General features: G+C 35.7%; 52 protein-coding genes, 2 tRNA genes and 1 pseudogene (1 of these 55 running past the window's edge). 26 read left to right on the forward strand and 29 right to left on the reverse strand.

The window, feature by feature from the left end; translation table 11 throughout:
- Window positions 1–269, forward strand: a pseudogene (locus ACFIMW_RS04335) (DNA adenine methylase); the annotation flags it as partial.
- Between the two features lie 102 nt (window positions 270–371).
- Here the strand turns inward: ACFIMW_RS04335 and ACFIMW_RS04340 are convergent.
- The 4 genes from ACFIMW_RS04340 to ACFIMW_RS04355 form a co-directional block, all read right to left on the reverse strand.
- Window positions 372–444: transfer RNA gene (locus tag ACFIMW_RS04340), tRNA-Thr, on the reverse strand.
- A 204-nt stretch (window positions 445–648) separates the two neighbouring features.
- Window positions 649–2007 (reverse strand): acetyl-CoA carboxylase biotin carboxylase subunit, encoded by a 1359-nt coding sequence (gene accC / locus ACFIMW_RS04345; protein ID WP_375608339.1) that lies wholly within the window; start codon window positions 2005–2007, stop codon window positions 649–651.
- Between the two features lie 14 nt (window positions 2008–2021).
- Complete coding sequence (accB, locus tag ACFIMW_RS04350) at window positions 2022–2522, reverse strand: acetyl-CoA carboxylase biotin carboxyl carrier protein (protein WP_375608340.1); 501 nt, start codon at window positions 2520–2522, stop codon at window positions 2022–2024.
- Between the two features lie 255 nt (window positions 2523–2777).
- On the reverse strand, window positions 2778–3644 hold the full coding sequence (locus ACFIMW_RS04355) for a DsbA family protein (RefSeq protein ID WP_375608341.1): 867 nt from the start codon (window positions 3642–3644) through the stop codon (window positions 2778–2780).
- A gap of 341 nt (window positions 3645–3985) precedes the next feature.
- On the opposite strand from ACFIMW_RS04355, the gene glpD reads away from it, so the two are divergent.
- The 3 genes from glpD to cobT all read left to right on the forward strand — a co-directional run bounded on the left by glpD (window position 3986) and on the right by cobT (window position 8591).
- Entirely contained in the window at window positions 3986–5515 is a 1530-nt protein-coding gene (gene glpD, locus ACFIMW_RS04360) for a glycerol-3-phosphate dehydrogenase (protein WP_375606913.1), read from the forward strand.
- A gap of 695 nt (window positions 5516–6210) precedes the next feature.
- Window positions 6211–7191 (forward strand): tRNA dihydrouridine(20/20a) synthase DusA, encoded by a 981-nt coding sequence (gene dusA / locus ACFIMW_RS04365; protein WP_375608342.1) that lies wholly within the window; start codon window positions 6211–6213, stop codon window positions 7189–7191.
- Between the two features lie 392 nt (window positions 7192–7583).
- Entirely contained in the window at window positions 7584–8591 is a 1008-nt protein-coding gene (gene cobT / locus ACFIMW_RS04370; RefSeq protein ID WP_375608343.1) for a nicotinate-nucleotide--dimethylbenzimidazole phosphoribosyltransferase, read from the forward strand.
- 27 nt (window positions 8592–8618) lie between these two features.
- Here the strand turns inward: cobT and ACFIMW_RS04375 are convergent, their stop codons facing one another.
- The 7 genes from ACFIMW_RS04375 to topA form a co-directional block, all read right to left on the reverse strand.
- On the reverse strand, window positions 8619–9110 hold the full coding sequence (locus tag ACFIMW_RS04375) for an Lrp/AsnC family transcriptional regulator (protein ID WP_375608344.1): 492 nt from the start codon (window positions 9108–9110) through the stop codon (window positions 8619–8621).
- 21 nt (window positions 9111–9131) lie between these two features.
- Window positions 9132–9761, reverse strand: coding sequence for a uracil-DNA glycosylase family protein (locus tag ACFIMW_RS04380; protein ID WP_375606909.1), 630 nt, complete (start codon window positions 9759–9761; stop codon window positions 9132–9134).
- Window positions 9762–9789: 28 nt separating this feature from the next.
- Window positions 9790–10353 carry a thermonuclease family protein gene (locus ACFIMW_RS04385; protein WP_375606908.1) on the reverse strand — a complete coding sequence of 188 codons (564 nt, stop codon included), beginning with the start codon at window positions 10351–10353 and terminating at the stop codon, window positions 9790–9792.
- Window positions 10354–10685: 332 nt separating this feature from the next.
- Window positions 10686–10853, reverse strand: coding sequence for a 50S ribosomal protein L33 (rpmG, locus tag ACFIMW_RS04390; RefSeq protein ID WP_004864083.1), 168 nt, complete (start codon window positions 10851–10853; stop codon window positions 10686–10688).
- Window positions 10854–10955: 102 nt separating this feature from the next.
- Window positions 10956–12128, reverse strand: a complete 1173-nt coding sequence (locus ACFIMW_RS04395) for an MFS transporter (protein ID WP_375606907.1) — start codon at window positions 12126–12128, stop codon at window positions 10956–10958.
- Between the two features lie 358 nt (window positions 12129–12486).
- Complete coding sequence (gene rnr, locus ACFIMW_RS04400; RefSeq protein ID WP_375608345.1) at window positions 12487–14763, reverse strand: ribonuclease R; 2277 nt, start codon at window positions 14761–14763, stop codon at window positions 12487–12489.
- A gap of 3 nt (window positions 14764–14766) precedes the next feature.
- A complete protein-coding gene (topA, locus tag ACFIMW_RS04405; protein ID WP_375608346.1) occupies window positions 14767–17340 on the reverse strand; it encodes a type I DNA topoisomerase in 2574 nt (857 codons plus the stop codon).
- 264 nt (window positions 17341–17604) lie between these two features.
- Between topA and ACFIMW_RS04410 the strand changes: the two genes are divergently transcribed.
- On the forward strand, window positions 17605–17811 hold the full coding sequence (locus ACFIMW_RS04410; RefSeq protein ID WP_005773510.1) for a hypothetical protein: 207 nt from the start codon (window positions 17605–17607) through the stop codon (window positions 17809–17811).
- On the opposite strand, the gene dprA is transcribed toward ACFIMW_RS04410, so the two are convergent.
- From dprA to ACFIMW_RS04430, 4 genes are read right to left on the reverse strand one after another with little or no spacing between them, the layout of a single operon-like run.
- Window positions 17741–18973: a DNA-processing protein DprA gene (dprA, locus tag ACFIMW_RS04415; RefSeq protein WP_375608347.1), complete on the reverse strand. Its 1233-nt coding sequence runs from the start codon at window positions 18971–18973 to the stop codon at window positions 17741–17743. The two genes, ACFIMW_RS04410 and dprA, sit on opposite strands and share 71 nt — an antisense overlap.
- Window positions 18930–19562, reverse strand: a complete 633-nt coding sequence (plsY, locus tag ACFIMW_RS04420; RefSeq protein WP_375606903.1) for a glycerol-3-phosphate 1-O-acyltransferase PlsY — start codon at window positions 19560–19562, stop codon at window positions 18930–18932. Before plsY ends, dprA begins: the two co-directional genes overlap by 44 nt.
- An 11-nt stretch (window positions 19563–19573) precedes the next feature.
- On the reverse strand, window positions 19574–20875 hold the full coding sequence (locus ACFIMW_RS04425) for a dihydroorotase (RefSeq protein ID WP_375606902.1): 1302 nt from the start codon (window positions 20873–20875) through the stop codon (window positions 19574–19576).
- Window positions 20872–21837 carry an aspartate carbamoyltransferase catalytic subunit gene (locus tag ACFIMW_RS04430; protein ID WP_375608348.1) on the reverse strand — a complete coding sequence of 322 codons (966 nt, stop codon included), beginning with the start codon at window positions 21835–21837 and terminating at the stop codon, window positions 20872–20874. Before ACFIMW_RS04430 ends, ACFIMW_RS04425 begins: the two co-directional genes overlap by 4 nt.
- Before the next feature lie 125 nt (window positions 21838–21962).
- On the opposite strand from ACFIMW_RS04430, the gene ACFIMW_RS04435 reads away from it, so the two are divergent.
- Complete coding sequence (locus ACFIMW_RS04435) at window positions 21963–23582, forward strand: acyl-CoA dehydrogenase family protein (RefSeq protein ID WP_375606900.1); 1620 nt, start codon at window positions 21963–21965, stop codon at window positions 23580–23582.
- Here the strand turns inward: ACFIMW_RS04435 and ruvX are convergent.
- Window positions 23567–24046, reverse strand: a complete 480-nt coding sequence (ruvX, locus tag ACFIMW_RS04440; RefSeq protein WP_375606899.1) for a Holliday junction resolvase RuvX — start codon at window positions 24044–24046, stop codon at window positions 23567–23569. The two genes, ACFIMW_RS04435 and ruvX, sit on opposite strands and share 16 nt — an antisense overlap.
- Before the next feature lie 147 nt (window positions 24047–24193).
- Here ruvX and gatC point away from each other — a divergent pair, with 147 nt between their 5' ends.
- Window positions 24194–24481: an Asp-tRNA(Asn)/Glu-tRNA(Gln) amidotransferase subunit GatC gene (gene gatC, locus ACFIMW_RS04445; protein WP_375606898.1), complete on the forward strand. Its 288-nt coding sequence runs from the start codon at window positions 24194–24196 to the stop codon at window positions 24479–24481.
- Between the two features lie 31 nt (window positions 24482–24512).
- A complete protein-coding gene (gene gatA / locus ACFIMW_RS04450) occupies window positions 24513–26000 on the forward strand; it encodes an Asp-tRNA(Asn)/Glu-tRNA(Gln) amidotransferase subunit GatA (RefSeq protein WP_375608349.1) in 1488 nt (495 codons plus the stop codon).
- Window positions 26001–26088: 88 nt separating this feature from the next.
- Here the strand turns inward: gatA and ACFIMW_RS04455 are convergent, their stop codons facing one another.
- The 5 genes from ACFIMW_RS04455 to ACFIMW_RS04475 all read right to left on the reverse strand — a co-directional run bounded on the left by ACFIMW_RS04455 (window position 26089) and on the right by ACFIMW_RS04475 (window position 30946).
- Window positions 26089–26799 (reverse strand): ABC transporter ATP-binding protein, encoded by a 711-nt coding sequence (locus tag ACFIMW_RS04455; protein WP_375606896.1) that lies wholly within the window; start codon window positions 26797–26799, stop codon window positions 26089–26091.
- Window positions 26786–27568: an ABC transporter ATP-binding protein gene (locus ACFIMW_RS04460; protein ID WP_375606895.1), complete on the reverse strand. Its 783-nt coding sequence runs from the start codon at window positions 27566–27568 to the stop codon at window positions 26786–26788. The genes ACFIMW_RS04455 and ACFIMW_RS04460 overlap by 14 nt, the downstream gene beginning before the upstream one ends.
- Complete coding sequence (locus tag ACFIMW_RS04465) at window positions 27565–28623, reverse strand: branched-chain amino acid ABC transporter permease (protein WP_375606894.1); 1059 nt, start codon at window positions 28621–28623, stop codon at window positions 27565–27567. Before ACFIMW_RS04465 ends, ACFIMW_RS04460 begins: the two co-directional genes overlap by 4 nt.
- Window positions 28623–29699 carry a branched-chain amino acid ABC transporter permease gene (locus tag ACFIMW_RS04470; protein WP_375606893.1) on the reverse strand — a complete coding sequence of 359 codons (1077 nt, stop codon included), beginning with the start codon at window positions 29697–29699 and terminating at the stop codon, window positions 28623–28625. The genes ACFIMW_RS04465 and ACFIMW_RS04470 overlap by 1 nt, the downstream gene beginning before the upstream one ends.
- Before the next feature lie 113 nt (window positions 29700–29812).
- Complete coding sequence (locus ACFIMW_RS04475) at window positions 29813–30946, reverse strand: ABC transporter substrate-binding protein (protein WP_375606892.1); 1134 nt, start codon at window positions 30944–30946, stop codon at window positions 29813–29815.
- Between the two features lie 325 nt (window positions 30947–31271).
- On the opposite strand from ACFIMW_RS04475, the gene ACFIMW_RS04480 reads away from it, so the two are divergent.
- The 4 genes from ACFIMW_RS04480 to ACFIMW_RS04495 all read left to right on the forward strand — a co-directional run bounded on the left by ACFIMW_RS04480 (window position 31272) and on the right by ACFIMW_RS04495 (window position 34212).
- Window positions 31272–31847: a cold-shock protein gene (locus ACFIMW_RS04480; protein ID WP_375606891.1), complete on the forward strand. Its 576-nt coding sequence runs from the start codon at window positions 31272–31274 to the stop codon at window positions 31845–31847.
- A 261-nt stretch (window positions 31848–32108) separates the two neighbouring features.
- Window positions 32109–32621, forward strand: coding sequence for a DUF192 domain-containing protein (locus ACFIMW_RS04485; RefSeq protein WP_375608350.1), 513 nt, complete (start codon window positions 32109–32111; stop codon window positions 32619–32621).
- Entirely contained in the window at window positions 32618–33391 is a 774-nt protein-coding gene (locus ACFIMW_RS04490; RefSeq protein ID WP_375608351.1) for an alpha/beta fold hydrolase, read from the forward strand. The genes ACFIMW_RS04485 and ACFIMW_RS04490 overlap by 4 nt, the downstream gene beginning before the upstream one ends.
- 608 nt (window positions 33392–33999) lie before the next feature.
- Window positions 34000–34212, forward strand: a complete 213-nt coding sequence (locus ACFIMW_RS04495; protein WP_375606888.1) for a DUF3126 family protein — start codon at window positions 34000–34002, stop codon at window positions 34210–34212.
- A gap of 45 nt (window positions 34213–34257) precedes the next feature.
- On the opposite strand, the gene radC is transcribed toward ACFIMW_RS04495, so the two are convergent.
- From radC to sfsA, 3 genes are read right to left on the reverse strand one after another with little or no spacing between them, the layout of a single operon-like run.
- Complete coding sequence (gene radC, locus ACFIMW_RS04500; RefSeq protein ID WP_375608352.1) at window positions 34258–35052, reverse strand: DNA repair protein RadC; 795 nt, start codon at window positions 35050–35052, stop codon at window positions 34258–34260.
- A gap of 17 nt (window positions 35053–35069) precedes the next feature.
- Window positions 35070–35900, reverse strand: a complete 831-nt coding sequence (gene map / locus ACFIMW_RS04505) for a type I methionyl aminopeptidase (protein ID WP_375606886.1) — start codon at window positions 35898–35900, stop codon at window positions 35070–35072.
- A complete protein-coding gene (gene sfsA / locus ACFIMW_RS04510) occupies window positions 35893–36609 on the reverse strand; it encodes a DNA/RNA nuclease SfsA (RefSeq protein WP_375608353.1) in 717 nt (238 codons plus the stop codon). Before sfsA ends, map begins: the two co-directional genes overlap by 8 nt.
- A 267-nt stretch (window positions 36610–36876) precedes the next feature.
- Here sfsA and ACFIMW_RS04515 point away from each other — a divergent pair, with 267 nt between their 5' ends.
- From ACFIMW_RS04515 to ttcA, 4 genes are all read left to right on the forward strand, one after another.
- Entirely contained in the window at window positions 36877–37713 is an 837-nt protein-coding gene (locus ACFIMW_RS04515; protein WP_375606884.1) for an RNA methyltransferase, read from the forward strand.
- Complete coding sequence (gene murI, locus ACFIMW_RS04520; protein WP_375606883.1) at window positions 37706–38533, forward strand: glutamate racemase; 828 nt, start codon at window positions 37706–37708, stop codon at window positions 38531–38533. The genes ACFIMW_RS04515 and murI overlap by 8 nt, the downstream gene beginning before the upstream one ends.
- Before the next feature lie 170 nt (window positions 38534–38703).
- Window positions 38704–39321 (forward strand): 30S ribosomal protein S4, encoded by a 618-nt coding sequence (gene rpsD / locus ACFIMW_RS04525; RefSeq protein ID WP_375606882.1) that lies wholly within the window; start codon window positions 38704–38706, stop codon window positions 39319–39321.
- A 265-nt stretch (window positions 39322–39586) separates the two neighbouring features.
- On the forward strand, window positions 39587–40462 hold the full coding sequence (gene ttcA / locus ACFIMW_RS04530) for a tRNA 2-thiocytidine(32) synthetase TtcA (RefSeq protein WP_375608354.1): 876 nt from the start codon (window positions 39587–39589) through the stop codon (window positions 40460–40462).
- 539 nt (window positions 40463–41001) lie between these two features.
- Here ttcA and rimO read toward each other — a convergent pair.
- Window positions 41002–42315 (reverse strand): 30S ribosomal protein S12 methylthiotransferase RimO, encoded by a 1314-nt coding sequence (gene rimO / locus ACFIMW_RS04535; RefSeq protein WP_375606880.1) that lies wholly within the window; start codon window positions 42313–42315, stop codon window positions 41002–41004.
- A 497-nt stretch (window positions 42316–42812) separates the two neighbouring features.
- Window positions 42813–43517 carry a transcriptional repressor LexA gene (lexA, locus tag ACFIMW_RS04540; RefSeq protein WP_375606879.1) on the reverse strand — a complete coding sequence of 235 codons (705 nt, stop codon included), beginning with the start codon at window positions 43515–43517 and terminating at the stop codon, window positions 42813–42815.
- Window positions 43518–44655: 1138 nt separating this feature from the next.
- Here lexA and ACFIMW_RS04545 point away from each other — a divergent pair.
- The 9 genes from ACFIMW_RS04545 to ACFIMW_RS04585 all read left to right on the forward strand — a co-directional run bounded on the left by ACFIMW_RS04545 (window position 44656) and on the right by ACFIMW_RS04585 (window position 53863).
- A tRNA-Lys gene (locus ACFIMW_RS04545) sits at window positions 44656–44731 on the forward strand.
- Window positions 44732–45313: 582 nt separating this feature from the next.
- Complete coding sequence (locus tag ACFIMW_RS04550) at window positions 45314–46213, forward strand: septal ring lytic transglycosylase RlpA family protein (RefSeq protein ID WP_375608355.1); 900 nt, start codon at window positions 45314–45316, stop codon at window positions 46211–46213.
- Window positions 46214–47298: 1085 nt separating this feature from the next.
- The gene (locus tag ACFIMW_RS04555; protein ID WP_375606877.1) at window positions 47299–48462 is read left to right on the forward strand and encodes a D-alanyl-D-alanine carboxypeptidase family protein; all 1164 of its coding nucleotides are present in this window, start codon (window positions 47299–47301) and stop codon (window positions 48460–48462) included.
- A 28-nt stretch (window positions 48463–48490) separates the two neighbouring features.
- Complete coding sequence (tmk, locus tag ACFIMW_RS04560; protein ID WP_375608356.1) at window positions 48491–49135, forward strand: dTMP kinase; 645 nt, start codon at window positions 48491–48493, stop codon at window positions 49133–49135.
- On the forward strand, window positions 49132–50175 hold the full coding sequence (locus ACFIMW_RS04565; protein ID WP_375608357.1) for a DNA polymerase III subunit delta': 1044 nt from the start codon (window positions 49132–49134) through the stop codon (window positions 50173–50175). Before tmk ends, ACFIMW_RS04565 begins: the two co-directional genes overlap by 4 nt.
- A gap of 76 nt (window positions 50176–50251) precedes the next feature.
- A complete protein-coding gene (gene metG, locus ACFIMW_RS04570) occupies window positions 50252–51811 on the forward strand; it encodes a methionine--tRNA ligase (RefSeq protein ID WP_375608358.1) in 1560 nt (519 codons plus the stop codon).
- A complete protein-coding gene (locus ACFIMW_RS04575) occupies window positions 51801–52574 on the forward strand; it encodes a TatD family hydrolase (protein ID WP_375606873.1) in 774 nt (257 codons plus the stop codon). The genes metG and ACFIMW_RS04575 overlap by 11 nt, the downstream gene beginning before the upstream one ends.
- 10 nt (window positions 52575–52584) lie before the next feature.
- Window positions 52585–53394, forward strand: coding sequence for an MBL fold metallo-hydrolase (locus ACFIMW_RS04580; protein ID WP_375606872.1), 810 nt, complete (start codon window positions 52585–52587; stop codon window positions 53392–53394).
- Window positions 53395–53503: 109 nt separating this feature from the next.
- Window positions 53504–53863, forward strand: a complete 360-nt coding sequence (locus ACFIMW_RS04585; RefSeq protein ID WP_375606871.1) for a hypothetical protein — start codon at window positions 53504–53506, stop codon at window positions 53861–53863.
- Window positions 53864–54210: 347 nt separating this feature from the next.
- On the opposite strand, the gene ACFIMW_RS04590 is transcribed toward ACFIMW_RS04585, so the two are convergent.
- The 3 genes from ACFIMW_RS04590 to pcsA are packed head-to-tail and all read right to left on the reverse strand — an operon-like array spanning window position 54211 to window position 56503.
- The gene (locus ACFIMW_RS04590; RefSeq protein WP_375608359.1) at window positions 54211–54621 is read right to left on the reverse strand and encodes a DUF6163 family protein; all 411 of its coding nucleotides are present in this window, start codon (window positions 54619–54621) and stop codon (window positions 54211–54213) included.
- Window positions 54618–55664, reverse strand: a complete 1047-nt coding sequence (locus ACFIMW_RS04595; protein WP_375608360.1) for an enoyl-CoA hydratase/isomerase family protein — start codon at window positions 55662–55664, stop codon at window positions 54618–54620. Before ACFIMW_RS04595 ends, ACFIMW_RS04590 begins: the two co-directional genes overlap by 4 nt.
- A gap of 26 nt (window positions 55665–55690) precedes the next feature.
- A complete protein-coding gene (gene pcsA, locus ACFIMW_RS04600; protein ID WP_375608361.1) occupies window positions 55691–56503 on the reverse strand; it encodes a phosphatidylcholine synthase in 813 nt (270 codons plus the stop codon).
- Between the two features lie 185 nt (window positions 56504–56688).
- Here pcsA and ACFIMW_RS04605 point away from each other — a divergent pair, with 185 nt between their 5' ends.
- A protein-coding gene (locus ACFIMW_RS04605) for a UbiH/UbiF family hydroxylase (RefSeq protein ID WP_375608362.1) crosses the window boundary here: on the forward strand, window positions 56689–57671 show its 5' portion. It continues 244 nt past the right edge of the window; only the first 983 of its 1227 coding nucleotides appear in the window; the start codon lies at window positions 56689–56691; its stop codon lies off the right edge, out of view.

Consider the following 57671-nt stretch of genomic DNA (forward strand, 5'->3'; position numbering starts at 1 on the left):
ACGACAATCTTAAATTTATCGTGAGAGCGGGTTATCGAGCTATTTGATGCACCCGACAGTTTATTTTACCTAGACCCGCCTTATCTTGTAAAGAAGAAGTGTTACAGCTCTGGGAATTTTGTTAAAGAAAATTTGTCTTGAGTCTGAATGATTGTGATGCGGTTCGAGAGATCTTTAAGGATTTTGACTTTTTAGAAGTTGAGACCCTTTGGACATCAGGATTTACTAAAAAACCACCCCGAAAAGAACTCTTGATTCGTAATAATTAAGAGACATGTTAAAAATCCTATTCCCTTAACTTTATTAAGGTATCCCTCACTTAAAAAAACATATGTAAAATCAATAAATTATTATTCAAATAAAAAAAACGGTGCCCCCAGAGAGACTCGAACTCCCGACCCCCTGATTACAAATCAGGTGCTCTACCAACTGAGCTATAAGGGCGTAACTATGTAGCAGTTAGCACAAACTCACAAAAAGGAAAACAGAAAATTATCAATTTTTGTGTATATTAAAAGAAAATTATATAACAAATAAAAAATAATCAGCTCATTTCTTTTTTAACACTTTTTACAGCAACGTTGGAATTATCCTTATGTTAATATTTTATAGAACCTATGATGAAAATTCACTATTTCGCTATTGAACTTACGAATCTGAAGACATGGACTGATGAGCAAGGTATTTTTCTAGCCAGTGGATATTATAATTACCATCAGCAACATCTTGATTATTAATAAGATCGCGAAAAAGAGGTAGTGTAGTTTTTATCCCATCGACGACAAATTCATCTAAAGCACGCCGTAAGCGCATCATACATTCTAAACGGGTACGTCCATGAACAATCAGCTTTCCAATCATGCTATCATAGTAAGGAGGAATACGATAACCTGAATAAGCGCCTGAATCAACACGAATCCCTAAACCTCCAGGTGTATGAAAATGTGTAATGGTTCCAGGTGATGGCGTAAAATTAATGGGATCTTCTGCATTAATACGGCATTCAATGGCATGACCAGAAAAACAGACTTCATCTTGTGTCACTGAAAGTTTACAGCCTGATGCAATATGGATTTGTTCGTGGACTAAATCTATACCTGTAATTGCTTCAGTTACAGGATGCTCGACTTGTAAACGTGTATTCATTTCAATAAAATAAAATTCGCCATTTTCATAAAGAAATTCAATAGTACCCGCTCCACGATATCCAAGTTGGGCACAAGCATTTGCAACAATACTTCCAATTTTTTTCCGTTCAGTTTCATTAAGTGCAGGTGACGTAGCTTCTTCCCATACTTTTTGATGTCGTCGTTGAAGTGAACAATCGCGTTCTCCTAAATGAATAGCATTTCCCGCACCATCACCTATGACTTGAATTTCAATATGACGGGGTTTTTCTAAATATTTTTCTATGTAAACAGCGTCATCACCAAAAGCAGCTTTCGCTTCTGAACGCGTTGTCTTGAGAGCTATAGAAAATTCTTGTTCAGAATGAACGACTTTCATACCACGTCCGCCACCACCGGCAGAAGCTTTTATAATAACCGGATAACCAATTTCACGAGCAGTGCGTAAAGCATCTGATTCTTCAGTGACTGCTCCATCTGAACCTGGAACTACAGGAATACCAAGTTTTTTGGCGGTTTTCTTTGCTTCGATTTTATCGCCCATGATTCGGATATGAGTAGCTGTTGGACCGATGAATGTAATATCATGGGCTTCTAGAACATCTGCAAATTTTGCATTTTCAGAAAGAAAGCCATAACCTGGATGAACAGCATCCGCTCCTGTAATTTCACAAGCAGCAATAATTTGCTGAATACTCAAATAAGAATCGCGAGCAGGAGGAGGGCCAATACAAACACTTTCGTCAGCAAGACGAACATGCATTGCATCTGCATCAGCGGTAGAGTGAACAGCCACGGTTTTTATGCCAAGTTCTTTACATGCACGTAAAACGCGAAGAGCAATTTCTCCTCGATTAGCAATGAGGATTTTTCGAATCATGGTTGCCCCTCGCTTTATTCAACAACAATAAGTGGTTCACCAAATTCAACAGGTTGACCATCTTTGACAAGAACAGTGGTTACCGTACCGGAGCGCGGTGATGAAATTTGATTCATTGTTTTCATGGCTTCAATAATAAGTAATGTCTCCCCTTCAGAAACATTTTGTCCTACTTCTACAAAAGGTTGTGCGCCTGGTGAAGGTGCAAGATAGGCTGTTCCAACCATTGGAGAGGTTATTGTGTTTTTTGATTTATCTTCTTGGATAGAGTGTATAGGAGATTCAGCTGTTGGAACTGGAGAAGATGTTACAGAAAAAGTAGGAGTAGAAACAGGAGCATAGATCGCTTGCTCGGAAGAAGTTGAGGTATTTTGGCGTGAGACACAAATACGAAGCTCCCCTTGTTCAACTTCAATGTTCGTTAAATTTGTATCATTCAAAATTTCAGCAAGATCACGAATAATGTTCGTATCAATTGCGGTATATTTTGCCAAATCCATTTTTTTTGTTGCCATTTTATTTCTAACTCCTTGATCAATGAAGATCGTCATTATTTCGTTTTATGACAGAATATCTCTAGATTAGGGATGATATCTTTTGAAGCTTTAAAGATATTTATTTCCTTTAAATTCATTATATTTTGCAATTTTAAACTCGTATCTGCTTTACGCAAAATTGCATTTATAAGCCTGTTGTCAAAAAAGAGAAAGCATAAAATTACCTCATTTACAGTATTCTTCCTAAAACTAATCAGGTATAGAATAGGGTATTTACTGTGTATTATCTATCGCTTGTTTTAGAATATCTTGTCTGGCTGCGCCGATGAATATTTTATTACCAATGATATAAGAAGGTGTTCCCGTAATATGAAGTGTAGAGGCAATGTGAATATTTTCTTTAAAAGCTTTTTGCAGATTAGGGTCTTTTATTGCATTACGGAGTTTTTTTTCATCTGCTCCTAATGAAACAGCTATTTTTATAGCTTTAGCTTCATTTGCGCGCCCTTGATGCATTAAAAGCTTTTTATGAAACTGAGGATATTTTTCTGGAAATTGTTTTCGAAATGCGTAAGCAACGGTATGAGCCGCCATAGAATCAGATCCCAAAATCGGTAAATCCTTGATAATAACCCGTAGATCTGGATATTCTTTTATCAAGTCTTCTATATCTGAATAGGCACTTTTACAAAATCTGCAATTGTAATCAAAAAAATCAACAAGTATTTTTTTACCATTTGGATTCCCCAAAACAGCGTCATGAGGAGAGTGAAAAATTTCCTTTTCTAATAAATGAATAATTGAGCTTTGACTTTCGTCTTCATTTTGTTTTTCCAGCTTATCTTGAAGGATAAGCTGCATTTCAATCAAAACTTCTGGATGAGTAAGAAGATACTCTCTAACAATTTGTTGAATATGCTGAGAATCAGTATGCGGTGTCATTTTTTCTTTAAGCTTAGATAAAAAGCTAGAATCTTCTAAAAGTTGTGCTTTAAGTTTTTCTAAGCTTAAATGATTGGTTACTGTCTGCTGTGATGTTGCGTTTGATAAAGAAGGTAAAAAGGTTAAAATACTCAACATAACTGGGACTAAAATTTTTGAAACAAGTGTTATTTTCGAGTTTTCAGGTTGATGAGTCATCTGTATACCTTTACATTTTCTATTGTGTCATTGAGTAAACTATATGAAAAGCGTTCTCTATGTGCAATAAAGCATTTAGCTATGTATGTATTCTCAAATGATAAAAAACATTAATTTTTCTCTAAAAAGCTTTCATATGATGTACATTTGCAAAGATTATATTGCCTACAGGATAAAAAATCCTCTCTTTAATTTGTCAAATGTTGTTTTGATGTATAAGGGTATAAAAAGCTTTTTGTGCGTGTTTATTTTAGGAAATAAGTACGTTGATAATACAATGAAGAACACTTGTATTATTTTTTCCTGTTGCTTTATTGAGGACTGAGAAACAAAATTAAATAATGAAAAGTGAAATTATGAAAACCACAACACATTATGAACTGTTTATCATTGGGGGAGGGATAAACGGGTGTGGATTGGCAAGAGATGCAGCTGGACGCGGTTTTAAAGTAGGATTAGCTGAAATGAAAGATCTTGCATCAGGGACTTCAAGTGCATCAACAAAACTTATTCACGGTGGTCTTCGTTATCTTGAACATTATGAGTTCAAACTTGTTCGTGAAGCACTCAAAGAACGCGAGATCATTTTACGTATAGCTCCACATATTGTACGTCCTTTACGTTTTCTTCTTCCTTATCATAAAGAATTGCGTCCTGCTTGGATATTGCGTTTTGGACTTTTTATTTATGATTATTTAGGGAACTGGAATCAGAAATTGTGGCGCAGTAAAACGATTAATTTTTCAAAAAAGTTTTGCTCTACACTGAAAAAAGAATATCAGAGAGGTTTTGAATATTCTGATGCAAGAGTAGATGATGCGCGTTTAGTCATTGCCAATGCTCGTGATGCAGAAAAGTGGGGAGCTGATATAAAAGTACGGACAAAAGTTCTATCTTTAAAAAGAGAAGACAAAAAATGGCGTATCTTTCTTCAAGACAAGTTAAGCGGTAAAGAATATAATGTCACTGCTTCTTATGTTGCGAATATGACAGGACCTTGGATTGATCATGTTTTGGAAAGCGTATTAGACTGTAAAGAACATACGCCAATACGGCTTGTTAGAGGTTCTCATATTTTGGTTCCCAAACTTTATACTCATGATCGTGCTTATATTTTTCAAAATGGTGATGGGCGTATTATATTTGCTATTCCATATCAAGAAGAGTTTACCTTGCTTGGAACAACAGATTGTAATTATCAAGGAGATCCGGCTGACGTTCATATTACTGATAAAGAAATTGATTATATTTGTGCAGCAGCCAGTGAATATTTCATACAACCAGTATTACCTGAAACGATTGTCTGGTCTTACTCTGGAGTTCGTCCACTCTATGATGATGGAGCTTCAAAAGCACAAGAAATTACGCGCGATTATGTTTTAAAAGAAATGGGAACAGGAACGACACCAAAGATACTTAATCTTTATGGTGGAAAGATTACAACTTATCGTAAGTTAGCTGAAGATGCGATGAAATTTGTTGAAAAAGCACTTGGTAAAAAGGGAGCATCATGGACGGCTAAGGCAGTACTTCCAGGGGGAGATTTCCCCTATAACAAATTAGATACAATCGAAAATAGGATTGCTCTTTTAATGCCAGATTTAGATGTTTTTACACATCGCAGGCTTGCACGCTCCTACGGTACAGAAGCATTGCTGATCTTTGCACATGGTAAGGCAAATAAAGGAAAAAATTTTGGACATGGGCTTTATGAAGTAGAAGTAAAATGGTTGATGGAAAAAGAATGGGCTAAAGTATGTGAAGATGTGTTATGGCGTCGTTCAAAACTGGGGCTCCTATTTAATGAACAAGAGGTTGATACTCTTTCTTCCTATATGCAAAGCCAACAAGAGATTGAACAACGTTTATGATCATTTCATTTTACAGATTTTATCTGCAATATTGTAAATATTTTCCTTCAAGAGATACTGATATCAGTTATAGATATTAAAAAGGCAATGGCTGTCTATACCCTGATTTTAGTTTTTTTTTGCAAGAATCACAAAATGGCAAAATTAGATAGAATATTTAAGATGAAATTTGTCTATTTTATAAAGTGAAATCTAAGAATATTACCAAAAAGAACTCATTGATAAAAAATGATTTATAATTAGATTCGTATGAAATAAGGTTTTTTCTTCTTTAGGAGAAGATAAAGCTACTTTCTTTAGCGTTTATTTGCACAATGAGTTAAAAAATCTAAAGAAAATTAAATCGATCATGAAAAATTGTATAATGTGTTAGTTTAGCATTTATTATCTTAAACGCTGTACTAAATCATGTAAGGGGAGAGACTTGAAGAGCGTAAGAAGAACTTATAAATGAGTTTTTTATATTATAGTAAAAATCTTCTTTTTTCATGTTTATATACCTGAACACTAATCTATGAGAAATGCGATATTGTGTTTTGGCATGATTGATTGTAGTAAACCTTGATATCAATTGAAAATAATGAGCTGTTATTATACTCATGATAGTATAAGAGAATAAAATTTTCCGTAAACTAAAAGTAAGTATTTTTCTATGTATAAAGAGAGAGCTATAGGGACATGAGAGTAATACCCTCATGATATTTTACAACCTTCCATCGCCTATAAAATTTGCAGTAGCACCAATGTTGGACTGGACAGACCGACATTGCAGGTTTTTTTATCGTCTTTTAACGAAAAAAGCTCTCCTTTATACGGAAATGATGGTAGCAGATGCTGTCATTCATGGTGTTCGTGAACAATTGTTGGCTTTTAGCGACAAAGAACGTCCAGTTGCATTACAATTAGGGGGGGCAGATCCGAAAAAGTTAGCAGAAGCTGCACGAATTGCTGAGGATTTTGGCTATAACGAAATAAATCTCAATGTTGGTTGTCCATCAAATCGTGTTCAAGCAGGTGTCTTTGGAGCTTGTTTGATGCTACATCCAGACATTGTGGCAAATGCCGTAGAAGCAATGAAACAAGAGGTTACTATACCTGTAACTGTCAAATGTCGGATTGGAGTGGACGAACAAGATGAAGAATTAGCATTAGATCTTTTGGCTAATCAAGTTTGGAATGCTGGATGTGATGCGCTCTGGATACATGCACGCAAGGCATGGCTACAAGGATTGAGTCCGAAAGAAAATCGCAATATTCCGCCCCTTAATTATGAAAGGGTTTACAAATTAAAACGTCAATATCCTCATAAATTCATTGGGATAAATGGTGGAATTAAATCGATTGATGAGACCAAAGAACACTTAACTTTCTGTGATGCTGTCATGGTTGGTCGCCAAGTTTATCATGATCCAACTTTGTTAAAACATATTGATTTTGAACTCTATGGTGAGTCGCAGAATAGTCTAAGTGAGAGTGATCTTATTGAGGTTATGTGTGATTATGCAGCTCGACATATTGCATCGGGGGGACGGCTTTCTCATGTGACGCGTCACATGATTGGTTTATTTCATGGGCGGGGTGGGGCACGTCGATGGCGGCAAATACTATCAAATGATGCGATAAAACCAAACGCAGATATATGTACTTTAAAAGAAGCTTTTTATGCTCTCATTTAATAACAGTCAGACAATTAACATATATTGAAGTTGAGATCCTTTGCGTTTTGATTTCTTTGCGATAATTTTGATCCCTTTAATTTTATAAGTTTTTGAAAGTTTATAACTTTTATTATGAATAAGAATGTTAGAATTTATATATTAAACGGCATGCTGATTATGCCTATTAAATAAAAAATAGTTTAAGGGTATCACTGTAAAGGTAGTCATAAGATATTAATAACATTTTGAATCTTGCACGTTTGTTATTGGGGTAGAAAATAGAATGTAGAAATTATTGCTTTCATAGTATTTAACATTTTTAAAGCACTGTTAAAAAAACAATAAATTATTCATATCCTGTATATATGACGTGATTTTCATAAACATTGTAGATTTTAAAAGGTATCCTTATGATCGCTAGTCCATTTGATGATTTTCGTGCTTTGCTTACAAATTTACCTGTTGCTGATGAGTTTTCTATAATTTTGGCAAAAAAACGGCAAAAAAACTTAACAAAAGAGCAAGGAACATTGGGAAAACTAGGAGATATTGCTGTTTGGTATGCGGGGTGGAGAGGTACAGAAAAACCTATAGTAACGCGACCTTTGGTTGCTATTTTTTCTGGAAACCATGGTATTGTAGAGGAGAATATTACACCATTTCCACAATCTATGACACAAAAAATGGTACAAAATTTTGCATCTGGCGGTGCTGCTATCAACCAAATTTGTATCGCTTATGATCTGGGATTAAAAATTTTTGATTTAGCATTGGAATATCCAACAATGAATATTACCAAGGATGCTGCAATGGACGAGAGAAGTGCAGCTGCTACAATGGCATTTGGAATGGAATCCATTGCTGGTGGAACAGATCTTTTATGTATTGGTGAAATGGGAATTGGAAACACAACAATAGCTTCAGCTTTATGTTTAGCATTGTTTGGTGGAGACGTTGAAGAGTGGACAGGACATGATATAGAATCGGAGGGTGATTTTTATCAGCGTAAAATAGCAGCGGTTAAGGCAGCAGTTTCCTTGCATAAGGAGCATTTAAATGATCCTTTTGAGATAATGCGTCGCTTAGGAGGACGTGAAATTGCTGCTATGGTTGGTGCTATTTTAGCGGCAAGAATGGAAAAGATACCCGTTATTTTAGATGGTTTTGTGGCAACAGCAGCGGCAGCGGTCCTTTATAAAATACATCCAAAAGCTCTTGATCATACTCTCGTTGGACATGTTTCTTCTGAAAAAGTCCATCGTAAACTTTTACAAAAAATTGGCAAAGAACCACTTCTAGATTTGGGGATGCGTCTTGGTGAAGGGACAGGAGCAGCTATGGCAGCTGGTATTGTCAAAGCTGCTGTTTTAACTCATGCACAAATGGCGGTTTTGGAACAAGAAAGTTTGAATGCCTAAAAGATCATAAGACGGATATAAAAAATCTTAAGAGCTTTGTTCATGCGTCTTGTCGTGTAATTTAATATAATTAAGTGGAAGTTCTGTTGTATATTTAATCTGTTCCATTGCGAAAGAAGAAGAGACATCACGGATGTCAATTTTAGAAATTAATTTTTTATAAAAAAGATCATAAGCTTCAATGTTGGGCACAACAACACGCAATAAATAGTCAATATCTCCACTCATTCGATAAAATTCAATGACTTCACGGAATTCTTGCACAATTTTTGAAAAACGCTTAAACCATTCATGACTATGTGTATTTGTGCGAATAGACACAAAAACAGTGACGTGTGCGTTTACTTTTTCTGGAGAAAGAACAGCAACACGACGTTGAATGACGCCATCTTCTTCAAGTTTTTGAATCCTACGCCAGCAAGGAGTGGTCGAAAGTCCCACTTTTTTAGCAATATCAGCAACAGAAAGTGTCGCATTTTCTTGCAAAAGATGTAAAATTTTTCGGTCAAGACGATCCATATTTTTTCTCAATATTTTAATTTATAAAAATTTACGCACTAAACGACGCAGATATACAATAAGCTCATCGTTAAACCATGGATTTTTCTGTAACCAAGAAGTATTTCGCCATGACGGATGAGGCAAAGGCATAACATTATAGCCTCGAGGTTGAGGAATGGAAAGAATATTTCTCCAATCACCAACAGTTGCAGAAACGGTTTTATGTTTTAATTCTGTAATGTGCCACTTTTGCGCATAACGACCAATGGCAAGAACAAGCTTTATTTGAGGCATTGCCTGAAATATCTTTTCATGCCATATTTCTCGACATTCACATCTTGGTGGTAAATCAGCTTTATTTTTGTCATAACCTGGAAAACAAAATCCCATAGGAACAATAGCAAAGAGAGATTTATTATAAAATTCTTCTTTTGTAACACCCAGCCAATTACGCAATCTTTCGCCCGAACGATCATTAAAAGGGATAGAAGTTTCATGAACACGCAATCCTGGTGCTTGGCCTGCAATTGCAATCGAAGCAGTATCGGATAAATAAACGACAGGGTTTGGTTCATGAGGAAGAGGAGGAAAATAATGGGGTTGTTGGACGCAAACACGACAGGAATAGATCTCTTTTTCAAGTTTGATAATTGGGCTATATTGTTTCATTAGTAAATAAAATTAAAAAATATTTTTCTTATTCTGTGCGAGGATTTGCTTTGCGCCATTCTTTTGGTCGTTGAAAACTTGATGCCCATATTCCTTTCTTTTTCCTTCTCGCTTCTTGCTCTTCTTTGGGGTATTCATAATAATTTACAGCCCAACCATTCTGTACAAGTGTTGCGTTGATATTGCTAACTTGTTTTGTTTTACATGTTGCAAGAATACGGCGATATTTATCTGTTTTTTGCCAGTGACATATAACAGTTTGATTTTTTAATAATTGTTCTAAATATTTCTTTGCCTCAAGCCCACAAGGGTAGCGTGCTTCCTTTTTTCCACAAAATTGGTGGAGTTCAGGAGCATCAATTCCAGCTAGTCGAATCTTAATTGAAGAAATCATAATGGTATCGCCATCAATGATTAAAGCATTTCCTTTAACAGAGTTTTGAGAAGAAAATTTTTCTTTTTGAGGCAACTGCTGAGTTTTCTTAAAGTAAGTTGACATAATGATAAGAATGCTGGCAGCGACAAAAATACTGAAACCGATAACTTTTAGATTAAAGATTCTTAGATTAAAATGAGAAAAAGATTTTTTCATGAAATAAAGAAACTGCTAACATTACTATAACTCTATTTTAGTATTGTTTATAATTCATCCGAGAAGCTTTATTCATATGACGAAACAATATCTCGTTTTAATGACAAAATTTTCGTTAGATATCACAATAATCAAATACTCATGCAGAATATATGTAAGCAACTTAAATAATAAATCAACTTAATCCAAATCCGTACAAAACGTACAAAGTTTAAAGTAAACTTTTTAAACTTAAGGAAATAAAAAAACACCCCTCAAAAAATAACTTTGAAGAGCAATACTCCCACATTTCTTTTGGAGTATAAAATCTATCAATTCAATAATAATTTTATTTATTTAATTTTTGTTTCTTTAAATTCAACGTGCTTTTTTACAACTGGATCATATTTACGCTTGCTCATTTTATCTGTCATTGTGCGGCTGTTTTTCTTTGTTACATAGAAAAAACCAGTATCTGCAGTTGATAAAAGCTTGATCTTAATGGTTGCTGCTTTAGCCATAATGTAAATACCCTATTTATACTGAAAAAATATTATTGCTTTCAAAACTTATTTCCGACATCATCAGATTTTCCGGCAACACTACGGATGTTCTCAAAAAAGTCAAGAGCTGATTAATTTTCTCATCAGTTGGATAAATACCAAAATGACATATAAACCGAAAAAAACAGCCATAGCTATTGAAAAACCAAAAGGATTAAAAATATCCATGGATTTTCCAATAAAGGTTGGCCCGATGAGCATACCAATTCCATAGCAAAAAATAAAGGCAGAATTAGCAGCAGCAAGTTCTTGGCCCTTAAGACGTGCTCCTAGATGTGCCAGAGCAATTGTATAAAGGCTAGCTGATACACCACCAAGAAGGAACAGATCAAGCATTAGAACCCATGGATATTGAGTGATCCATGGTACCATAAAAGTTCCCACAAGACCTAGGATAGCACAACTTATTAGTGGATAACGTCGATCTTTGGCATAGTCGCTTATAATGCTGATAGGAATTAAGAGCAAAACATTCCCAAGTGCAAGCGTTGCCATAAAGTGTGCTGCTTCATGCTCATTATAGCCAATGGATAAAGTAAAGGGTGTTATAAGAGTTAATGCGCCCATTTGAATAGCACCGTAAACAAACACTGCCATCATGGCACTTGGAACATAAAAAAGATAACGAAAAAATGGCGTATATTGGCTTTTTTGAAATTCTGGACTTAATTTCCAAGCCGCAAGAATTGGGATAACAGCAAGTATAATAAGGCTATAGCCAACAGCAAAAGGAATAAAGCCTTGTGTTCCCACTTTTGCTAGCAACGTTGGACCTACCGCAAACCCTAATCCTAAAACAATAGCATAAATGGAAAGAACCAAGCTACGTTTTTTAGGGGGAGCACAACTGTTGATCCAAAACTCTGACAGGATAAACATAACTGTCATAGTGAAATGTAATATAAACCTTAAAATGAACCAAACCCATAAGGGGTCGAAAAAATAGAATCCTAAAAAACTTAAAGATCCTATAGCCATCATAAGCAATATTGTTTGAGAAATTCCTAAGCATAAGGCGATTCGAGACGTAAAAATAGCTGCAATAATTGTGGCGATTCCACCAACAGTTCCACTATAGCCGATTGTACTGTTGGAAAGTCCTTTTTCTGCCATAAGAAAAGAGACAAGTTGTGTTCCCATTCCCAATGCTGTTCCAACGGTACCAATGGTTGCAATAGCTGCAATAATGGCACGCAAAGAATTATTTTGAGAGTCAAAAGCTTTTTTTTTCATGAGAATGACTTAAGATACTTTTGTTTATTCGAATAATAAAAAGGTGTGCTGAAATGAAAAAAGCCCAAGCTCTCTTTTGCAGATTTTCTCACCTATTAAGTATAAAAAACCTGCAAGATTTTTATAAAATTACTATATTTATAAAATAAATCACATACCTTTATATACTAAATAAAACATAAAAATAATATAAATACTACATATTATAGGTCTTTTCTTAGCTTTAAGTCATTATTATTTATATGCTTTTAAAGAGAGAAACAAGAGGTTTAATTATTTTTAATAAAGATTTTTAGACTTTAAAATAAAAAATAATACAACGAAAATTATAAAAATGTTTTTTACTTTTTATTTTTAATTAATTTTTTCTTTTCCCATAAAAAGTATATTTTTGTTTTTTTAATTTGTTTTTATGGTAGGATGTCGGTGAAAATTTTATTGGACGAGGTTTTGTTAAGAGCTCAAAGCATAAAGCGCCAGCAAAAGGTTGTACCGTTATAAGTTTTACTTCTACAACATCACTGAGTTGATAGCCTTTATGGCTACGCTGTCCTACAAGAACATGTTGTGCTTCATCAAAATGATAATAATCATTTTTAAGTGTAGAAATATGGACAAAACCATCTGTATTGAGTTTATCAAGTGAGATAAAAAGACCTGCTTTTGTAACTCCGGAAATGCGACCTGTAAAAATACGACCGATTTTATTCGTTAAATAGTGAGCAACAAGCCGATCAATCGTTTCTCTTTCAGCTACCATCGCACGGCGCTCATATAAAGAAATTTGCGTAGCAATTTCTGCAAGATTTTGTTCTTGTGTCTCTGTTAATTGATCATTTCCTAATTTGAGAGCTTTAATGAGTGCTCGATGAATAATGAGATCAGCATAACGACGGATTGGTGATGTAAAATGTGTATAGTTCTGCAAGTTCAAACCAAAATGGCCACTATTTTTAGGGTTGTACTCTGCTTGTGATTGTGAACGCAAAATAACTTGATTGACTAGTTCTTGTTGTTGAGTATGAGCGACCTTTTCTAAAATTCTATTAAGACGTGCTGATGTCAGTTCTGCACTTCGAGCGAGTGATATTCCTAAACTTTGAAGAAAATTCCGCAATATTTCTTGCTTGGCAAGAGAGGGTTTCTCATGAATACGGTAGATGAGGGGCTGATGATGTTCTTTTAAGGTTTCAGAAGCTGCAATATTTGCTTGTATCATAAACTCTTCAATCAAACGATGTGCTTCTAGATGTTCTTCACTCACAACATCTTGGATGCATCCATTTTGATCAAGAATAATCTTTTTTTCTGTTATTTCTAATTCTAGTGGTTGTCGAAGATTTCGCGCAGCTTTAAGGCATGCATAGGCTTCCCATAAGGGGTGTAAGATATTCTCAAGTAAAGGTGCATTTTTTTCATTGATATGTTCTTTTCTTGCCAATTGCACTTCTTGATAAGAAAATTTAGCTCTTACCCGCATCATAATACGATGAAAACTATGTTTTCGTTTATTACCGTTTGCATCAAAAATCATACGAACTGCTAAAGCTGGCCGTTCTTTTCCTTCACGTAGAGAACATAAATCATGAGAAAGGCGTTCAGGCAGCATTGGCACAACAGTATCGGGAAAATAAACAGAATTTCCGCGTTTCAATGCTTCTTTATCTAAAGCACTTCCTGTTTTGATATAGTAAGAAACATCTGCGATGGCTACAATAATAATCCAACCATCATTGTTTGCTGGATCCTTATCCTTGGTTGCATAAACTGCATCATCATGGTCTTTTGCATCTGGTGGATCAATTGTAATAAAGGGTAATTGTCGCCAATCTTCACGATTATCCATATTGGCAGCTTTGATATGTTTGGCTTGCTCAAGAACACTTTCAGGAAAAATATAAGGAATTCCTTTCGAAAGAAGCGCTATCATTGAGAGTGTTTTCTCACTCTTAATGTGCCCTAAAACATTCTTTATTTTTGCGCTCTTTAATCCGTAACCAGTATTTTTTTTTATTTCGACTTCAACGAGATCACCCGTTTCAATCTTCATTTCTGGAGACATTTCAACAATAAGTTCATTGGTTTTGCGGTCTATAGGATCAAGGCGCCATTGATTATTTTCCAATTTTCGTACAATAGCAAATGCGCTTTTGGGAGATACATCAATTTTACGAATAATTCGTCCCGTATAAGGATGGCTTGAGCTTTCAGAATTTTTATTTCGAAAAACTTTTACAAGAATATGATCTCCAACACCAATATTACTTCCTTTTATGTGATGAAAAGAGTGTATTTCAATATTGGGCTTTGGAGAATCTTCCCATTCAAGAGGTTGTGCAATAAAACTTCCATCTTTATCACGTCCGCTAATTTTTACTAAAGTAACAGGAGGTAATTTTCCTTTGTTTATTGCTCTTTTGCGGTGTTTAGATATAAGATTTTGATCCTTCAACTCACGTAACATATCTCTAAGCAAAATACGAGAATCACCTTTTAAGTTAAAAGCTTTGGCGATTTCTCGTTTACTTGAGTGGTTAGGATTCTCAATTATAAAGGAAAGAATTGCTTCCTTATTGGGAAAAGTTTTCCCCTTGAATGAAGAGAGATATTTTATGTTTTTTTCACCTTTAGCCAAAATTTATATCTCTTTTATTTTTGCTTTTGTTTTAGAAGAAGCTCTTTTTGAAGTTGTTTTTTTACTCGATGCTTTAGCCGATATAAGTTCTAGTGCCTCTGGAAGTGTTACACTAATGGGATCTTTATCTTTTGGCAATGTTGCATTAATTTTACCCCAATTGACATAAGGACCATAACGCCCGTTGCGCACGGTAATGGTTCCTCCTTCGGGATGCTCTCCTAATGTTGCCAATGCTTCAGGTGTTGTTCTGCTTTGCCTGGTTTTGTTTTCTTGTTGTTCTGCTAATACTGTAACAGCGCGATTGATACCAATATCAAAAACTTCATCTGCATGAAGAAGGCGCGCAGATTTTCCGTTATGGCTAAGATAGGGACCATATCGTCCAATCGTAGCCGTGATTGTTTTTCCGGTTTCAGGATGAATGCCAATTTCACGGGGAAGGGATAGTAAAGCCAAGGCTTTATCAAGGGTTACATTTTCTGCCTGCCATTCTTTTGGTAGTCCTGCACGCTTAACTTCTTTGCTTTCACCAAGTTGAATATAGGGACCAAAGCGGCCATTACGAAGAGAGATCTCTTTTCCTGTTTCAGGGTCAATACCAAGTATAACAGGTTCATCATTGCGTATAGCTTCATTCTCTTCTCCAGTATCTGTACCAAGTTGGCGTGTGTATTTACATTCGGGATAATTGGAACAACCAACAAAAGCACCATAACGCCCAAGTTTTAATGATAATTGACCATTTTTACAAAGAGGACAGGAACGTACATCACTTCCATCTTCGCGTTCAGGAAAAGCGAGAGGTGCTAATGTTACATTTAAAGCATCAAGAACATTAGTTATACGGAGTTCTTGGATATTGATAATAGATGCATTAAATCCATCCCAAAAATCTCGCAATACGTCTTTCCAAGAAAGTTTGCCATCAGAGATAAGATCCAGCTTTTCTTCAAGATCTGCTGTGAAACCATATTCTACATAGCGATTAAAAAAATTTTCAAGAAAGGCTGTAACAATACGTCCCTTAGCATCGGGAATAAGCTTTCGTTTATCAATGACAATATATCCACGGTCACACAATGTCGCCAATGTGGATGCATAAGTTGAAGGACGACCAATTCCTAACTCCTCAAGCTTTTTAATTAATGAAGCTTCAGAATAACGAGAAGGGGGCTCTGTGGTATGTTGTATAGATTCAACTTTTTCTTTTGTCAGTGCTTCACCAGTGTTTATTTGTGGTAAACGTGTTGATTCATTTTCTTCATTATTTTCTTCGTCTCGTTGATCCGTGTAGACGGAAATAAAGCCATCAAAGCGAATAACAGATCCTGTTGCTCGTAGATTTGCATGGTTTTCTCCTTGTTGTGCTTCAATTTCAACAGTTGTACGTTCAATTTCAGCAGAACGCATTTGGCTGGCAATAGCACGCTTCCATATTAGCTCATAGAGCTTTGCTTGATCGCTATCGAGAAAATTACGGACTTGACTAGGATTGCGTTGAAAATCTGTTGGACGGATCGCTTCGTGTGCTTCCTGTGCATTTTTTGCCTTTGTTGAATAAAAACGTGGCTTTTCAGGAATATAGTCTCTTCCGAAAGTTTCATGAATAACTTTTCTTGCTGAATCAATAGCCTCAGGTGCTATTTGCACACCATCGGTACGCATATAAGTAATAAGCCCTGCCGTTTCACCGTTAATTTCAATGCCTTCATAAAGCTTTTGGGCAATTTGCATAGTGCGAGAAGCTGAAAATCCTAATTTTGAAGAAGCTGCTTGTTGTAGTGTGGAGGTTGTAAATGGAGGAAAAGGATTTCTCTTTGTAGGTTTTGCTTCAACACTGAGTGTATGGTATTGGGCTTGCTCCAACATAAAGCGAATTTGGTCTGCTTGTTCTTGAGATTGAATATCAAGCTTGCCTATTTTTCTTTGATTAAACATTGTCAATCTTGCTTGGAAACTATCATTTCGGATGGTTTTTAACTGTGTTGTAATGGACCAATAATCTTCTTTGATAAAATGTTCTATTTCTGATTCACGATCACAAATAATACGCAAAGCAACCGATTGAACGCGTCCTGCTGAACGCGCACCAGGAAGTTTACGCCATAAAACAGGTGAAAGTGTAAAACCAACGAGATAATCAAGAGCACGACGCGCAAGATAAGCATCTACAAGCGATGTATCAATATCACGTGGATTGTTCATAGCATCAAGCACAGACTTTTTGGTGATGGCATTGAAAACAACTCTTTTAATAGGTTTATCTTTTAAAACTTTTTTTTGACGGAGAACATCCAGAATATGCCATGAAATAGCTTCCCCTTCACGATCAGGGTCTGTTGCTAATATAAGGCTATCGGCTTCTTTAACAGCTTTTGCTATTTCATTTAAACGTTTAGCGGCAGCAGAATCTATATCCCATTTCATAGAAAAATCTTGATCCGGTAAAACAGAACCATCTTTTGCAGGCAAATCACGAACATGTCCAAATGATGCGACAACTTTGTATTGAGACCCAAGATATTTATTAATTGTTTTTGCTTTTGCTGGAGATTCAACGATAACGATATTCATAATTTTACCCAAATATTGAAATAAAAATTTTTTTATAAACGCCTTTCACGCGAATAGCTAATGCCAATTACTTAAGAGCACATAAAAAAATATTAGCCATATAAAAAACATGAATATTGTACAACTTATGATTGTCATTATTAGAGTACACCCTATATAGAATTACACGATTTATTTTCCACTGTTATTACAAAAACATACGGCGAAATACTAAAATAACGTCTATTGAGAGGTAGGAGGGGAAATGCTCAAGGATAGAGGATTATGTTTATAAATCATTTAAAAGTTATCCAATATATTACAGACATGTCAAAGCAAATGAATCAGATGGCGCGTCAGGCGCACAGTCCGCTTTTAGCATTGCTTTTGGATATGGTTGCCAAAGAAGGGCAAAGCATTATTAATAGTGCTGAGGCTCTTGGGGAAGATCAAGATTCGACAATGACACACAACCACCAGAGTGTCGAATAAGCTTTCCAGCAAGGTCGAGTTCTACCAACAAGAGGTAGAGAGCTGGGAGTGAAACACCTGAGTGGATACTGAGTGTGTCTAAATCGATTGGCGTTGTTGAAAGAGCGGAGAGAACTGCTGCGCGTGCTGCATCATCATCTGCTAAAGAGAGGCTGTTGTTTTTTTTATCTGCTAAATTAAAATTCTCCTTTTCAAGTTGTAAAGAGGATGGTTCCTCAAAAAAATTGAGTTGGGAATTTGGAAGCGGTGAAATTAATGGCGTAAGTGTTTCTATGATGTCAGAAGGATGTGTGGTGAGTAGAGCTCCGTCTTTGATAAGATTGTTGGTACCAACAGATCTTGGATCAAGTGGAGAACCGGGAATGGCAAAAATTAACCGTCCCATTTCAGCTGCTTGACGTGCGGTAATTAAGGACCCTGAGCGCAGGGCTGCCTCTACAACCAAGAGACCAAGTGACAAAGCTGCAATAATACGGTTTCTTCTTGGAAAATCGATAGCACGCGGCTGCCAAGAAATGGGCATTTCGCTGATGATGGCTCCACCGTTGGCAATAATATCTTCATGCAACTTTTTATTTTCAGGAGGATAGATATGATCAATTCCTCCAGCCATGACTGCAACAGTTCCTGTTTTTAAACTTGCTTGATGCGCAACACTATCAATTCCACGAGCAAGCCCAGAAATTGTTACAAAGTCTGCTTCTCCGAGAAAACGCGCAAATTGAGCCGTAAGCTTTTTTCCCGCAGCTGAAGCATTTCGAGAACCTATAATTCCAATAGAAGTTTTTTGAAAAATTGCAACATTACCTTTGATAGCAATAAGCGGCGGAGGAGCTTCTGTAACCTTAAGAAAAGCTGGATAATCTGGTTCTCCTATACCGATAAACCGGACATCTAATCTTTCAGCTTCTTGCATTTCTTTTTCTGCATCTTCTAAGCTTGCTATTTTAATAGATACAGAACCACCACCTTTTCTACTAAGCTCTGACAGCGCTGCCAGAGCATTTTCTGCTGTTTTATAATGATCAATGAGATTGCGAAAACTAACAGCTCCAATATTTTCACTGCGCAATAACCGTAACCAGCTTAGACGTTGACGATCAGTAAGCAGGATTCCTTTATTTATCTCCGTTTTTCGTACCAATCTTATTTTCTTCCCCAATTAATAATCTACCGATATTTGCATAATGTTTTATGAAAACAAATATGCTCATCATAATCAGCATACAACAGAAATAAGAAGCGGAAAAATAAAAAACAAATACCGGTGTGATCGTAACAGCAATAAGCGCAGATAATGAAGAATAACGCATGAGAAGAAAAATCGCACTCCATACAATAATAAAAATAATTGCTGCAGGCCAATAGATTCCTAAGCACACCCCTAGATAGGTAGCAACACCTTTGCCGCCTTTAAATTTAAGCCATACGGGGAAAAGATGTCCTAAGAAAACAAAAAAGCCTGCTAGAGAAATAAGAATACTATTGTCTAGCGGATCACTAAAAAATTTTGTAACGAAAACAACGATAGTTCCTTTTAACATATCACAAAGAAGTGTTAGAGCAGCAAGCTTTTTATTTCCTGTTCGTAAAACATTTGTTGCTCCAATATTGCCGGAACCGATTGTTCTTATATCACCAAATTTGAACAATTTCGTAAAAAGAAGCCCAAATGGAATCGAGCCAATGAGATAAGATATGAGGAAAATAAACCATGGAGTGAACTGAAAAAATATTTCTGCTTCATTCATTAAGAATCTCATTAAGTTTGTTGATCAAGTTTAAAAACGTTTTTCCCTTTCACAAAAGTCTGGAGCACGCGTCCTTGAAAACGTGCATTCTCAAAAGGGGTATTTTTTGAATGTGAATAGAGCTTCTCTTTTGAAACAACCCATGGTTCTTCAAGATCAACCACAATAAGGTCTGCATGAGTACCTTTTTTGAGTGTTCCTGCATTGAGTCCAAAGAGCTTTGCAGGCGCCGTTGACAAAAGTTCCGTTATCCGTAGAAGAGATAAGCTCTCATCATGATAGAGGCGTAAAGCTGCGCTCAATAAGGTCTCCATACCAATAGCGCCAACTGCCGCGTCATTAAATGGTAAATGTTTTTTGTCAATACTCTGAGGATCATGAGAAGAGACAACAACATCTATAGTCCCATCCTTTATTGCTTCAATCATTGCTATACGGTCTTCTTCTGTACGCAATGGGGGCATTAAGCGAAAAGAGGTGCGATATTCACCAATGTCATTTTCATTGAAAGATAAATGATTAATAGATACACCCGCTGAAATTTTCTCACTGCGTTTTTTACCTAAACGAAGTGCATCAGCAGAGAGTGCTGTCGATATTTGAGCAGCATGATAGCGTGTTTGCGTTAATACTGCTAATCGCAGATCTCTTTCAAGTGGGATAACTTCTGCTTCGCGTGGGATGCCAGAAAGACCAAGCCAACTGGCAAGCAGTCCTTCATTCATCACACCTTGCCCTGTAAGATCTTTATCTTGCGTTTCATGCATCAATGGAACATCAAAATCGCGTGCATAACTCATTGCCCGTCGCATAACAGATGAATTTTGAAGTGTTTTTTTTCCTTCACTAAAAGCAACAGCCCCTGCATCCTTGAGCAAACCAAATTCAGTTATTTCTTGTCCATTGAAACCTTGTGTGATGGCAGCAACAGGATAAATATTGACCGATGACATTTCCTGTGCTGTATGCGTAATAAATTTAATCAGAGCAATATTATCAATGACTGGGTGCGTGTCTGGCATCATCAAAAAGGAAGTAATACCACCTGCTGCGGCCGCTTGACTTGCTGATGCAATTGTTTCACAATGTTCATTCCCTAATTCTCCAACAAAAACGCGCGCATCAACAAGTCCAGGGAGAATTGCTTTGTTTTGTGCGTTAATAACTTCTGCTTCTTCAGGAAATCCTTGATTCAGAGCCTCTTTTCCAGCGGCTATAATTCGTCCATTTTCAATAATAACTGTACCAATTTCATCGATTGCGCGCGAAGGATCAATAATACGAGCATTTTGAAAAACAACTGGTTTTATCATTTTTTTTCTCCACTGATCTTTGCGCGTGAATCTAATAGAGCCTCCATGACAGCCATACGCACTGCAATTCCCATTTCTACTTGTGTATGAATCATACTTTGTGGTCCATCTGCTATATCGGATGCAATCTCCACACCACGGTTTATTGGTCCAGGGTGCAGAATAATAGAATCATTTTTGGCATAGGCTAAATTTTCTTTATGTAAGCCAAAATAATGGAAATATTCACGCGTAGAAGGAATAAAAGATCCTGTCATCCGTTCATGCTGTAAGCGCAACATCATGATAACGTCAGCATTTTTAAGACCTTCTTTCATCGTGTTAAAAACCTCAACACTCATATGAGCGATTTCTGCGGGTAAGAGTGTTGAAGGAGCAACAGCACGAACACGAGCACCCAAAGCATTGAGACACAGGATATTGGAACGGGCAACACGTGAGTGTAAGATATCTCCGCAAATCGCAACAGTTAATCCTTCAATACGACCTTTTGTCCTTTTAATGGTTAGAGCATCTAATAAAGCTTGGGTTGGATGTTCATGAGCACCATCACCTGCATTAATAACACAACAATCAACTTTTTGTGCTAATAAAGCTGCCGCTCCTGCACTGTTATGGCGAAAAACCAGTATATCTGGCTTCATCGCATTGAGAGTTATAGCTGTATCAAGTAATGTTTCTCCTTTTTTTACAGATGAGTTGCCGATCGCAAGACTCATCACGTGTGCACCTAGCCTTTTACCCGCTAATTCAAAAGAAGATTGTGTTCGCGTAGAGGCTTCAAAAAAGAGATTAATTTGAGTCCGTCCATGCAAAGTAGATTTTATTTTATCAATTTTGTTAGAAAGGATAACATTTGCTTCTGCACGATCAAGCAATGTATTAAGATCTTGTACACTTAGATCTTTAATAGCTAAAAGATGTTGATGAGGGAAAAGTGGAAAAAAATTATCTTGCATCATAGCATTCTTCTTTATCTCTCTCTAAACAGGTTAAACAAGCATTTGTTTGAATATGATAAATGTTTCTTAACTCTAAAAAGACAAATAGTCTATGATATGAATGATTTGAATGTAGGAATATACCTATGAGTGCTGTATCTGCGCAAAATACTCGTCGAAAAAATACATTTCTTAGCGATACGCTTATGTTTCGTATTGCTTCTACTTTGCCTAAGTTTTTGTTAGCAAGTTTTGAAGAAATAGGGGATTTTGCCGCGAGTCGAGAAGCATGGAAACTTTCTTGCTTAGCGAATCATTATAAGCCTTTACTATGCTATAATGATGAATGGGGGCAACCAACAGAAAGATTAGAGATCCATTCTTCCTATCAAGCTCTTCAACAATATTCTAGACAAGCAGGTTTGGTTACCTCGCTTTGGGAAAATACGAGCTCAGAAAATGGAGTACGCTATCAAGCGCGTGCGATTCGTTTAGCTTTATCTGCTGGTTTAGAAACAGGACATTTGAATGAAGTTATCATAACGAGTGCAGCTATTGCTGTTTTAATTAGTGATATTGAGCTCTTCAAAAAATGGCAACATGTCCTTTTATCACGCCAATATGATTCCTCATCAAAGCCTATTCATCATAAAAAGGCTGCTTCTCTAACTTGTGCATTTGACGATATTGAAAAATACGCTTTCAATTTTCCAAGTGTTAAGAAAATTTCTTTCGATGAAAGTATGGAACGTGATCTATATCGTTTAAATGTTGTAAAAACCAACGTTATTAATCCTACCGCTGACGGATATCTTGTTAGTGCAGATTTAGATGGTCATTTAAGTTGTTTTTTTATTCCACGCATACAAGAAAATGGCGCATTAAATGGATCTATATCGATTCGTCATTTAATTCAGCGTTCTGGAGAACTTTTAACACCAGAGGGGGTTGTCGACTTCCAAGGCAGTTATGGCTGGCTTTTGGGAAATGCTGGAGAAGGGCTTAAAGTTATTAAAGATATCGAGACGATGATGCGTTTCGATCAATCTGTCATATCGGCAGGTGTTTTACGAGCGGCTCTTCAATTTGGTATGGATTTTTTCCGGAAAAAAATGCCCAATCAGCCTTTACCTCCACTGACAGAACGTATTTTTGCAGATATTGCATTAGATATAGCTGCCTCACAAGCATTGGTTTTGCGTTTAGCAAGAGCATTTGACAATGCAGCAAATGACCGTTCTGAAGCAGCTTTTGCCCGCATTATGACACCTATTATTGCTTATCATGTAAGTCAATTGGTTGTGCCTATTATTGGTGAAATTATTGCACAACTTGGTATTGAAAGTTTTATAGAGAATAATCCATTATCACAAATGTTGCATAATGGGCCTGCGCGAATTGTGAGAAATAGTTCTGCTAATCAATTGGTAAAGGATGCCATCCTTATTGGTGAAAAAGCACCGGGATTGTTTCAGAAATTGTTGGAAAAAATTGCTCTTGATATTGGACCAGCGGGACCCCGAGCAATTGAAATTATTAAATCAGCAGGTGATATGGCATCAGCAAATGAAGGTGCAGGAAGATTTTTTGTTGAACAAGTAGCTTATGCAGCAGCAGCAGCAGCATTACGTTCTACGGACATAGAACATGTTGCGAATGCCTATATGGAAAGCCGCCTTGGGGGACAATGGAGATCTTCTTACGGGATGCTCATTGCGCGATATAATGCAGGGCATTTGCTCAATGTCCTCTATCCTTCCATATGATGAAAGTTTTGAATTCTATTGAGAGCACCTTGCAATATAAAAGCGGCGGCTGCCGAATCAATACGGCTTACTCTTTTAGCGCGCGATACATTCATTTCTAAAAGAGACCGTTCTGCAGCAATTGTTGATAAACGTTCGTCCCAAAAAACAAATGGAATTTTTGTATAAGCTTTCATATTGCTCACAAAAGCTCTGGTTGCTTGAACACGAGAGCCACTGCTTCCATTCATGTTAAGAGGTAAACCAATGATAATAACACCTACATTTTCACGGTCAAAAATTTTAATAAGTGTGTAAGCATCTTCTGTAAATTTTTTTCGCTGTAATACAGGACGCGGATTTGAGACAATCAACCCCCTATCAGAAATCGCAATTCCGATCGTTTTTGTCCCTAAATCTAAGCCTGCTATCGTTTGTCTAGGCAAAAGATGTGTTATAACTTCATCTATATTAATAACAGTCATAAAGGTATAATACGTTTTTTAATGTTTCAGATCTATAGTTATATTCTTTATTCATGTTATCTAATATTCTTGCACTTACAAGTGCAGCCTTGTATAGCCAGAATAAAGATCAATAAATAAACAAAAAAGCAGAAAGGCGTAAAGAGTATGTCTGTTGATCAAGAGACAGTCAAGCGGATAGCACATTTAGCAAGGATTGCTCTCCACGATGATGAGATAGAACCTGTGACAAAAAAATTCAATGCTATTTTAGGTTTTGTAGAGCAATTGAATGAAGTTGATGTCAGTGGAGTTGAGCCATTAACTTCTGTGATGCCGATGACTCTACGAATGCGTGAAGATAGTGTTACAGATGGCGATAAAGCAGCAGATATTGTAGCCAATGCCCCTGTTACAGAAGAAAATTTTTTTCTTGTCTCAAAAATTGTTGAGTAACTTTTTATATTTTTGAAATTTGAGAACCAATATGACTGATTTAACAACTCTCACAATTGCGCAAGCTCGTGATGCTTTAATAAAGAAAAATCTCAAAGCAACAGAATTAACGGAAGCTTATTTACAAGCAATAGAATCAGCTAATCCAATTTTGAATGCTTATGTAACAATAACAGCAGAACAGGCAATGAAAATGGCTGCTGAATCAGACAGTCGCTTAGCGAGAGGGCAGGAAGGGCTTTTGGAAGGAATTCCCTTGGGGATTAAAGATCTTTTTGCAACCTATGGTGTTCATACTCAAGCCTGTTCAAATATCCTTGATGGTTTTAAACCGCACTATGAATCAACTGTCACGGCTAATTTATGGCAAGATGGTGCTGTGATGTTAGGAAAACTTAATATGGATGAGTTTGCTATGGGCTCATCCAACGAAACATCATATTATGGTCCCGTTATTAATCCATGGAAAAAAAAAGGCTCAAATGAAAAACTCGTACCCGGTGGTTCTTCAGGTGGTTCTGCAGCCGCTGTTGCGGCACAAATTTGTGCTGGTGCAACTGCAACCGATACAGGTGGCTCAATACGTCAACCCGCAGCTTTTACTGGAACTGTAGGAATAAAGCCAACTTATGGACGTTGTTCGCGATGGGGCGTTGTTGCGTTTGCTTCATCTCTTGATCAAGCTGGACCTGTTGCTAGAGATGTTCGTGATTGTGCTATTTTACTAAGATCAATGGCCTCTTTTGATGAAAAAGATTCTACTTCCGTCAATTTACCAGTTCCTGATTATGAAAGTTATCTTGGTCAATCAATCAAAGGAATGAAAATCGGTATTCCAAAAGAATATCATGTAGATGGAATGTCTCCAGAAATTATTGAGCTTTGGCAAAAAGGAATAAATTGGTTAAAAGAAGCAGGTGCTGAGATTAAAGATATTTCTTTGCCCCATACAAAATATGCTCTACCTTCTTATTACATTATCGCTCCTGCAGAAGCCTCTTCTAATTTAGCGCGTTATGATGGTGTGCGTTTTGGTTTGCGCATGCCTGGAAAAGACATCATTGAGATGTATGAAAATACGCGTTCTGTTGGTTTTGGAGATGAAGTCAAACGGCGCATTCTGGTTGGAACTTATGTTCTTTCATCTGGGTATTATGATGCCTGTTATTTAAGAGCTCAAAAAGTAAGAACACTCGTAAAGCGTGATTTTGACCAATGTTTTGCTTCAGGCATTGATGCTATTTTGACACCAGCAACACCAACACCTGCTTTTGGTATTGCTGATGAAAAAATAAAAAATGATGCTGTCGCAATGTATCTTAATGATATTTTTACGGTACCAGTTAATATGGCTGGTTTACCAGGAATTTCTGTTCCTGCTGGTCTGTCATCAAATGGTTTACCGTTAGGACTGCAATTGATTGGTAAACCTTTTTCTGAGGAAGTTATTTTTCAGATAGCGCACATTATTGAACAAGCAGCAGGAGTATACTGTGCAGAAAAATGGTGGATATCATAGTTAAGCGCAAAAAGGCATTTCTCATTAAATAGAGAGATGCTTTTTTAAAAGGAGGAGGGGAGAACTTTATTTCCTTAATTTGTAGCCTTTATCCACCAAGATAGGCTTCTTTAACACGTGGATCAGAAAGCATAGCTTTACCTTCACCGTGAAATAAAATATGCCCTACCTCTAAAATATAAGCATAGTCAGCTATGGAAAGTGCAGCAAATGCATTTTGCTCAATAAGAAGAACAGTTTTTCCCATATCATTAATTTTTCGGATAATTGAAAAAATTTCCCGAACGAGAAGGGGCGCTAATCCCAACGACGGTTCATCTAATATGACCATATCAGGATTGCTCATGAGTGCGCGGCCTACAGCAACCATTTGTTGTTCCCCACCTGACATTGTTCCTCCCAACTGTTTTGATCTTTCACGTAGGCGCGGAAAAAGATCAAATATCCATTCAATATCACGAGAAATTCCCTGTTTATCATGACGGATATAAGCACCTAGATGGAGATTCTCTAAAACAGTGAGATGAGGCATAATACGACGCCCTTCAGGACTGAGAGCAATCCCTAAACGCAAAATCTCTTCTGGTGACTTTTTAATAATTGATTTGCCATTATAGGTAATTTCTCCATACACAGAGCGATTAAGTCCTGTAATAGAACGTACAATACTGCTTTTTCCTGCACCATTGGCGCCAATTAAAGTGACAATACTTCCTTTTTTTATGGACATAGAAAGATCTTGGACAGCTTTAATGGCACCATAATGAACGTGAAGATTTTTTATTTTAAGAATATCCATACACATCTCCGCCAAGATAAGCTTCAATAACTTTAGGGTTATTACGAATTTCATCTGGTGTACCATTGGCAATGCAACAGCCATGTTCCATGACTAAAATATGTTGGCAAAGTCCCATAACCACTTTCATATCATGCTCGATAAGAAGAATTGTAAGATCAAAGTCTTTTTGCACTTTTGTTATAAATTCTTTAAGATCTTCGCTTTCTTGTGGATTCATGCCAGCAACAGGTTCATCAAGAAGAAGCAATTTGGGCTTTGTGGCTAACGCACGTGCAATTTCTAGACGTCGCTGCACACCATAAGGTAAAGCTGTTGCCGATTGATTGGCAAGGTGATCAAGTTGTAGCCGTTCAAGAAGCTCCATGGAGTTTTTATAAATTTCTTTTTTTTCTTTCATTGCTTTTGAAAAAAATAGAGCTGAAGAAAACCAAGGATATTTTTGTCGAACATGCGCCCCCACCATAACATTTTGCAAAACCGTTAACCCTGAAAAAAGACGAATATTTTGAAATGTTCGGGCGATATGGCGTCTGCAGATAATATAAGGAGGTGCTCCAGAAATTTTTTGCTCATCAAAAAGAATAATACCGCTCGTAGGGGCATAAAATCCCGAAATCATATTGAAAACTGTTGTTTTTCCAGCACCATTGGGACCAATTAATCCAGTAATACTTCCTCGTTTAATTGCCATATTAATATTATTTACAGCAACTAATCCGCCAAAACGCATGACGATCTCGTTGAGTGAAAGGATGGTGTCGTTCATAGATTTCCCTCAGTATTAGAAAGTTTTTTGCGTATCAGAAAGCTATAAATTCCATTCCATGAGAATTCACGTTGTCCCATCAAGCCTTTTCTCCAAAACAAGATAATTACCAGCAATAAAAGAGAAAAAACAACCATACGAAGTCCTGGTGTTTCTGGAATATGTATAAAACCTAAGTCAAATGGACTTTCAATAATACGAAGCCATTCAAGCATAACTGTAATAACAATGCTACCAATAATACTCCCTGTAATTGAACCCAAACCACCAGCAACAACAATCATCAAAATATTAAAAGTGAGAAGAAAATTAAACATTTTGGGATCAATGGTTGAAATAAGAGCAGCCATTAATGCTCCACCTATACCTGCAAAAAACGCTCCAACAGTAAAAGAAAAACTACGGTAGAAAAAAGCGTTAATTCCCATAGTTTTCGCAGCTATTTCATCATCACGAATAGCACGTAATACATTACCAGTATTGCTTCGCAGTAAGAGAACAATAAAGAGAACTGTGAATGCTAGCCAACCATAGTTCCACCATAATGTTGCATTTTGAGGTATTCCTTTGATTCCTAAAGAGCCATTTGTGAGCGATGTTGCATTTGTAATGACAATGCGAATAATTTCTGCAAAACCCAATGTTGCAATTCCAAGATAATCACCACCAAGACGCAATATTGGCAAAGCAATCAATAAACCTACAACTGCGGCACACAAACCACTTACAACAACAGCAATGAAAAAAGGTAATTGCAGATGATACAATGGTTCAGCGATAGGCTCAAGAATCCACATCATCTCTTTTTGTTCAGGAGAAAGCAGTAAAATTGCGCAGACATAAGCACCAATAGCCATAAAGCCAGCATGTCCAAGAGAAAACATACCTGTAAAACCATAAATCAAATTAAGCGAAATTGCCAGTATCGCATTAATAGCAATCAGATTTATGATACGAAGCGTATAGTCATTAAAATGGCTATCAGCATAAAATAAAAAACCTATGAGAACTAAAACACTTATACACGATAAAATAGTTGTCACTGACTTTGCCATTAGATTTTCTCCTGACTTTTTTTACCCATTAATCCTGTGGGCAATATCAATAAAATCAGAATCAATAAAATGAAAGCGAAGGCATCTCGATATCCAGATAGCGCGGGGAAAAATGCGATAATCATAATTTCAATAAACCCTAATAACAATCCTCCCAACATTGCTCCTGGTATCGAACCAATCCCTCCGATAACAGCAGCGATAAATGCTTTGAGACCAGGAAGAACACCCATATAAGGCTGAATTTGAGGATAGCGCAAAGACCACATAATGCCTGATATAGCGGCAAGTGCTGAGCCTATTCCAAATGTAAATGCAATGACTTTATTAACAGATACACCCATCAAACGCGTCGTTTCAATATCATGGGAGATTGCACGCATAGCAAGACCCGGTTTCGTTTTATGGATAATCCATAACAGTAATACAATAAGAATTAATGACACAACGGGAACAATCAGAGACATAGGAGCAATTCTAATGATACCATCTGCGTCTGATCCTAGATGCCATAAAAATGGTGTTACAAGAAAATCTGGTTGTTTTACACCTTTCGGAATACCACTAAAGAGTACAGTAGCAAGATTTTCAATAAAAAAAGAAACACCGATCGCACCGATCAATGCCGAGATACGTGGAGCATGGCGTAGAGGTTTATAGGCAAGTTGATCAACAGTAACACCCACTGCACTTGTAATAAAAATGGAAAAACAAAGCGCTAAAACCCAAATCGGAGTGAAATCCTGTGGAGAAATTTTAAAGTAATAAACAAACCCTAAAGCAAGAATTAAAAAAACAGCAATCCAATAAATTGGAGGACGCCTTTTAAACCCTACAAAGACCGAATAATAAACAAGAGCAGCGAGGAACAAAAGAAGAAGGGCTGCCCAAGCAGGCATAAAGCCAATTGTGGAAAAGAAAACAAAATATGCTCCCAGCATAAAAATATCACCGTGAGCAAAATTAATGAGTCTCAGTATACCGTAGACCATAGTATAACCAATAGCGATAAGTCCATAAAGAGATCCCAATGCCAGTGCATTAAAAAAATACTGGATGAACATTTCAGTGCTCATCTCTCATCCTTCCACATTTGTTAATTTACATAAGACAACAAGAAACCTTTAAGTTTTTGGTTGAGAAAAGATCCTCAACCAATTCTTGTATTTTCATTAGTAAAACTTCTTAATTAAAAAGCAGGTTTAACTTCTTCTAAATAAACACGTTTTCCATCCTGTATTTTAATGATACCAATAGGAATTTTAGGATTATGATTTTCATCCATGGACATATCACCAAAGGGGGTTGGAAAATCTTTTAATTTGCTAAGTGCGATAGTAATTTTTTCACGATCAGCGCTACCTGCATTTTCAATAGCCTTCATAAACATCATATAACTCGTGTACCCTAAAACAGAATTGATATTTGGCTCTTTGTCAGGGTAAGCTTCTCTCCATTCTTTTGTGAATTCTTGCGCAGCTACTGACATATTTGGCATATCCTCACTATAGGGAAGTGTTGTATGTAAGAAACCTTCTGCCGCTTTTCCTGCAATCGTAATGGTTTCTGGATTATCCATAGCATCTCCACCCATAATTTGAAACTTCGCTCCTAATTCTCGTGCTTGTTTCATGATGATAGCACCTTCAGAAAAATAAGATGGAATGAATAAAATATCAGGTTTTTGTGCAATAATTTGCGTAAGAACAGCTGAAAAATCCTGATCTCCGGAATTATAGTTTAAATTTGAGATAACTTCACCACCTAATTTTTTGAAAGCACGTGTAAAATAACTTGCAAGACCAATAGCATAATCGTTTGAAATATCTTTGAGGATAGCAGCTTTTTTTGCGTGTAAAGTTTGGCTTACATAAGTTGCGATTCCTACTCCTTGATAGGAATCAATAAAGCAAGCGCGAAAGTAATATTTTTTACCCTGTGTAACAAGGGGACTCGTTGAGGACGTTGCAATGGTTGGAGTCTTTGCTTTTTCAGATATTTCACCACCTGCCAACGAAAGCGAAGAGCCATAGCTGCCAATGATTCCACTCACTTTTTCACTTGCTGTTAAACGCATAACAGCATTAGCTGCTTCTACTTTATCAGACTTATTATCAATAATAACAAGTTCCACTTTACGGCCTAAAATTTCTGGAACTTTTTTATGGGCTAATTCTATACCTCTAATTTCAAGCTGACCTCCAAATGCATTTTGACCACTTAATGGAAGATAAACACCAATTTTGATAGGTTCACTTGCATACACATTTGCTGTAAATGCCATGAATGCTGTGATTGTCGTAAGGATTTTTTTCAATTGCATGCGCATTTTCCTTAATTGAATTGTCGTTTTTGCACCTTATATTGAACTTCTTCATCATGCAAGTTACACATTAATGAAAATATCATTATGTAAAAAAACCTTTTATATGATCTCTTTTGTAGGGCATTCCTTGTAAGATATATAAAGCGTACAATCAAATAGTTTTATAAATATTCATGTTGATATTCTCTGATGTTAACATAGAAGATACGACAATATGGGGAAATCTTATCTTGGGACTTGCGTGTTGGTACAAGAGCAATGTTTACTTAAACTTAGAGAATCAATATCGTACAATTTATAAAAGCTACAGGATCACGTTATTATGACGAGTAAGGATGCATTAAAGGATTGTTCCCTATCTGAGGAGAGTATAGGTGCTTGTGGAGAGATTATTGAAATAAGTGGTGTCATTAAGTGGTTTGATGGTAGTAAGGGGTATGGATTTATTGTACCTGATTTACCTCATTTTCCCGATATATTATTGCATGTTACAGTAATGCGACGGGATGGTTTTCAAACAGCGATGGAAGGAGCTAAAGTTATTTGTGCTGTGGAAAAAACTGAACGAGGATTAAAGTGCGTTCAGGTGAAATCCATAGATTGTTCTTCAGCTGTTCACCCATCAGAAGTTCCAGCCCGTACCCATGTTGTTGTGACTCCAGAAAGTGGCCTAGAACGTGCAATTGTTAAATGGTTTAATCGTGATAAAGGTTTCGGTTTTCTTAGCCGTGGACAAGGAACAGAAGATATTTTTATTCATATGGAGACGTTGCGCCGTTTTGGTTTAGCAGAGCTTCGTTCGGGCCAAGTTGTTCTTGTGCGTTTTGGAAAAGGGGAAAAAGGTTTAATGACAGCAGAAATTTATCCAGATATAGGTATTCCTTTTTCTACGCATTAAATTATTGTGCATTGAATTTCACTAGTAAAATCAGTATGTTTTCTGTGTTTTTTAAAGGTAATTATTGCATAAAAAGCTAGAGAGGTAAATATATTTCAAGAAAATATGACTCTCGTGAATCGATAAACCAAATGGAAAAATTGCTCCTATTGTGTTGAGAAAAAATAGAGAAAAACAATGAAACAGCTCTCTTTTTTTTGATTTTTTAGCACTTTTTATTTTAGAAACAAAGTTTGAAATTTTTCTGTGGTGGAGACAAGAATGTTAAAGCCTTTTAAAAAAGAGCATATCATTTTATTGGCGATACTTTTTATGTTAAACGTGCATGTTGTTTTAGCAAAGAAGCCCATAGAGATTCCCGTTCATCCAATTCCTTTAGAAATACATACAAAGCAAGGTGCGATTTATTATAAGGTAGAGCTTGCTTTTACACCATCTCAAGCAGCAGCTGGTTTAATGTATCGGACTGATTTTCCACGCGATCGTGCAATGCTCTTTAAGCAGCAAAAAGGTTATCTATCGGGAGATGAGCAGAAGTTTTTTATGTGGATGGCAAATACACCTTTACCTTTAGATATGATTTTTTTAAACTCTGAGGGAATTATTGTATCGATTATTGAAAATACTTCTCCATTTTCAACAAACACTATTTCCTCAGGAGTTCCTGCAACTTTTGCACTTGAAATTAATGCTGGTGAAGTTTCTGAAAAACAGATACAAAAAGGGCAACGTGTTATTCATCCTGTACTTTGTGGAAAGTGCAATAAAAAATGACCGCTGAAGATATTCGTTTTTTTGAATATGATGGTTTGCGATTTGCTTATCGAGAAGAAGGGCAAGGCGCTCCTGTTTTGTTGATCCATGGTTTTGGATCTTCTGCACGGGTGAATTGGTATGCGACAGGTTGGTTTCGTATTCTCACGGAAGCAGGATATCGTGTTATTGCTCTTGATAATCGCGGTCACGGAGATTCAGTTAAAAGTTATGATCCTGCTTTTTATACACCTCAAGCTATGGCTGGTGATGCGATAAAGTTACTACAGCATTTAGAGTTATCTAAAGCCCATGTTATGGGATATTCTATGGGAGCTCGTATTAGTGCTTTTATGGCTCTTTTGCATCCAACATATGTGAACAGCGTTATTTTTGGTGGTTTAGGTATTGGTATGGTAACGGGAGCAGGAAATTGGGAGCCTGTGGCTGAAGCTCTTTTAGCGGAAGATATTTCTACCATTACCAATACGCGCGGTTTAATGTTCCGTAAATTTGCTGATCAAACGAAAAGCGATAGACGTGCTCTGGCTGCTTGTATTATCACATCAAAACAGGAGTTAACGGCATCTGAAATTTACAAAATCGAACAACCTGCACTTGTTGCCGTTGGTTCATTAGATGAAATTGGTGGCGCTGCAGAGCCATTAGCAGCCTTGTTGCCTTATGGTGAAGCTTTATCAATTCCTGGTCGTGATCATATGCTTGCTGTAGGCGATAAAGTTTATAAAAAAGGAGTTATCGATTTTCTTTCTCGTTATCCTATAAAATAAGCATTCTTCATAGGTTTTAGTATTTACAAAAATACCTAATATTCTTCTATATAAACTGAAAGCTTATTTAAAAATTTCCCATTATGAAATGAATTCTTATAAAAATGGAGAGAAAAATGAACTCTTATTAGCTTATTTTGTATATTTTTTAGAGATGTAATTCTTCTAAGGTTAGACAATATCTACTTTAAAAAGTCGTTAAAAAGAATTATTTTTTAATGATATAATAATGTTTTTTGCTAAAAACTGTAGCTTTAAATAAAAAAGTTTTGTTCTTTGAATTTTTTATAGAAGGAACAAAACTATAAATGGTTGATCAATTTTTCTCCCGAATAGGAATCTGTAAATGCAGATGCTAAAATTAGAAATAAAGTAAAATTATTAAAAATATACAATTTTCTGCCGTTTTTTAATTTATACGGGTATATTTAATAATGAGGATTCCTTTTGTAGAAGTTTTTTATGAATGTATAAAAAGCAGTGTAAATATATGTAATATTAAGTGAATATTCAGATTAAGCTTTTTTACTAACTTTATAGAATCATAGGTGTGTCTTATTTGCATGACACGCAATTGTTTTAATTGTCTCAAAAAATAGGAGAGTATAGTGAATGCTGATGAAATAAAAAAACTTAATAATTATTTAAAAAATATATTCCAAAACTCAGCATTGCACGTCAAAGCACGGCCTAAGAAAGATGATTCTTGTGAGGTTTATATGGGGGATGAGTTTTTAGGTATTATTTATCGAGATGAAGATGAAGATGAGCTGTCCTATAATTTTTCAATGGCTATATTAGATATTGATTTAGAAAATTGATTCGTTATTCATTGTTGAATGAAGCCTTTTTTCATCCTATAAGGTTTATATAAGCTTTAATGCTTTAAAGCTCGTGTGGTTATTTCGTGCGATAATAAGGTGATCGTGGATAGTAATGCCTAATGCATTTGCTGCGTCTTTTAATCTGTATGTCATTGTTATATCTGCGTCAGATGGTGTGGAATCGCCAGAAGGGTGATTGTGGACTAAAATCAATCCTGATGCGGATAACTCTAAAGCTCGAGAAATAACTTCACGAGGATACACAGGGGTATGATCAATAGTTCCAGTTTGTTGCACCTCATCAGCAAGTAAGCCGTTTTTCTTATCAAGAAATAAAATACGAAATTGTTCACGGGTTTCGTGAGCCATAACAGCTTTACAATAAGCTAACACTTTATCCCATGATGAAAAAATATCGCGTTTAAATAATTGTGCACGAGCAAGACGTCCAGCAACATCTGAGATAATTTTTAAATCAATTGCAGTTGCGGGACCACATCCTTGAACTTCTTGAAGCCGGTGAATATCAGCTCCCAATACATCAGCTAATGAACCAAAACGTGCTATCAAATTTTTAGCTATGGGTTTTGTATTTGCGCGGGGGATTGTGCGAAAAAGCAATAATTCAAGATATTCATAATCTTCAATTGCATTTCCTTTTGACTTTAAATAGCGTTTCCGAAGACGTTCACGATGTCCTTGATAATGTTTATGAAGCTGTGTGTTTTTCTCAGGCTCTTTACTTTTTCTATCAGATACTGGGATGAGTGGAAAACTTGATGTTAATGCAAAGTGATTACTTTGAATATCTTCCTTTTGATTTAATTTTTTAGCCATAACATCTCTACAGTGCATTAGGTATACGAATTGGGAATATAAAAAATATTTTTAGGAGATTGTGTAAATATTTCACACCCCTCATTTGTGACACCAATTGTATGTTCATATTGTGCTGTCAAAGAGCGGTCGCGGGTAACGGCAGTCCAACCATCAGATAAAATCTTAACTTGTGGCTTACCAAGGTTAATCATAGGCTCAATTGTAAACATCATACCTTGTTTTAATTCGACTCCTTCTCCAGGGTTTCCATAATGGAGGATATTGGGTGCATCATGAAAAAGCTGACCGATACCATGTCCGCAAAAATCTCTCACAATTGAGCACCGTTCAGATTCTGCATACTGTTGAATAGCAGCACCAATATCACCTGTGGTTGCTCCAGGCTTAACAACAGCAATTCCTTTCATAAGACTTTCATAGGTTATTTGTAAAAGGCGTTCTGCAGCACGTCTGATTTTTCCAACAGGATACATTCGACTTGAATCTCCATGCCAACCATCAAGGATAAAGGTTACATCAACATTCACAATATCGCCTTCTTGCAAGGGTCTTTTATTGGGAATACCATGACAAACAACGTGATTGATGGATGTACAGCATGAATGGCTGTATCCATGATAATTTAAATCAGCAGGAAGAGCTCCTCGCTTAGCACCAAAAATGAATACAAAATCATCAATTTCTTGCGTAGTAACGCCTGGCTTAATAATATCCGTAAGCGCATCAAGGCATTCTGCAGCAATACGACCAACTTCACGCATTTTCGCAAAAGCATAATCATCAAAAATGCGGATTTTTCCATTAAATTTTAAAGGTATTTCATTATATTCAATATACTCAGTCATTGTTTCTTCTGTTTTCTATTTTTACTCTCTGAATCGGAAAAATGCCTTCTACACTTACATGACACTTTACAGCATAACATTCTACTCCTGATTTTAATGCTAAATCAAACTTACGTCCATAGAGTGGATCAAGATCATGACAAATTGTAAAAGCTGAGCAATCTTCTCGTTGAATAATATAAAGCATAGCTGCTCGTTTTCCTTGTTGTACAACCCCTATAAGTTCTTCAAGGTGACGTGCACCACGTTTTGTTTCTGTATCAGGAAATTCTGCTAATCCTTTTTGACGAATAAAATGAACATTTTTAACTTCTAGGTAACAATCAAGAAGAATGTCATCACGTAAAAGAAAGTCAATTCGTGATTGTGTCCCATAGCGTTGTTCTTTTAAGATTGTTTTATACCCACTTAATTCTGGTAGTAATTCGTTTTGAATTGCTTCTAGTGCAAGTTTATTGGGTAAAGTGGTATTAATGCCAACCAAAGTATTATCGGTTTCAACAATTTCTAATTGATAGGCATATTTTCGCTTGCTGTTGTTATGATATGAAAGCCAAATATTGGAGTTGGAAGCTGTTAATCCAAGCATTGATCCTGTATTAGGGACCGACACGGTGAAAACATGTTGATCATCTTGTTTAACATCCGCAAGAAAACGTTTATAACGACGGATAAGCTTTGCAGGAAAAAGTTTGGGAATAAAATACATATTCCTTTTTTAGGATTTATGATTTCATAATTCAACTGAGATTATGATGGGTAGGAGTTGTCACCTACTAAACAAGATAAAATTAATGTAAAAAATGTTACGATATCTTATATAAGTTACGATATCTTATATAAATTGTATAAACTCCATAGTCTACTTTGAATGGCTTTTAAAATTTATTATTAACAAGCATTGGTGTACTTTGAAGAAGATTGCTTTTAAAAAAACAACGAATGGAGCATAAGTAAGTGCAATTAGGGAGTATTGATGGCAGGAACGAATAAGAATCGTGAAAATTTAACAAATGGTCCCGTTATTATTTTAGTTGAACCGCAGCTTCCTGAAAATATTGGTATGGTCGCAAGGGCAATGGCAAATTTTGGGCTTTCTAAGCTTCGATTAGTCAATCCTCGAGAAATGTTTCCAAATGAAAAAGCTAGAGCTGCTGCAAGTAAAGCTGATCATGTCATTAACAACGCTGTGATTTTTGATACATTGCGTGATTCAATTGCAGATTTACACTATGTTTTTGCCACAACAGCGCGTGAAAGATGTGGATTTAAAACTGTAAAAAGTGCTGTCGAAGCAGCAAGCGTATTACGTCAGCGTGAAAGTATCGGACATAAGACAGGTATTGTCTTTGGAAGAGAGAGATGGGGACTAGAAAATGATGAAATCAGCCTTGTTGATGAAATCATCACTTTTCCAGTTAATCCTGCTTTTGCATCTCTCAATATTGCGCAAGCGGTTCTTTTAATGTCTTACGAATGGATGAAAACAGGTCTAGAGAATGTCAGCGATACGGCATTTCGTGCCGCAGAGATGGAACCTGCAAATAAAACAATATTTCATGGTTTTTTATCTCAGTTAGAAGAGGCTTTGGATATTCGTGGATATTTTAGACCCCCAGAACGCAAAGAAGTGATGCTTGCAAATTTACGCTCTGTTTTTACGCGTGCTAACTTTAGTGAACCTGAGGTTCGTTTATTGCGGGGCGTTATATCTTCACTGGATTATTTTTCACCACAATATCCACGGGGAAGTGGAGCACCTAAAGAGCGCGACCGTAAAAAATTACAAACAAGTGTGAAAACTGATGGATGAACAGCCTGTTCTTTTTTTTGATAGTGGTATTGGTGGTTTAACTGTCTTAAGGGAAGTGCGTGTTCTTATCCCTGAAAGGCAATTTATTTATGTGGCTGATGATGCGGGATTCCCTTATGGCAATTGGGAAGAAAATGTTTTGAAAGACCATATTTTAAAGATTTTTACAAATCTTTTAACACGTTATAATCCCGCCTTATGTGTCATTGCTTGCAATACTGTTTCTACACTGATGATGGCAGATTTACGACAAAATTTTCCTCATGTTCCTTTTGTAGGAACGGTTCCTGCAATTAAATTAGCTGCTGAACAGACGAAATCTGGTTTTATTTCCGTATTAGCAACCCCTGGAACAGTTAAACGTGCTTATACAAATGAATTAATCAACTCTTTTGCTGGACAGTGTCATGTTCAGCTTGTGGGAAGTGAAAAGCTTGCTGGATTTGCTGAAAATTATTTACGGGGAAAATCTATCGATTCGAAAGAGATAAAGAAAGAAATCCTTCCATGTTTTGTGGAAAAAAATGGCAAATATACTGATATTATTGTTTTAGCCTGCACACATTATCCTTTTTTGATTAGCTTCTTTCGTGAACAAGCTTTATGGTCCGTTAAATGGATTGATCCAGCAAAGGCTATCGCTAAACATACCAGATCATTATTGCCATTGTCGGAAAAAATACAGCAGCAACCTGTAAAGAAATATCAAGATTTTGTGTTGCTAACATCAAAAAAGGTCACTTCTTCAACGGAGCGTTTATTAAAAGGATTTGGCTTAAAACTCATGAAAAGAGTTGACTTTGGGATACGAGATCAATAAAATTGTTCCAGCTTTTTCTTTCAAGAAAATGGCATTAATTGACGTGTCCCGTGGATAACTTTGCATATTGATATGTTAAGGTATTCTGTCAGTCTTTAGTATTTAAAGGCAGAGGAGGGCGCGTTTCCTTGGGGTCTTAAGATCTTGTGTTTTATTTTAAAGGAAATGCGATGAGTAAACGCGAAACAACAAAGTATAAAATTGACCGTCGTATGGGAGAAAATATTTGGGGTCGTCCAAAATCTCCCGTCAATCGTCGTGATTATGGTCCAGGTCAGCATGGACAGCGTCGTAAAGGAAAACTTTCTGACTATGGGGTGCAGTTGCGCGCTAAACAAAAGCTGAAAGGGTTTTATGGAGATATTTCAGAAAAGCAATTTCATAAAACTTATGAAGAAGCCGCTCGTCGACGGGGTGATACTGGTGAAAATCTTATCGGTCTGTTAGAGTCACGTTTGGATGCTGTCGTCTATCGCGCAAAATTTGTACCTACAATTTTTGCTTCTCGTCAATTTATCAACCACGGTCATGTTAACGTAAATGGGCGGCGTACAAATATTCAATCTTATCGTTGTAAGCCTGGTGATGTTATTGAGGTTCGGGAAAAATCAAAACAACTTGTTTTAGTTTTAGAAGCAGTACAATTGGCAGAACGTGATGTCCCTGATTATATTGAAGCTGATCATAAACAGATGAAAGCAACCTTTACACGTATTCCTGCTTTTGCAGATGTTCCTTATGCTGTGCAAATGGAACCTAATTTGGTTGTTGAATTTTATTCTCGATAAATTTTTATGAGGAAACATGTTTTCCTCTTTCTGTGATTATAACTTCAAAATAGTGTGTTTTTTATAATCTTTGAAGTTAACAAGTGTTTTTTGTGAATGGTTCTATATTAAGTTTATTGCTATGTTTTAGAGCGATAAACTTATATAGTTCCATTTCTTTTTTATGTATCTAATTTTATAAATTCAAAAAACATAAATGTAAGTTTACTTTATATTTGTTTCTGTCTTTGCAAAACGAGCTATTACTTGTGCAGGATATGGTATTATGAATGATGTTTCAGTTGAATATCAAACAATAGAGGAAAACGAAGAGAGAGATGATCTTTTGGAAAGAGAAGCAGATGAATGTCATCCAATATTTCGGGTTGCTCCTTCCAGCGTAGAATTTAATAAATTGCGCAAACGGCTTTTGCGTCATATGCGGCAGGCTTTGGATGATTTTTCTATGCTCTCTACGGGAAAAAAATGGCTTGTCGCTTTATCGGGTGGAAAAGACTCTTATGGTTTATTAGCGCTTCTTTTAGACTTAAAATGGCGTGGTCTTTTACCCATTGAAATTCTTGCTTGTAATCTTGATCAAGGACAACCAGGATTCCCGAAACATATTCTTCCAGACTTTTTAAGTTCTTATAAAATTCCCTATCGTATTGAATATCAGGATACTTATTCCATTGTTACAGATAAATTGGCAAAGACGCAGACATATTGTTCCCTTTGTTCTCGTTTACGACGAGGAAATCTCTATCGCATTGCACGTGAGGAGGGCTGTTCTGCATTAGTTTTAGGTCATCATCGTGATGATGTTTTGGAAACGTTTTTCATGAATTTGTTTCATGGTGGTCGATTAGCCGCTATGCCTGGAAAACTTAAAAATGATGAAGGTGATCTTTTTGTATTACGTCCTCTTGTCTATGCTGCTGAAGAAGATATGGAAAAATTTTCTCAAGCAATGCAATTCCCAATTATTCCTTGTAATCTTTGCGGCAGTCAAGATGGGTTACAACGTAATGCAATGAAAGAAATGCTGAAAAACATTGAAAAACAAATGCCAGGACGTAAAGATACGATGATTCGCGCTTTAACAAATGTGCGCCCAAGTCATTTGCTTGATAAGAAATTCTTTGATTTTAAAACGTGTTAATAAAAATTAGATATTAAAAAAAATAAGTTTAAAGAGTTTAAGATAAGAGACTTATTTATAATGATAATTTATTTTTTTCATTTAAATATCGTCAGATTGTTTTGTTTCAAATTCTCTTATATTGCATCCATAAAAAACATCCGTTTGCATATCACAAAGGAAATTCTTGTGTGCATAAAACACTCTTGAAAAAAGTTTCCTTTCACTAACCAATGACTGTCGTAATATGAAAAATGAAAAAATAATACGGCTGTCGATTTGCTCTTTTGTTAATTAAAAATGGGAAACCTTGTGGATTTTATTCTTTTGCGCCGCCGTCACCGTCATTTAAAGCTCATTTATAAGGTATTAAATTAAGAGAATATATAACTGCTTGGTATTTTGGGAGTGTATAGCAAACATTCAGAGCAAAGATTGCTCGTAAATTCTCATGAAGTAAGCTATATAAGTGATCAAGTTCGATTGTGAGTAGCTGATCTTTTTATAAACCGATGCTAATAGAAATCTTCATCATTGAGGATAGGGAGGGAGTTAATTTTTTAAACTGCTATACCATAAAGGTCATAGGCATCCGATTGTTCGATTTTAACAGTGACAAATTCACCAACACGCAGTGGACGTCGTGATGATATATGGACAACACCATCTATTTCTGGAGCATCGTATTGACTACGTCCTTTGGCAACTTTTCCTTGACTTTCATCGATAAGCACTCGGAGTCTTTTTCCAATTTTTTTCTTTAAAAGATGTGTAGAAATTTGTTGTTGTTTTGCCATAAAACGATGCCAGCGGTTTTCTTTCACCTCCTCAGGAATATTTTTTAATCCCAAATCATTTGCGGCAGCTCCTTTTACTTCTTCATATTTAAAGCACCCAGCGCGTTCAATTTTTGCTTCTTCTAGCCATTCTAGAAGTATATTAAAATCTTCATTCGTTTCACCAGGAAAACCAACTATAAATGTTGATCGCAAAGTAAGATCTGGACATATTTTTCGCCATTTTTCAATTCTACGGTTTGTTTTTTCCATAAGTGCGGGACGCTTCATGTGACGCAAAACAGTCGGTGATGCATGCTGAAAAGGTATATCCAGATAAGGAAGAATTTTTTTTGCAGCCATAAGTTCGATAACTTCATCAACATGGGGATAAGGATAAACGTAATGCATACGTACCCAAATACCCATATCGCCTAATTCGCGACAAAGATCAAAGAATTTGGTTTTGATTGTACGATCTTTCCAAGAATTTTCGAGATATTTAAGATCAACGCCATAAGCACTCGTATCTTGTGAAATAACCAAAAGTTCTTTTACACCCGCTTGCACGAGTTTTTCAGCTTCACGAAGAACATCGCTGATGGGACGTGAAGTGAGATCACCACGCAAAGTAGGTATGATACAAAAACTACACCGATTAGAGCATCCTTCAGAAATCTTTAAGTAGGCATAATGGCGAGGAGTTAAACGAATACCTTGGGGAGGAACTAAATCAAGAAAAGGATCATGAACAGGGGGAATTGCTGTATGAACAGCTTCTATAACGCTTTCATAAGCTTGCGGTTTTGTAATAGCCAATACATTAGGATATGTTTGGCGAATAGCATCAGGATCAGCACCAAGACACCCTGTTACAATAACTTTTCCATTTTTTTTAAGAGCTTCATCAATATTGGCTAATGATTCTCTCCTTGCCGAGTCAAGAAAACCACAGGTATTCACAATAACGACATCAGCTCCTTGATGTTGACGTGAAATCTCATACCCTTCAGAGCGAAGGCGTGTAATAATTCGCTCAGAATCTACGAGTGCTTTTGGGCATCCGAGAGAGACAAAACTAATACGAGGTGCAACCATAATAATCCTATAATGACTATGAACAATTGAATGACTCTTTTATTGGCTTAAAAAGAAAAAATGTTCTTTATTTTTATACATATGCAATACAATCTGTTACAAATTTATTTGATTTTTTTCTACAATATTTTACGTGATTTTATACATGCATATGATTTTATCTTATTATACTGTAAAATACCATCGTTGAGAGCGATGATATAAAGCAAACTCCTTAAAACATTCAGTACTTTAGAGCGTGTAATGAATATTTCTAAGCTTACTTATCAAGCCTTGCGTAAGTGAAGCGCGTAAAAGGGAAGGGAAAAAAGAATTCATTCAACAAGAATCTGAATTATTCTCAGATCAGATTGGGGGAGGATGTCTTTTGAGGAGTGAGAAGAAAATCAATTTCTTGTGGCACAATATTAAAAATGTCCAACGGTTTTTTTACTGTATTTTATTGGCGTATGTATAGCGTAATATAAAATGCGATTGTTATTTAATATTATTGTTATTTAATATTTACGAATAAGTCCAGTAAGCTTGCCTTGTATCTCTACACGCTCGGATTTGTATGTACGTACTTCATAGTGAGGATTCGCAGCTTCTAATGCAATAGAGGCTCCTTTGCGTCGATAACGTTTTAATGTTGCCTCTTTTTTATCAATAAACGCGACAATAATTTCACCTGATATTGCTGTATTTTGGCGTTTCACAATGATCGTATCTTTATCAAGGATACCAGCCTCCACCATAGAATTATCTTTAACTTCTAGTGCATAGTGCTCACCTGTATTAACCATATCGTGTGGAAGAGAAAGTGTGCTTGTTTGTTGCAGTATAGCAGAAGCAGGAACGCTCGCAGAAATGCGTCCCATAATGGGAATGGTGGTATTTTTTTTTTCTTCTACTTCAAAATTACTCAAGTTTTTTGATATTTCTCTTTTATTTTTTTCTATCATACTGGGAGAAATCTTACGTGCTAAAGAAAGGTTAAATGTTATTTTCTCAGGGAGTCGAATCACCTCCATTGCACGCGCACGATTGGGCAAACGACGTATAAAACCTCTTTGTTCTAAAGCTATAATAAGCTTATGAATACCAGACTTTGAAGAAAGTTCTAATGCATTTTTCATTTCTTCAAAAGAAGGAGAAACTCCTGTTTCTTTTATATGATTGTGAATAAACAAGAGTAACTCATATTGTTTACATGTCAGCATTCAATGTTCCAATCAAAATAATAAAAAGGAATAAAGTAAAAATACGTGTATACATAATAATTATGCAAGTTTTTTTCGCTAAATTAAAATTATTTGCTTTATTTTTGATCTTATAAGTGAAGTTAATATTACATCATATATAAAAATATTTTATAGCTCTGAAATAAACTGAATTATTCGACACTAAAGTTTATGATCAGTGGTATCTTTTTCTTTTAAAAATATATATACGTATCTTGTAATTTCTGATATAAAAAGTGAATTAGAAAATATTATTGTCAATAATAGAACTGATCACTCAAGGTGTATCGAGAATCATTTTGCATTATTATGTCTGCTTTATTTTATAGAATAAATTGGCTTTCATTATATAGCCATTGTGCATGAATAAAAGTCATCCCTCTAGAATGCTATTGTCGCTCATTGGTACATTTGTTTAAAAAAGTATCTCTCAATGTGCTTGCTTTCATCAAGACTTTGTGATGAATAATATAAAATCTATTGGATTGCCGCATTTTTATATCAAACGTGCTAACACTATCATATTATTTTGCTATCCTCTTAATGTTTCGATAATTTTTAGTTATTGAAAGAAGGCATAAGTATCATTTTCATTTCTTTTTTTATATAGTTTTATTCCCTCACTTTTATTGGTCGAGCAAATGATTTTGATTGTTTCAATATAAAGGGATTTGAAATGATAAAATCTCCAAGGTATTCAGATCCCTTATTCAATACATAAAACGATCAATTATTATAGATCAATATTTTGTATTATAAAACTGTATTCATATTTGAAAATTGGAAAAGAAAATGTAACGATATAAAAATGATATACGATCTACAGCGAGAAGCACTTTTGCTTTACTCATTATGCTCAACACCTCATATGTATGAGGGAGAAGCTTGCGGATTTCTCATAATTTTAGCATTTTGAATCCATGAAATGTTTTTATAGTTAGATTCCCCCTTTATTGAGACTTCAAAAAGAAGATAAAGGGGAGCTATATAATGATGGGAAAAGAGAAAATTATTGATAACTAGAGAAAATAATAATATTTTTTTCAAAAGGTGTTGACCAAATGAAAAGTCAACCGTATGTTCCTTTCACTTTCCGCAAACTAGATAGCTTGTGTGGGAGCGCGTAGCTCAGCTGGTAGAGCAACTGACTTTTAATCAGTAGGTCCAGGGTTCGAATCCCTGCGCGCTCACCAAATTCAAATAAAATCAATAGTTATACAAAAGTTCAGAGATTTCGATTCCTTTAATTCTATTGAGTTCTTTTTGATTACTTTTGGACATTTTTGGAGTTCTTTGATTAATTCTACTGCTGATTATTTTTTATCGGCTGTCTTGGTATAAAGTGATGCCATGCTATCTTTTATCAACCCAAAAGTGCTTTAAGCTTGTGATCCGGCTATACCTGCGTTAGCGCAGCAGGCATGACCGTTAATTTTAGCAATAACACGGACTGATTTTTAAAGTTATCATGTTACATGATTCATAAAATAAATTGTTCAAATCACCATACTTATTCACAGTTTATATTATGGGATGATTTTTTCAATAAGATATTGATTTATTTATTTTTTACTTTTTTTACATCTACAATAGTGCATTTATTTCTTATGAAAATTACAAAAAGGTTAACAATGCGTTAATTTTTTGATAGAGAAAAAATTCAAAGATAGTATATGCGCGAGGAAAATCATTTAAAAATGTGAATTTTCCTATCACATATAGAAGGCGTGACATGGTTTTACAGTAGTACTTAAAAGGATAAGTGGACTGAACAGATGCTTTTAAATAGCAAAAAAAAATTTACTTCTATCATTAAACCGACACTTCAATTATTCTCTATGATGGTCATTTCTCAGTTATTGGCGTCTTGTTGTGCAGGCCAAACTGCACTCCTTTCGATAAGGGATTCTTATCATAATAAACCTGTTGACGTAAATACTTCTGTTCTGCCTAAACAAGTATCAAATAAGAAAAATCAATCGGAAGAAAAAAAACGTGAGCGTGCCATTGTTGGTAAGCCTTACCAAATAAAGGGGAAGTGGTATTATCCTCAAAATGATCCAACTTATAAACGTGTTGGTGAGGCATCATGGTATGGTTCAGACTTTCATGGACGATTAACAGCTAATGGTGAAATTTATGACATGAATCTTTTGACTGCCGCTCATCCTACAATGCCTTTACCTAGCTATGCTCGTGTTACTAATTTGAGAAATGGATCTTCAATCGTTGTTAGAGTGAATGATCGCGGACCTTTTATGAAAGACAGAATCATTGATTTATCAAGGCAAGCTGCGACAATACTTGGTTATGTCGATAAGGGAGTAGCAGATGTTAAGGTGGAATATATCGCTGAAGCACCCATTGGCTATTATGATGGTGCATATTTAATGGCCTCTTATACTCCAGGAAACGCCGTGTCATATTCATTAGCGTCGGAGAATGTTTCGAAAAAAAGAGAAACTGTTTTGTTAAAAGAGCAGCGCAATATAGGGAACAAAAAAGAATTAGCTAAAGCAGCTGCTGTTGAACAGGAACAACGTAATAAAACTGTTGCAGTTAAATTGCCGGAAATTGGTCCTATCATGGTTGATAAGCCGATGCCATTCGATCAAGTTGCTTCTATAAATAAGCTAAACAAAAAAACAAAGGTCAATTGGCTACAACTGTTTTAAGAAAAAATGCGTTGATTTTTTATCAATATAATTTTCTAGTAAAAAAGATAAGAACTTACGGATTTAGTGTAGGGGTTTCATCTTAAGGCGCGTTGTCCTTTTCAAAAAGCGTGGTTGGGTGCTATTATTATAAATTCAGTACGGGCCTTTCCACTCCATTGCTAGTATTTTCGTCGTTTTATGATATTGCTTGCTTAATAAAGCGTGTACTTTTCTTGCTGTAATAGCTTTTGCTAGATGAAGGTAGATTATTGTGTCAGTCTGTTTGTGTAATCTCTAAAACAACTGTACAATCGATTTGAGAAGAATAAAAAGCTTAACAAGTAAAAAAATATTTTCTTTTGATTCGGCCTTGCATCTTTCTAAAGTATCTACGGTAATATCCTATGAAAAGATTATGCATTATCTCATGCTTTTGTTTATCATGTTCTTTAATGGAGTAAGTTCCCTCACGAAAAACAGAGCGTCTCAAACAAAATACACTTACATTGCCAATTCATGGACTTATTTAAAAGAGATATATTTCAACACGCTACAAGCCTATTTTACGACAGCGCCTGTGAATGGCATAACTGTAACGCCTTTAGATATCACCATCTTCACACTTATGAAGATATAAACCGACAACGTCATAGACTTTGCAAGCCCCAATGTTTTGTGCGATAATTCTTAACACTTGAGAGGTTGATAAGAAGTATTTTACTCTCTTTTTTAATAATTTTTATCCATATACGAACCCTGCTTATGACGCGTAAGTAAGTGATTTTATTGAATTTAATATGAGAGGAGGGGATGAGAGAATCTTACAGTATTTTGAATCAAATCCACGTTAAAAGATTATAATTTATCATAACAAATCAAAATACTATCAATAAAAATAGGAAAAAATATTTTGTCTCTCATACTTTAAAATTAAACTGAACCTACATGGAAGATAAAAAGCGTGTCATATTATTTTTTTCTAAAGCTAAATGAAAATAAAATCTTTTTGTGAGTTGTAAATAATTCCTCAATTTGCAGCAATCAAAAAGTTTTTTCCTATATAGTAAATTCTTTATGCTGATTTTTAGATGGGAGGAGCGGCTATGTATACAGTATTAAGGATCTTATTAATATTATGGGGAGTATTGGCATTTGATACATGGGGGAGAGCGCAAGATTTTCAAACTCCCGCATCCCAATTGTTATTACTCGATGATGATACAGAGACAGTACTCTATGAAAAACAAAGTGCTATTCCTTTTTTCCCTGCTTCATTAGTAAAATTGATGACAGCAGAAGTTGTATTTCATCAATTAAAAAAAGGATTATTAAAAAGTACGCAGAAATTTAAGGTCAGTGAAAATGCTTGGCGCAAGGGTGGAGCACCTTCTGGTACAACCACTATGTTTGCAAAGATAAAAACAGAAATCAGTGTTTATGATCTGTTGCGTGGTTTAATTATTGTCAATGGAAATGATGCTGCTATTATTCTTGCTGAAGGCATATCAGGAGATGAAGCTCATTTCGCAAAGTTGATGAATCAGCGCGCTAAAATGATTGGATTATCTCAGAGTCATTTTGTTAATGCAACAGGGCTTCCCGAAGAGGGACAATTTGTAACAGTGCGTGATATGATTATATTAGCACGTTACATTACTCAGGAATATCCAGATTATTATGCACTTTATCGTGAACCTCATTTTACGTGGAATAATATTTTTCAACGTAACAAAAACCCTCTTATTTCTAAGGAAATTGGTATAGAAGGATTTGGTTTTGGCTACAGTAAAAAAGAAGGTTTTTCAATGGTTGCCACCATTTCTAAAAATCATCAACGTCTTTTTTTAGCAATCAATGGTTTGCAAGATAGAAAAAAATATACAAAAGAAATAGAACGCATTCTTCAATGGGGAATGACGGCATTTGATCTCAAAACGATTTTCACAAGAGAAGAAACGGTTGGTCGTGCTCCTGTTTATGGTGGTAAGCAAAATTTTGTTCCACTCATTGTTAAAACACCAATAAGTTTTATGCTTTCGAATGAAAAAAAAGTAAATGTTAAAGCAAAAATTAAATATCATGGTCCATTGAAAGCCCCCATCGTTTCTGGGCAATCAGTTGGCGTTATTCAAATTTTAGAAGATAAAAAGGTTCTTCTGGAAAAACCAGTTTTTGCCGGAATGAATGTTCAGGAAGGAAGTTTCTTTGCAAAAGTAAAAAATGCATTCTATGAAATCACAATTGGATGGTTACGGAAATATTTATAGTTACGCGCTAATAAGGTTAAGGTCATACGTGTCAGGTTATTTTATTACATTCGAAGGAGGGGAGGGAGTAGGAAAAACAGTACAGATTTCTTTGCTTGCTGAGTATCTCTCTCACAAAGGTTATGATGTTGTTACAACACGAGAACCAGGAGGAACGGCAGGAGCAGAAGCAATCCGACATATTTTATTGTCAGGGAAGATACAACAATATGGACCATTGATTGAAGCTGTTTTGTTTACAGCGGCACGTGTCGACCATGTTACTGAGGTTATCGCACCTTCTTTGCAAAAAGGTAAAATCGTTTTATGTGACCGCTTTATTGATTCTACACGCGTTTATCAAGGCCTCAATGATACCGTCAGTTCTTCTCTTCTTTCTGTTTTAGAGTGTATTGCGCTCAATGGTATTTTGCCTCATTTAACATTTTTATTAGATATGCCAGCAGTGTGTGGTATGAAGCGTGCAAATTTGCGAAGAAAAAAAACAGCAGAAATTGATTATTTTGAAAAAGATCAGTTGGAAATTCAAGAACAAAGGCGTCAGGCTTTTCTTCAATTGGCCAAACGGGAACCCCATAGATTTCGAGTCATTGATGCCACTGGCTCAGTGGAAGCCATTGCTCATCAAATAAAAAATATTTGTCATCAGGTATTGTTGGAGCAGCTTTCATGAGTAATGTAAATACCTTACGCCAATATGATGATATTGATACAATTTTATCACCATCCCAGAACAATGTTCTCTTTGGTCATGAGGATGTTCGTCATTTTTTGACACAAATGCTTAAAGAAGAGCGTTTGCATCATGCATTATTATTTGAAGGAGAATATGGGATTGGAAAGGCTACATTAGCCTTTCATCTTGCTTGGAATATTTTAAGTTTTCAACAGAGTTCTTTCCTGAAACCCGATCCTTATTCTACCCCATGGCGCCAAATTACACAAGGAAGTCACCCTGGTCTTTTGTATATTTCACGTCGATTTGATGTGAAAACGCAAAAGTTTAAAACAGGAATACTCGTTGATGATATCCGTGATATTATGCATTTTTTAAGTCGAACATCGCAAGATAATGGATGGCGTATTATTATTATTGATTCTGCAGATGATATGAATAGAAATGCAGCAAATGCAATTCTCAAAATACTTGAAGAACCACCTACAAAAACGTTATTTGTTATTATCGCACATTCTTCAGGAAAATTGCTTCCAACAATCCATTCACGGTGTCAAAAAATTTCTTTTCGTCCGTTGAATAACGATGAAATGAAAAAAGTTATTATACATATTTTCGCCGATCAGGATTTACCTGATGAAAAAACAATTGAAATGATTATTAAAAAATCTAAAGGAAGCCCTCGAAAAGCCGCTTTACTTATTTGCCATGGCGGTCTTGAAATTATTAAAACAATTGATGCTCTCCTAGAGAAACCTGTTTGTAACGCAACGATTGTACATACTCTTGCACAAACATTTTCATCTGTTTCTTCTACATTCCAATTTCAACAATTTTGTGATGAAATTCTTAATAAAATTCAAAAAAAAGCTATCATGCTCGTTGAAAAGGGAGACTTATTTCTCTCAAAAAAATATGCGGGAAAATGGCAGGAGATTCATCAAGAAATAGAGGAAATACAACTGTTTAATCTCGATAAAAAGCAGTTTGTTATTAACTTACTTTTTAAAGTTCATAAGATCATTCATGAGAATTAGTTTTTCCGTGACAATGCGATGAACAAACGCTATGTCATAATATCTTCTATTTATAGCGTTTTACAACGAGTATGACATGCGTGACACATATTACATAACAACTCCCATTTTTTATCCTAATGGTGCTCCACATATTGGACATGCTTATAGTGCCATTGCAAGCGATGTTTTAGCCCGCTTTCAACGGTTAAACGGGAAAAATGTATTTTTTCTTTCTGGTACAGATGAGCATGGTCTCAAGATGCAACAAACCGCAGCTGCATTAGGCATGACACCTCAGCAACTTGCAGATCGTAATAGTGCGGTATTTCAAAAAATGCTTGCAGTATTAAATTGTTCTAATGATGATTTTATCCGTACGACAGAAGAACGCCATTATCAAGCGTGTCAAGAAATTTGGAAAAAGATGGAAGCAAATGGTGATATTTATCTCGGCCGTTATACGGGGTGGTATTCGATTCGCCAAGAAGCCTATTATGAAGAGAAAGATACGGAAGTTGGACAAGACAATATCCGTCGCGAGAAGGAATTAGGCTCTCCAGTTGAATGGAATGAAGAAGAAAGTTATTTTTTTAGGCTTTCTCGTTATGAAAAGGCTCTTCTTGAATATTATGAAAAACATCCTGATTTTATTGCTCCACTTGAGCGGCGAAATGAAATTATAAGTTTTATCAAATCGGGTTTAAAAGATATCTCTATTTCACGCACAAGTTTTAATTGGGGCGTTGCTGTTCCTGATAATCCAAAGCACGTAATGTATGTTTGGGTTGATGCACTTACAAATTATCTATCAGCAATTGGTTTTTTCAATGAAAATTCAACAAAACGTGATTTTTGGCCTGCAAATACGCATATTATTGGTAAGGATATTATTCGTTTCCATGCAGTCTATTGGCCAGCATTTTTAATGTCTGCTGGAATTGATTTGCCTAAGAATATTTTTGCACATGGTTTTTTACTTAATCGTGGTGCAAAAATGTCAAAATCTATTGGAAATGTCGTTGATCCTTTTGAAATGGTTGATCATTACGGTCTTGATCAGGTCCGTTATTTTCTTCTCCGTGAAGTGCCATTTGGACAAGATGGTAGTTATAGCCATGAGAGTTTAGTGAACCGTATTAATGCTGATCTTGCTAATGATCTTGGTAATTTGGCACAGCGCTCTTTATCTATGATTGCCAAAAATTGTAATGCACAAGTCCCAAAACCAACTTCATTCTTAGTTCAAGATAAACAGCTTTTAGAACAATCTCTTCAGGTGCTGGAAACTGTACATCAAGCAATGTCTTCTCATAGTATGCATTTAGCCCTTTCAGCTATTTTTTCAATTGTAGCAGATGCCAATCGCTATTTTGCCAACGAACAACCTTGGAGTTTACGTAAAAATGATCGAGATCGGTTTTCTACAGTTCTTTATATAACTGTAGAAATCTTGCGGCGAATAGGAATAATGCTTTTGCCTTTCATACCTCAATCAGCAGCAAAACTTCTTGATAGCCTTGCGATTGCTGAAGATGATCGGTTGTTGTATCATATAAGCCATGCGAAAATTCAAGAAGGACTTGATCTTCCACCACCAGAACCAATTTTTCCTCGTTATATCTTGAAGAAAGAAGATACTCATCATGTTGATTGATACACATTGTCATCTTGATTTTGAAGATTTTTCACAAGATTTGGATAATGTTATCCAACGGGCTTTAGATGCTAACGTTAAACGTATGATAACAATTTCAACCCATGTTCATAAGTTAGATAAGCTGTTAGCTATTGCGCAAAGCTATGATCAAGTCTTTTGTTCCGTTGGAACACACCCCAATCATGCGCATGAAGAACAAAATATTACAGCGGAAGAGCTTATACAGCTCTCGAATCATCCTAAAATTGTTGCGTTTGGGGAAGGGGGGCTTGATTATCATTATGATTACTCTACACCAGAAGAACAAAAGAAAGTTTTTCAAGAACATATCATCGCTTCTAGAGAAACACAGATTCCTCTTGTTATCCATTCACGCAATGCCGATATCGATATGGAAAAAATATTGCGCAAACAGATAAAAGAAGGAGCTTTTCCCTTTATCCTTCACTGTTATTCATCTGGAATGCAACTTGCTCGTGCTGGAATTGAGCTTGGTGGTTATATTTCTTTTTCAGGTATTCTTACTTTTAAAAACGCTCTTGAAATCCGTGAAATAGCAAAAATTGTGCCCCATGAACATTTGTTGGTGGAAACAGATGCACCATTTTTAGCACCCACCCCTCATCGGGGGAAAACAAATGAACCATCTTTTGTATGCTATACAGCAGCTGTTTTAGCTGAAACAATTGGCTTAAGCATTGAAGAAACAGCTCAAATAACAACCCGTAATGCTTTTCGTTTATTTAGCAAAATGAAATAAGGCAAAAGCTATGTGTGATCAATACCGATTTACAATATTAGGGTGTGGTCCTTCTCCAGGAGTGCCAAGACCTAATGGTGATTGGGGAATATGTGATCCGAATAATCCTAAAAATAAACGCTACAGAAGTTCTTTATTAGTTGAACGCATTAAACCATCAGGGAAAAAAACAACAATCGTTATTGATACGGGGCCGGATTTTCGCTCACAAATGATTGAAGCGCATGTGGACCATCTTGATGCTGCTCTTTACACACATTCTCATGCAGATCATATCCACGGTATTGATGATTTACGCAGCTATGCACTTGCACAAAAATGTTTAATAGATATCTATGCTGACAGATTTACACTAGAACATCTCAAAAATGCTTTCGGATATTGTTTTCAAACACCAAAAGATTCATCTTATTCTCCTATTTTAAAAGAGCATCTTATCAATGAAGATAGCCAATTTATTATTCAAGGGGAGGGTGGAGCAATAAGCGTTAATACGCATTTACAACACCATGGAAATATTCATTCTTTAGGTTTCCGTATCGGAAATGTTGCCTATTGTACAGATGTTAGTGAGTTTCCTGAAAAAACATTATCAAAATTAATGGGTTTGGATGTTCTCATCATTGAAGCCCTTCAATTTAAATCTCACCCAAGTCATTTTTCTGTTGATCAAGCATTACAATGGATAAAATATTTAAAGCCAAAACAAGCAATACTCACACATATGGATAGATCGCTGGATTATAATGCAGTCGTAAATTACGTTCCATCCTCTGTAAAACCTGCGTATCAGGGCCTTACTTTCGAAACAACTGCATAAGTTTATTCATACAATATTTTACGTTAAATAAAATTTTTTGAAGATTATCCTTTATTTTGTTTTATTTTTGACATAAATGTCACTTTTTTATGTTTAAAATGAGGTTTTTATGTATAAGAATTTTAAGCGGGGTGTATGTATTGCCGTTTTAGCAGTTTCCTTAACAGCATGTGGGGGGCGTTTAGAAAAAAATATTGCAACGACAACATTACATGATGGATCAATGAGTTGCACCGATATTCAACGGGAGTTTTTTGCTAATAAACGACAGATTAATGATACAATTAGAGAGCGTTCTACAGCAAGAAATAAAAATGTAGCTTTAGCAGCGGCAGGTGTTGTATTTTTACCTGCTCTGTTTTTTATGGATCCTAAATCCAGTGAAAGCAATGAAATTTCGGCTTTAAATAATCGTAATGCTGTTTTAAGTGATCTTGCACGTATGAAACGTTGTAAAATAGTACAGTAATTTTTCTTATTTATTATATGTAATTTTATTATCACTATTTTTGGTCTTTAAGGAATATACTTTAAAGACCAAATTTTATTTTAAAAGTAAATTGTATGATATAAATATAAAGTAGGGATTGCTTTACCAAATTATCGCATAATATATATTATGGAACTTTTATAGAAAGGATACAAGGGTATGCCATCAGCACTTTAAGGAATGTTAGCAATATTAACCATGGGACTCCCTACCCAATATACTCGTGTTTGACAATTGAATTGAGATGCATAGCCTTTACTAAAAAAACTGATAACCTTTCAAGATTGAAAATCTGTCCGGTTATTCTTTCTTGAAAATTTCAATCATTATAGTTTTTTATTTTTTACTCTTTTTAAAAAAATCATCATAATTTGTAGTATTATAAAAGTTAAAAATAATATTCCATGAAATAATGGTACAAATGGCTGATAAATAAAATCAGAACAATATATTGCTATTGTTTCAATCAATGTTGCAATACACCATAAAATAATTCCCCATGGTGAATACATCCAAAGTCCAATTAAGGCAATAGGATAGAGAATCGCCAATATAGCTGAGACAAATTGCCACTGCCAAGGCATAAGGTCAAAACGCCATAAAATACCTGGAAAGACACCCACAAGGCGTATCCAATAAAAAATACCTAGGACTAAGCAAATAAGTGCCAAAAACCGTAAGTAACAGTTATAAATTAAATTGATTTTTGAAACCCGTTTGTGAGGATTATTTTTCACAATAATAACTCTTGTTCAACAGGTTGAAAGTAATAATCTATCATTTCATCTGTTACATTTGAGAGTTTATCTGGCTGCCATTGAGGTCTTTTATCCTTATCAATTAACATAGCACGTATACCTTCATGAAAATTATGTGAATTAATCATATGATGTGCAATGCGGTTTTCAATTTTCATACAATCTTCCAACGTTTGAAGTGAATTTTGTTTCATTTGTTTCCAGATAACTTTTAAACTTATTGGAGAACGTAACTGCAAAATATCATAACATTCTTTAGCAAACAAAATACCTTCTTCACTTTTTTTATGAAGCAACTCAAGACATTCTTCTAAGCTATAGGCACTAAAACAAGTATCAATAATACAACGTATTTCGTAACTCGTTTCATAGTCTTTTGTAACGGATCGCTCGTTTAAAGCTAAAAGAGGATCTCCTTGTTCGATAATAGCTTTTCTAACCCTATCGAATTCAATTTCAGGAACAGCATGTGTTGCTAATCCTAAATTTAAGCAATCTCCCCACTTTATGCATGCGCCAGTTAATGCAAGATAGATGCCAAAATGATTAGGCAAAGATGGTAAGAAAAAACTTGCACCCACATCTGGAAAAAATCCAATCGCACCTTCTGGCATAGCAAAAACTGTATTTTCTGTAACAATTCGATGTGAACCATATAGAGAAATACCTACCCCTCCTCCCATCCAAATACCGTTTACAAAAGAGATATAGGGTTTTGAAAAACGTTTGATATAAGCATTCAAACTATATTCATCCCTAAAGTATTGATAAGCAAAGGGACTTTTTCCCATATTATAGATTTCTACAACATCTCCACCAGCACAAAAAGCACGCCCCTCCCCTTCAATTAAGACACAAGAAACATTATCATCTGTTTCCCATGTTCTGAGAGCTTTTCTTAAAGCTGAAACCATTCGTTGATTAAGAGCGTTTAATGCTGAAGGACGCGTGAGCTTTATAATACCAGCACATCCTTCTTTCGTAAAAGAAATATCATCACCTGCTCCAAAGTCAATTTGCATCTCACATCCTTCTTAAAACAACTATTTCATTGTTTTTTTATATTTTCCCCCCCAAGTTGAGGAAATATTTGCATGATTGCACCAATACAATATATATAAATTCCTGTTACCGAAATTCCTATTTTAACCCAATAGGGAGCCTCTAGTTGATAAAAGAAGGCAGAAACACCAAAAACACACCATAAGAGAAAAATGGGAAAATTAACTCTACGTAAACGAAGGACTCTTACTGGATGAATAAAATAAATTGGCAAAAAAGATATAATCGCCGATAAAACAATAATGATAAAAGTAATCCACTCTCCTGGCCTGACGACAAAAAGCGTAAAAATCATCATATTCCAAACAACAGGAAATCCTTTAAAAAAGTTTTCTTTGGTTTTCATACTAGTATCTGCATAATAAATAGCAGATGAAATAACAATAATTGCACTCAATGAAAATGATAACCCTACCCCCATGAAACCACTTTGATAGAGTGCAAAGGCAGGAATTAAGACATAAGTCACGTAATCAATAATATTATCTAACAGCTCTCCAGACCATGTTGGAAGAACGTATTTAACATCAAGTTTGCGTGCAATTGGTCCATCTATACCATCAACCAGAAGGGCAAGCCCAAGCCAACAGAACATAGCTGTCCATTCTTTTTGAGAGGCTGATATAAGAGAAAGAAACGCTAAAAATGATCCCGAAGCTGTTAGTAAATGAACGGAAAAGGCCTTTGCTTGTGGCATTGTTACTTTTTTATGGCGTAATAATTTAGCATTTGTTTTGATTTTCTTTGTTAGTTTACGTTTCAAGGTTTTCTTATCCTCGTTTTTAAAGTCTTCAATCATCTATCAATACGCCATTTTTTACCGATGATATAACTCAACATTTTAAAAAATCATAAAAAGGTTACTTTTTTATATCGCATTATTTATTACATACTATAATAATAGAAGAGCTTCATATAATAAAAAGAGAGTGATCATTTGGAAATGTTAAAATATTTTCTCAATGGAGAAAGGTTCAAACAGTTGTGATCTTTGAAAAAAACGAGCATAAAGATATTGCTGTTATTGGTGCAGGTCCTGTCGGAATGTTAGCTGCGCTGAGTCTTGCACATGAGGGGCTTTCTGTTTTTCTTGTTGGGCCCCCTGCCCATACAGATGAGTTACGGACAACCGCTCTTATGATGCCAGCAATCCGCACACTTCAAAAACTCAATATTTGGAATAGTCTTCAAAAACATGCGGCAGCTTTATCGCGCATGAGAATTATAGATATAACTTCTAGGATTGTGCGTGCTCCTACGGTGCATTTTTTTTCTGCTGAAATTGATGAAAAAGCCTTTGGTTATAACATACCTAATGTAGAATTAAACAGTGCTTTAACCGATGCTGTTACCCATATGCCCAATATTACAAGATTTATTTCTGCTGCTAAATCTTTTCATCACACAAAAAGCCATGTATGTATTACTCTTTCTGATGGTAGAGTCATTCAAGCACCACTTGTTATAGCTGCTGATGGACGTCACTCTCTCACACGTGCTGCAGCAGGGATAAATATCAAACAGTGGAACTACCCACAAAAAGCACTTGTTCTCAACTTTTCCCATGAGTTTTCTCATCAAAATACATCAACTGAATTTCATACAGAACATGGTCCATTTACACAAGTTCCGCTACCAGGGCGAAGATCCAGTCTTGTATGGGTTGTCCATCCTTCTCGTGCTGAAGAATTATTGAATATAAAATCAAAAGCAATTGCAAAAATAATCGAAAATCAAATGCAATCAATGCTTGGAACGCTAACCTTAGAAACATCAATTCAGTCCTGGCCTCTTTCAGGACTTCTTGCTCATCATTTTGCTGCTAATCGAACGATTTTAGTGGGTGAAGCTGCTCATGTTTTCCCCCCTATTGGAGCACAGGGATTGAATTTAGGATTCCGTGATGTTCAAACTTTAATTGATATTTTACCCAATGAAATATCTAATTCTAACCCTGAAATGATTGT

Origin of the sequence: Bartonella sp. AC329YNZD, assembly GCF_042196685.1 — a bacterium.
Taxonomy (GTDB): Bacteria; Pseudomonadota; Alphaproteobacteria; order Rhizobiales; family Rhizobiaceae; genus Bartonella.

Excerpts from the sequence above, each read along its gene's own strand:
- accC (WP_375608339.1), bottom strand. The coding sequence starts at position 2,007 with ATGATTCGAAAAATCCTCATTGCTAATCGAGGAGAAATTGCTCTTCGC.
- accB (WP_375608340.1), bottom strand. The coding sequence starts at position 2,522 with ATGGCAACAAAAAAAATGGATTTGGCAAAATATACCGCAATTGATACG.
- ACFIMW_RS04355 (WP_375608341.1), bottom strand. The coding sequence starts at position 3,644 with ATGACTCATCAACCTGAAAACTCGAAAATAACACTTGTTTCAAAAATT.
- glpD (WP_375606913.1), top strand. The coding sequence starts at position 3,986 with ATGAAAAGTGAAATTATGAAAACCACAACACATTATGAACTGTTTATC.
- dusA (WP_375608342.1), top strand. The coding sequence starts at position 6,211 with ATGATATTTTACAACCTTCCATCGCCTATAAAATTTGCAGTAGCACCA.
- cobT (WP_375608343.1), top strand. The coding sequence starts at position 7,584 with ATGATCGCTAGTCCATTTGATGATTTTCGTGCTTTGCTTACAAATTTA.
- ACFIMW_RS04375 (WP_375608344.1), bottom strand. The coding sequence starts at position 9,110 with ATGGATCGTCTTGACCGAAAAATTTTACATCTTTTGCAAGAAAATGCG.
- ACFIMW_RS04380 (WP_375606909.1), bottom strand. The coding sequence starts at position 9,761 with ATGAAACAATATAGCCCAATTATCAAACTTGAAAAAGAGATCTATTCC.
- ACFIMW_RS04385 (WP_375606908.1), bottom strand. The coding sequence starts at position 10,353 with ATGAAAAAATCTTTTTCTCATTTTAATCTAAGAATCTTTAATCTAAAA.
- rpmG (WP_004864083.1), bottom strand. The coding sequence starts at position 10,853 with ATGGCTAAAGCAGCAACCATTAAGATCAAGCTTTTATCAACTGCAGAT.
- ACFIMW_RS04395 (WP_375606907.1), bottom strand. The coding sequence starts at position 12,128 with ATGAAAAAAAAAGCTTTTGACTCTCAAAATAATTCTTTGCGTGCCATT.
- topA (WP_375608346.1), bottom strand. The coding sequence starts at position 17,340 with ATGAATATCGTTATCGTTGAATCTCCAGCAAAAGCAAAAACAATTAAT.
- ACFIMW_RS04410 (WP_005773510.1), top strand. The coding sequence starts at position 17,605 with ATGTTTATAAATCATTTAAAAGTTATCCAATATATTACAGACATGTCA.
- plsY (WP_375606903.1), bottom strand. The coding sequence starts at position 19,562 with ATGAATGAAGCAGAAATATTTTTTCAGTTCACTCCATGGTTTATTTTC.
- ACFIMW_RS04425 (WP_375606902.1), bottom strand. The coding sequence starts at position 20,875 with ATGATAAAACCAGTTGTTTTTCAAAATGCTCGTATTATTGATCCTTCG.
- ACFIMW_RS04430 (WP_375608348.1), bottom strand. The coding sequence starts at position 21,837 with ATGATGCAAGATAATTTTTTTCCACTTTTCCCTCATCAACATCTTTTA.
- ACFIMW_RS04435 (WP_375606900.1), top strand. The coding sequence starts at position 21,963 with ATGAGTGCTGTATCTGCGCAAAATACTCGTCGAAAAAATACATTTCTT.
- ruvX (WP_375606899.1), bottom strand. The coding sequence starts at position 24,046 with ATGACTGTTATTAATATAGATGAAGTTATAACACATCTTTTGCCTAGA.
- gatC (WP_375606898.1), top strand. The coding sequence starts at position 24,194 with ATGTCTGTTGATCAAGAGACAGTCAAGCGGATAGCACATTTAGCAAGG.
- gatA (WP_375608349.1), top strand. The coding sequence starts at position 24,513 with ATGACTGATTTAACAACTCTCACAATTGCGCAAGCTCGTGATGCTTTA.
- ACFIMW_RS04455 (WP_375606896.1), bottom strand. The coding sequence starts at position 26,799 with ATGGATATTCTTAAAATAAAAAATCTTCACGTTCATTATGGTGCCATT.
- ACFIMW_RS04460 (WP_375606895.1), bottom strand. The coding sequence starts at position 27,568 with ATGAACGACACCATCCTTTCACTCAACGAGATCGTCATGCGTTTTGGC.
- ACFIMW_RS04465 (WP_375606894.1), bottom strand. The coding sequence starts at position 28,623 with ATGGCAAAGTCAGTGACAACTATTTTATCGTGTATAAGTGTTTTAGTT.
- ACFIMW_RS04470 (WP_375606893.1), bottom strand. The coding sequence starts at position 29,699 with ATGAGCACTGAAATGTTCATCCAGTATTTTTTTAATGCACTGGCATTG.
- ACFIMW_RS04475 (WP_375606892.1), bottom strand. The coding sequence starts at position 30,946 with ATGCAATTGAAAAAAATCCTTACGACAATCACAGCATTCATGGCATTT.
- ACFIMW_RS04480 (WP_375606891.1), top strand. The coding sequence starts at position 31,272 with ATGACGAGTAAGGATGCATTAAAGGATTGTTCCCTATCTGAGGAGAGT.
- ACFIMW_RS04485 (WP_375608350.1), top strand. The coding sequence starts at position 32,109 with ATGTTAAAGCCTTTTAAAAAAGAGCATATCATTTTATTGGCGATACTT.
- ACFIMW_RS04490 (WP_375608351.1), top strand. The coding sequence starts at position 32,618 with ATGACCGCTGAAGATATTCGTTTTTTTGAATATGATGGTTTGCGATTT.
- radC (WP_375608352.1), bottom strand. The coding sequence starts at position 35,052 with ATGGCTAAAAAATTAAATCAAAAGGAAGATATTCAAAGTAATCACTTT.
- map (WP_375606886.1), bottom strand. The coding sequence starts at position 35,900 with ATGACTGAGTATATTGAATATAATGAAATACCTTTAAAATTTAATGGA.
- sfsA (WP_375608353.1), bottom strand. The coding sequence starts at position 36,609 with ATGTATTTTATTCCCAAACTTTTTCCTGCAAAGCTTATCCGTCGTTAT.
- ACFIMW_RS04515 (WP_375606884.1), top strand. The coding sequence starts at position 36,877 with ATGGCAGGAACGAATAAGAATCGTGAAAATTTAACAAATGGTCCCGTT.
- murI (WP_375606883.1), top strand. The coding sequence starts at position 37,706 with ATGGATGAACAGCCTGTTCTTTTTTTTGATAGTGGTATTGGTGGTTTA.
- rpsD (WP_375606882.1), top strand. The coding sequence starts at position 38,704 with ATGAGTAAACGCGAAACAACAAAGTATAAAATTGACCGTCGTATGGGA.
- ttcA (WP_375608354.1), top strand. The coding sequence starts at position 39,587 with ATGAATGATGTTTCAGTTGAATATCAAACAATAGAGGAAAACGAAGAG.
- rimO (WP_375606880.1), bottom strand. The coding sequence starts at position 42,315 with ATGGTTGCACCTCGTATTAGTTTTGTCTCTCTCGGATGCCCAAAAGCA.
- lexA (WP_375606879.1), bottom strand. The coding sequence starts at position 43,517 with ATGCTGACATGTAAACAATATGAGTTACTCTTGTTTATTCACAATCAT.
- ACFIMW_RS04550 (WP_375608355.1), top strand. The coding sequence starts at position 45,314 with ATGCTTTTAAATAGCAAAAAAAAATTTACTTCTATCATTAAACCGACA.
- ACFIMW_RS04555 (WP_375606877.1), top strand. The coding sequence starts at position 47,299 with ATGTATACAGTATTAAGGATCTTATTAATATTATGGGGAGTATTGGCA.
- ACFIMW_RS04565 (WP_375608357.1), top strand. The coding sequence starts at position 49,132 with ATGAGTAATGTAAATACCTTACGCCAATATGATGATATTGATACAATT.
- metG (WP_375608358.1), top strand. The coding sequence starts at position 50,252 with ATGCGTGACACATATTACATAACAACTCCCATTTTTTATCCTAATGGT.
- ACFIMW_RS04575 (WP_375606873.1), top strand. The coding sequence starts at position 51,801 with ATGTTGATTGATACACATTGTCATCTTGATTTTGAAGATTTTTCACAA.
- ACFIMW_RS04580 (WP_375606872.1), top strand. The coding sequence starts at position 52,585 with ATGTGTGATCAATACCGATTTACAATATTAGGGTGTGGTCCTTCTCCA.
- ACFIMW_RS04585 (WP_375606871.1), top strand. The coding sequence starts at position 53,504 with ATGTATAAGAATTTTAAGCGGGGTGTATGTATTGCCGTTTTAGCAGTT.
- ACFIMW_RS04595 (WP_375608360.1), bottom strand. The coding sequence starts at position 55,664 with ATGCAAATTGACTTTGGAGCAGGTGATGATATTTCTTTTACGAAAGAA.
- pcsA (WP_375608361.1), bottom strand. The coding sequence starts at position 56,503 with ATGATTGAAGACTTTAAAAACGAGGATAAGAAAACCTTGAAACGTAAA.